The sequence below is a fragment of the Vibrio sp. Y2-5 genome (assembly GCF_014596725.1).
Classification (GTDB): Bacteria; Pseudomonadota; Gammaproteobacteria; order Enterobacterales; family Vibrionaceae; genus Vibrio.
The window spans coordinates 173,015-230,685 of record NZ_JACVEG010000004.1 but is presented as its reverse complement, the minus strand read 5'-3'; the positions used below and the strand labels follow the sequence as shown (position 1 = coordinate 230,685).

The 57,671-nt window shown below is 42.5% G+C and carries 47 protein-coding genes and 1 tRNA gene (2 of these 48 running past the window's edge); 35 read left to right on the top strand and 13 right to left on the bottom strand.

Translation table 11 applies throughout. From position 1 onward, the window contains the following. The 6 genes from HUO09_RS13420 to HUO09_RS13395 all read left to right on the top strand — a co-directional run. Nucleotides 1–76 carry the final stretch of an exopolyphosphatase gene (locus HUO09_RS13420; protein WP_188234294.1) on the top strand. Its footprint begins 857 nt before the window's first position, so only the last 76 of its 933 coding nucleotides appear in the window; its start codon lies beyond the left edge, outside the window; the stop codon is at nucleotides 74–76. A gap of 88 nt (nucleotides 77–164) precedes the next feature. Further along, nucleotides 165–683, top strand: coding sequence for an NUDIX hydrolase (locus HUO09_RS13415; RefSeq protein ID WP_167412060.1), 519 nt, complete (start codon nucleotides 165–167; stop codon nucleotides 681–683). 213 nt (nucleotides 684–896) lie between these two features. Beyond that, nucleotides 897–2,714 (top strand): extracellular solute-binding protein, encoded by a 1,818-nt coding sequence (locus tag HUO09_RS13410; RefSeq protein ID WP_188234293.1) that lies wholly within the window; start codon nucleotides 897–899, stop codon nucleotides 2,712–2,714. A gap of 8 nt (nucleotides 2,715–2,722) precedes the next feature. Beyond that, entirely contained in the window at nucleotides 2,723–3,811 is a 1,089-nt protein-coding gene (locus HUO09_RS13405; RefSeq protein WP_188234292.1) for a microcin C ABC transporter permease YejB, read from the top strand. 2 nt (nucleotides 3,812–3,813) lie between these two features. Beyond that, entirely contained in the window at nucleotides 3,814–4,875 is a 1,062-nt protein-coding gene (locus tag HUO09_RS13400; RefSeq protein ID WP_167412063.1) for an ABC transporter permease, read from the top strand. Continuing rightward, complete coding sequence (locus tag HUO09_RS13395; protein ID WP_188234291.1) at nucleotides 4,876–6,486, top strand: ABC transporter ATP-binding protein; 1,611 nt, start codon at nucleotides 4,876–4,878, stop codon at nucleotides 6,484–6,486. It abuts the gene before it with no gap. Nucleotides 6,487–6,493: 7 nt separating this feature from the next. Here HUO09_RS13395 and HUO09_RS13390 read toward each other — a convergent pair whose 3' ends face one another. After that, nucleotides 6,494–7,069, bottom strand: a complete 576-nt coding sequence (locus HUO09_RS13390; RefSeq protein ID WP_188234290.1) for a TetR/AcrR family transcriptional regulator — start codon at nucleotides 7,067–7,069, stop codon at nucleotides 6,494–6,496. Between the two features lie 107 nt (nucleotides 7,070–7,176). Here HUO09_RS13390 and HUO09_RS13385 point away from each other — a divergent pair, with 107 nt between their 5' ends. From HUO09_RS13385 to HUO09_RS13360, 6 genes are all read left to right on the top strand, one after another. Further along, a complete protein-coding gene (locus HUO09_RS13385) occupies nucleotides 7,177–7,788 on the top strand; it encodes a glutathione S-transferase family protein (RefSeq protein ID WP_188234289.1) in 612 nt (203 codons plus the stop codon). 337 nt (nucleotides 7,789–8,125) lie between these two features. Beyond that, nucleotides 8,126–11,803, top strand: a complete 3,678-nt coding sequence (locus tag HUO09_RS13380) for an ATP-binding protein (protein WP_188234288.1) — start codon at nucleotides 8,126–8,128, stop codon at nucleotides 11,801–11,803. After that, a complete protein-coding gene (locus HUO09_RS13375; protein ID WP_188234287.1) occupies nucleotides 11,793–12,950 on the top strand; it encodes an EAL domain-containing protein in 1,158 nt (385 codons plus the stop codon). Before HUO09_RS13380 ends, HUO09_RS13375 begins: the two co-directional genes overlap by 11 nt. A 14-nt stretch (nucleotides 12,951–12,964) precedes the next feature. Continuing rightward, nucleotides 12,965–13,573: a response regulator transcription factor gene (locus HUO09_RS13370; protein WP_165314017.1), complete on the top strand. Its 609-nt coding sequence runs from the start codon at nucleotides 12,965–12,967 to the stop codon at nucleotides 13,571–13,573. Between the two features lie 23 nt (nucleotides 13,574–13,596). Further along, complete coding sequence (locus HUO09_RS13365) at nucleotides 13,597–14,940, top strand: diguanylate cyclase domain-containing protein (RefSeq protein ID WP_223159442.1); 1,344 nt, start codon at nucleotides 13,597–13,599, stop codon at nucleotides 14,938–14,940. Nucleotides 14,941–15,068: 128 nt separating this feature from the next. After that, a complete protein-coding gene (locus tag HUO09_RS13360; protein WP_188234286.1) occupies nucleotides 15,069–15,968 on the top strand; it encodes a LysR family transcriptional regulator in 900 nt (299 codons plus the stop codon). On the opposite strand, the gene HUO09_RS13355 is transcribed toward HUO09_RS13360, so the two are convergent. Beyond that, entirely contained in the window at nucleotides 15,965–16,558 is a 594-nt protein-coding gene (locus tag HUO09_RS13355; RefSeq protein ID WP_167412070.1) for a response regulator transcription factor, read from the bottom strand. The two genes, HUO09_RS13360 and HUO09_RS13355, sit on opposite strands and share 4 nt — an antisense overlap. 121 nt (nucleotides 16,559–16,679) lie before the next feature. Further along, complete coding sequence (locus HUO09_RS13350) at nucleotides 16,680–17,474, bottom strand: transporter substrate-binding domain-containing protein (RefSeq protein ID WP_223159441.1); 795 nt, start codon at nucleotides 17,472–17,474, stop codon at nucleotides 16,680–16,682. Nucleotides 17,475–17,587: 113 nt separating this feature from the next. Here HUO09_RS13350 and HUO09_RS13345 point away from each other — a divergent pair, with 113 nt between their 5' ends. After that, the gene (locus HUO09_RS13345) at nucleotides 17,588–18,055 is read left to right on the top strand and encodes an RNA-binding S4 domain-containing protein (RefSeq protein ID WP_188234285.1); all 468 of its coding nucleotides are present in this window, start codon (nucleotides 17,588–17,590) and stop codon (nucleotides 18,053–18,055) included. A gap of 40 nt (nucleotides 18,056–18,095) precedes the next feature. On the opposite strand, the gene HUO09_RS13340 is transcribed toward HUO09_RS13345, so the two are convergent. After that, nucleotides 18,096–18,284 (bottom strand): hypothetical protein, encoded by a 189-nt coding sequence (locus HUO09_RS13340; protein ID WP_167412072.1) that lies wholly within the window; start codon nucleotides 18,282–18,284, stop codon nucleotides 18,096–18,098. A 273-nt stretch (nucleotides 18,285–18,557) separates the two neighbouring features. Between HUO09_RS13340 and HUO09_RS13335 the strand changes: the two genes are divergently transcribed. From HUO09_RS13335 to HUO09_RS13320, 4 genes are all read left to right on the top strand, one after another. After that, nucleotides 18,558–19,097 carry a DUF3332 domain-containing protein gene (locus tag HUO09_RS13335; RefSeq protein ID WP_167412073.1) on the top strand — a complete coding sequence of 180 codons (540 nt, stop codon included), beginning with the start codon at nucleotides 18,558–18,560 and terminating at the stop codon, nucleotides 19,095–19,097. Between the two features lie 204 nt (nucleotides 19,098–19,301). Continuing rightward, nucleotides 19,302–19,376, top strand: a tRNA-Gly gene (locus HUO09_RS13330). 487 nt (nucleotides 19,377–19,863) lie between these two features. Next, nucleotides 19,864–21,363 carry a DASS family sodium-coupled anion symporter gene (locus tag HUO09_RS13325; RefSeq protein WP_167412074.1) on the top strand — a complete coding sequence of 500 codons (1,500 nt, stop codon included), beginning with the start codon at nucleotides 19,864–19,866 and terminating at the stop codon, nucleotides 21,361–21,363. A 16-nt stretch (nucleotides 21,364–21,379) separates the two neighbouring features. Further along, a complete protein-coding gene (locus HUO09_RS13320; protein ID WP_167412075.1) occupies nucleotides 21,380–22,444 on the top strand; it encodes an Ldh family oxidoreductase in 1,065 nt (354 codons plus the stop codon). Between the two features lie 504 nt (nucleotides 22,445–22,948). Here the strand turns inward: HUO09_RS13320 and HUO09_RS13315 are convergent. Further along, on the bottom strand, nucleotides 22,949–24,316 hold the full coding sequence (locus HUO09_RS13315; protein ID WP_167412076.1) for a sigma-54 dependent transcriptional regulator: 1,368 nt from the start codon (nucleotides 24,314–24,316) through the stop codon (nucleotides 22,949–22,951). Then, the gene (locus HUO09_RS13310; protein ID WP_188234284.1) at nucleotides 24,297–26,129 is read right to left on the bottom strand and encodes an ATP-binding protein; all 1,833 of its coding nucleotides are present in this window, start codon (nucleotides 26,127–26,129) and stop codon (nucleotides 24,297–24,299) included. The genes HUO09_RS13315 and HUO09_RS13310 overlap by 20 nt, the downstream gene beginning before the upstream one ends. Nucleotides 26,130–26,993: 864 nt before the next feature. Between HUO09_RS13310 and HUO09_RS13305 the strand changes: the two genes are divergently transcribed. Genes HUO09_RS13305 through sucD form a run of 5 tightly spaced genes read left to right on the top strand, consistent with a single transcriptional unit; the run spans nucleotide 26,994 to nucleotide 34,430 of the window. Next, the gene (locus HUO09_RS13305) at nucleotides 26,994–29,717 is read left to right on the top strand and encodes a 2-oxoglutarate dehydrogenase E1 component (RefSeq protein ID WP_188234283.1); all 2,724 of its coding nucleotides are present in this window, start codon (nucleotides 26,994–26,996) and stop codon (nucleotides 29,715–29,717) included. Nucleotides 29,718–29,750: 33 nt separating this feature from the next. Beyond that, nucleotides 29,751–30,941 carry a 2-oxoglutarate dehydrogenase complex dihydrolipoyllysine-residue succinyltransferase gene (gene odhB, locus HUO09_RS13300; protein ID WP_188234328.1) on the top strand — a complete coding sequence of 397 codons (1,191 nt, stop codon included), beginning with the start codon at nucleotides 29,751–29,753 and terminating at the stop codon, nucleotides 30,939–30,941. A gap of 11 nt (nucleotides 30,942–30,952) precedes the next feature. Then, the gene (gene lpdA, locus HUO09_RS13295; protein ID WP_188234282.1) at nucleotides 30,953–32,368 is read left to right on the top strand and encodes a dihydrolipoyl dehydrogenase; all 1,416 of its coding nucleotides are present in this window, start codon (nucleotides 30,953–30,955) and stop codon (nucleotides 32,366–32,368) included. Nucleotides 32,369–32,394: 26 nt separating this feature from the next. Continuing rightward, nucleotides 32,395–33,558 (top strand): ADP-forming succinate--CoA ligase subunit beta, encoded by a 1,164-nt coding sequence (sucC, locus tag HUO09_RS13290; RefSeq protein WP_188234281.1) that lies wholly within the window; start codon nucleotides 32,395–32,397, stop codon nucleotides 33,556–33,558. After that, nucleotides 33,558–34,430 (top strand): succinate--CoA ligase subunit alpha, encoded by an 873-nt coding sequence (gene sucD, locus HUO09_RS13285; RefSeq protein ID WP_188234280.1) that lies wholly within the window; start codon nucleotides 33,558–33,560, stop codon nucleotides 34,428–34,430. Before sucC ends, sucD begins: the two co-directional genes overlap by 1 nt. Nucleotides 34,431–34,786: 356 nt before the next feature. Here sucD and panF read toward each other — a convergent pair whose 3' ends face one another. From panF to HUO09_RS13270, 3 genes are all read right to left on the bottom strand, one after another. Beyond that, on the bottom strand, nucleotides 34,787–36,259 hold the full coding sequence (panF, locus tag HUO09_RS13280; RefSeq protein ID WP_188234279.1) for a sodium/pantothenate symporter: 1,473 nt from the start codon (nucleotides 36,257–36,259) through the stop codon (nucleotides 34,787–34,789). Continuing rightward, the gene (locus HUO09_RS13275; protein ID WP_188234278.1) at nucleotides 36,252–36,545 is read right to left on the bottom strand and encodes a YhdT family protein; all 294 of its coding nucleotides are present in this window, start codon (nucleotides 36,543–36,545) and stop codon (nucleotides 36,252–36,254) included. The genes panF and HUO09_RS13275 overlap by 8 nt, the downstream gene beginning before the upstream one ends. Nucleotides 36,546–36,634: 89 nt before the next feature. Further along, the gene (locus HUO09_RS13270) at nucleotides 36,635–37,129 is read right to left on the bottom strand and encodes an NUDIX domain-containing protein (RefSeq protein WP_188234277.1); all 495 of its coding nucleotides are present in this window, start codon (nucleotides 37,127–37,129) and stop codon (nucleotides 36,635–36,637) included. Nucleotides 37,130–37,655: 526 nt separating this feature from the next. On the opposite strand from HUO09_RS13270, the gene HUO09_RS13265 reads away from it, so the two are divergent. From HUO09_RS13265 to HUO09_RS13225, 9 genes are all read left to right on the top strand, one after another. Further along, a complete protein-coding gene (locus HUO09_RS13265) occupies nucleotides 37,656–38,732 on the top strand; it encodes an ABC transporter ATP-binding protein (protein WP_188234276.1) in 1,077 nt (358 codons plus the stop codon). A gap of 61 nt (nucleotides 38,733–38,793) precedes the next feature. Further along, on the top strand, nucleotides 38,794–39,879 hold the full coding sequence (locus HUO09_RS13260) for a helix-turn-helix domain-containing protein (protein ID WP_188234275.1): 1,086 nt from the start codon (nucleotides 38,794–38,796) through the stop codon (nucleotides 39,877–39,879). 243 nt (nucleotides 39,880–40,122) lie between these two features. Continuing rightward, entirely contained in the window at nucleotides 40,123–41,181 is a 1,059-nt protein-coding gene (locus HUO09_RS13255; RefSeq protein ID WP_188234274.1) for an ABC transporter ATP-binding protein, read from the top strand. Nucleotides 41,182–41,190: 9 nt separating this feature from the next. Continuing rightward, nucleotides 41,191–42,432 carry an ABC transporter substrate-binding protein gene (locus HUO09_RS13250; RefSeq protein WP_188234273.1) on the top strand — a complete coding sequence of 414 codons (1,242 nt, stop codon included), beginning with the start codon at nucleotides 41,191–41,193 and terminating at the stop codon, nucleotides 42,430–42,432. Nucleotides 42,433–42,506: 74 nt separating this feature from the next. Continuing rightward, on the top strand, nucleotides 42,507–43,472 hold the full coding sequence (locus HUO09_RS13245; protein ID WP_373563701.1) for a carbohydrate ABC transporter permease: 966 nt from the start codon (nucleotides 42,507–42,509) through the stop codon (nucleotides 43,470–43,472). Further along, nucleotides 43,472–44,302, top strand: coding sequence for a carbohydrate ABC transporter permease (locus tag HUO09_RS13240; protein WP_167413051.1), 831 nt, complete (start codon nucleotides 43,472–43,474; stop codon nucleotides 44,300–44,302). The genes HUO09_RS13245 and HUO09_RS13240 overlap by 1 nt, the downstream gene beginning before the upstream one ends. Nucleotides 44,303–44,388: 86 nt before the next feature. Then, nucleotides 44,389–45,465, top strand: coding sequence for an endo-1,4-beta-xylanase (locus tag HUO09_RS13235; protein WP_188234271.1), 1,077 nt, complete (start codon nucleotides 44,389–44,391; stop codon nucleotides 45,463–45,465). A 79-nt stretch (nucleotides 45,466–45,544) separates the two neighbouring features. Beyond that, complete coding sequence (locus HUO09_RS13230) at nucleotides 45,545–47,761, top strand: glycoside hydrolase family 3 N-terminal domain-containing protein (protein WP_188234270.1); 2,217 nt, start codon at nucleotides 45,545–45,547, stop codon at nucleotides 47,759–47,761. Between the two features lie 367 nt (nucleotides 47,762–48,128). Continuing rightward, nucleotides 48,129–50,486 (top strand): glycoside hydrolase family 3 N-terminal domain-containing protein, encoded by a 2,358-nt coding sequence (locus HUO09_RS13225; RefSeq protein ID WP_188234269.1) that lies wholly within the window; start codon nucleotides 48,129–48,131, stop codon nucleotides 50,484–50,486. A 35-nt stretch (nucleotides 50,487–50,521) separates the two neighbouring features. Here the strand turns inward: HUO09_RS13225 and HUO09_RS13220 are convergent, their stop codons facing one another. After that, nucleotides 50,522–50,677: a hypothetical protein gene (locus HUO09_RS13220; RefSeq protein WP_188234268.1), complete on the bottom strand. Its 156-nt coding sequence runs from the start codon at nucleotides 50,675–50,677 to the stop codon at nucleotides 50,522–50,524. A 201-nt stretch (nucleotides 50,678–50,878) separates the two neighbouring features. Here HUO09_RS13220 and HUO09_RS13215 point away from each other — a divergent pair, with 201 nt between their 5' ends. Continuing rightward, nucleotides 50,879–51,922 carry a LacI family DNA-binding transcriptional regulator gene (locus HUO09_RS13215; RefSeq protein ID WP_188234327.1) on the top strand — a complete coding sequence of 348 codons (1,044 nt, stop codon included), beginning with the start codon at nucleotides 50,879–50,881 and terminating at the stop codon, nucleotides 51,920–51,922. 48 nt (nucleotides 51,923–51,970) lie between these two features. Next, entirely contained in the window at nucleotides 51,971–52,474 is a 504-nt protein-coding gene (locus tag HUO09_RS13210) for a GNAT family N-acetyltransferase (protein ID WP_188234267.1), read from the top strand. A gap of 21 nt (nucleotides 52,475–52,495) precedes the next feature. Here HUO09_RS13210 and HUO09_RS13205 read toward each other — a convergent pair whose 3' ends face one another. Continuing rightward, nucleotides 52,496–53,407, bottom strand: coding sequence for a LysR family transcriptional regulator (locus HUO09_RS13205; RefSeq protein ID WP_188234266.1), 912 nt, complete (start codon nucleotides 53,405–53,407; stop codon nucleotides 52,496–52,498). Nucleotides 53,408–53,511: 104 nt separating this feature from the next. Between HUO09_RS13205 and HUO09_RS13200 the strand changes: the two genes are divergently transcribed. Beyond that, complete coding sequence (locus HUO09_RS13200; RefSeq protein WP_188234265.1) at nucleotides 53,512–54,306, top strand: TSUP family transporter; 795 nt, start codon at nucleotides 53,512–53,514, stop codon at nucleotides 54,304–54,306. Nucleotides 54,307–54,360: 54 nt separating this feature from the next. Here HUO09_RS13200 and HUO09_RS13195 read toward each other — a convergent pair whose 3' ends face one another. Beyond that, nucleotides 54,361–55,554 carry a DNA-binding transcriptional regulator gene (locus HUO09_RS13195; protein ID WP_188234264.1) on the bottom strand — a complete coding sequence of 398 codons (1,194 nt, stop codon included), beginning with the start codon at nucleotides 55,552–55,554 and terminating at the stop codon, nucleotides 54,361–54,363. Between the two features lie 189 nt (nucleotides 55,555–55,743). Between HUO09_RS13195 and xylB the strand changes: the two genes are divergently transcribed. Then, a complete protein-coding gene (xylB, locus tag HUO09_RS13190; RefSeq protein WP_188234263.1) occupies nucleotides 55,744–57,195 on the top strand; it encodes a xylulokinase in 1,452 nt (483 codons plus the stop codon). A gap of 184 nt (nucleotides 57,196–57,379) precedes the next feature. Here the strand turns inward: xylB and xylA are convergent, their stop codons facing one another. Beyond that, nucleotides 57,380–57,671, bottom strand: the end of a protein-coding gene (gene xylA / locus HUO09_RS13185) for a xylose isomerase (RefSeq protein ID WP_167413060.1). 1,028 nt of this gene lie beyond the right edge of the window; the window shows 292 of its 1,320 coding nt (coding positions 1,029–1,320); the start codon falls outside the window, past its right edge — the gene reads right to left on this strand; its stop codon occupies nucleotides 57,380–57,382.

Sequence of the window (57,671 nt, the reverse complement as noted above, 5' to 3'; positions counted from 1 at the left end):
GACTTGTCAAATTGATGTTGAACTCGCTTCGAAAGTTGAGCAAGAGTTGATTAAACGAATCACCGCAGAAGGTTGAATTCATGGATTGTTCCAAATGACTCAAGCCCCGTTTAACGGGGCTTTTTTATGTTAGAATTCGCGCCGAGAAAATTAAGGGAACAACCATGAGACATTTACAAACTGCCGTTCATCCAGATGTTGAACGATTAAGCCAATACACAGTTCTGCAACGCAAAGCGACAAGAGCGATTGTGGTTGATGGTGAGGATATTTTGATGCTCTATACCGAGCGATATCATGATTACACTCTACCCGGTGGTGGCTTAGATGACGGGGAAGATGTGCTTGCGGGTTTGGTACGTGAACTGGAAGAGGAAACCGGGGCGAAGAATATCCATTCCATTAAGCCTTATGGTATCTACGAGGAGTTTCGTCCTTGGTACAAAAACGATTTTGACGTGATGCATATGATCTCGTATTGCTACACCTGCAAGATTGATCGTGAACTTGGCGATACCAAATTTGAAGACTACGAAATACGCAATGGCATGGAGCCACGTTGGATTAATATTCACCAAGCGATAGCTCACAACGAAAAAACCATTCTAGAAAGCTCGAAAAAGGGAATGAGTATCGAGCGTGAAACCTATTTGCTGCGTTTGATTGCTCAAGAAATGCTCTGAAATCTCTAAAGCGTGAGACATGAACATAAGAAACCGCTGAAATGTAGATTTGTTGCAATTTGCTGACGGTTTGGCGGTTTCGTTCTGTGGAAACTTCTCTATACTTATCCAAGTGACTGAATTATTAATAATATCCTGCATTATCTCGATATGAGCTATGTATATGCCGATGGTTAACTCAGTGTCATTTTGATAAATAGAAGGATTCGCGGAATGGGAAATGCCAAACCACTTGTTTTAGGGATTGTGCTTACTGCAATTAGCCACTTTTCTTTGGCGGAAGTTATTGAAACCACCAGTTTGGTTGGCTTTGGTGAAGCAAAGTATCCGCAAGACTTTACTCATTTTGATTACGTCAATCCTGATGCTCCCAAGTACGGCAAAATCACTTACGGACAGGTCGGTACTTACGATAATTTTAACCGTTATGCTTCGCGTGGTGTTCCTGCAATCTATACCGGTGAGCTTTATGACTCTTTAATGTATTCACCAACCGATGAAATTGACTCCTATTACCCCCTTATCACTGAAAAAGTGCGCTATTCCGATGATTACACCTGGCTTGAATTAGACATTAATCCTAAAGCTCGTTTTCAGGATGGTGAGCCAATCACCGCAGCCGATGTGGAATTTACCTTTAACAAGTTCATGACTGAGGGCGTACCTCAGTACCGCGTCTATTACAAAGAGATCAAATCCGTTAAGGCGATAGCACCACTGACCGTGCGTATTGACATGTCGGAACCCAATAGAGAAAAGTTGTTTAGCTTTGCTCAGGGAACCCGAGTGTTGCCCGAACATTTCTGGAAAGACAAAAACTTCGCAGAGCCTTTAAATGAGCCACCAGTAGGTAGCGGCCCTTACAAAATATCAGACTACAAAATGGGTCAGAGTGTGACCTATCAGCTGGATGAAAACTACTGGGCTAAAGATCTTCCCGTCAATGTTGGACGCAATAATTTCAAACAAGTCCAATACGATTATTATCGCGATGATACTGTCATGCTGGAGGCGTTTAAGGCGGGAGAGTTCGACTTACGCCAAGAGAGCCAAGCTAAGTTCTGGGCGACATCTTACACTGGCGTTAACTTTGATAATGGCTTTATCAAGAAAGAAGAAATTGAACACAATGCACCAGCCAGTACGCAAGGTTTTGTGTTTAACACCCAACGTCCCATTTTCCAAGATGTACGAGTGCGAGAAGCATTAAACTACGCGATGGATTTTGAGTGGATGAATAAGAACATGTTCTATAGCCAATATTCACGCACTCGCAGCTATTTTCAAAACACAGACTATGAAGCGAAAGGTTTGCCTAGCGCGGAAGAGTTAGCCATTCTTAATCCGATAAAACAAGCAATTCCGCCACGAGTATTTACGGAAGAGTACCAACCGCCAGTAACAGACGGCAGTGGTCGTATTCGCTCGCAAATGAGAGCGGCTTTTGCGTTATTAAAAAGCGCAGGTTGGAAACTGAAAGATAAAGTGATGGTTAACGCTAAAACCGGTGAGCCAATGACGTTTGAACTGCTTATCTACAACCCGACCACTGAGCGCATAGCGATACCGTTGCAAAAAAATCTCAAACTGATGGGGATTGAGATGAAAATTCGCACCGTTGATAACACGCAATATATTAAGCGACTACGTGACCGCGATTTCGATATGGTCTCCTCATCTTACTTTGCTAACCCATACCCAAGCTCTAACTTGATGATTGTATGGAACTCAAACTACATAGATTCAACTTACAATACTGCTGGAGTGATGGATCCTGTCATTGATGATCTGACGTTTCAGATTTCAAAAAATCAGGAGCAACCGAAAAAGCTGTTAAGTTTGGGGCGTGCACTTGACCGAATTTTACAGTGGAACTTCTACATCATTCCTCAGTGGCATTCGAGCCTTTATCGTGTAGCGATGTGGGATAAGTTTGAGCGACCAAGTGTGATGCCGAAATACGATTTGGGCTTAGACACTTGGTGGATCTCGAAAGAGAAAGCCGAAAAACTGCCTGAAAAACGTCGATAAGAGGTTATATGGCTGCCTATATTTTTCGTCGTCTGTTATTGGTTATTCCCACCTTGTGGGCAATCATCACTATCAACTTTTTTATCATCCAAATTGCACCGGGAGGGCCTGTAGAGCAAGCTATCGCTCAGTTAGAAGGACAAACATCCGGTGTAATGGAGCGTTTTTCCGGTGGTGGTCAGGAAGTTGATTTGTCGAGTACAGACAACAGCAATGGCGGTGGATACAAAGGCTCTCGCGGTTTGGACCCTGAGGTAGTGGAAGCGATAAAGCGTCAGTTTGGGTTTGATAAACCTTTACACGTACGTTATTTCGATATGCTGAAGAACTACGTCACGTTTAACTTTGGAGAAAGCCTGTTCCGTGGCGGTAACGTGATTGATTTGATTGTCGATCGTCTGCCTGTCTCCATATCTCTGGGATTATGGAGCACCTTGATCATCTACCTGATTTCCATCCCGCTGGGAATTATGAAGGCGATACATCATGGGTCCCGCTTTGATATCTGGTCGAGCGCGTTGGTGATTGTCGGCTATGCCATTCCCGGTTTTTTGTTCGCTATCATTTTGATCATCTTATTCGCCAGTGGTAACTACTTTAGTTGGTTCCCTTTGCGCGGACTGATTTCGGATAATTTCGACAGTCTCAATTGGTACCAGCAGATCATCGATTATTTCTGGCATCTCGCGTTACCTACGTGCGCTATGGTGATTGGTGGATTCGCAACATTGAGCATGTTAACCAAGAACTCGTTTCTGGATGAAATCAACAAACAGTATGTCGTAACCGCTCGTGCAAAAGGGCTGGATGAGGGCAGTATTCTGTATAAGCATGTATTCCGTAACGCCATGCTGATCATCATTGCGGGATTTCCCAGCGCTTTTATCAGCATTTTCTTTACGGGTTCGATGTTGATTGAAGTGATGTTTTCTCTGGAAGGGATTGGCTTATTGGGGTTTGAATCTACCATTCAAAGGGATTATCCGGTGGTATTTAGTTCACTGTATATCATGACTCTGCTTGGGCTATTGCTCGGTATTATTTCGGATTTAACTTATACATGGGTTGATCCGCGTATTGATTTTGAGGCGCGCTGATTGTGGTAGTAAAAAATGGGGCGCTACGAAAAAACGCAACAGCAAATCCGCTTACCGTCGCGCGTTGGCAAAGATTTAAAGCCAATCGCCGTGGTTTCTGGTCATTGTGGCTGTTTTCACTTTTGTTTATTGTCAGCTTATTCGCAGAAGTGATTGCCAACGACAAGCCGCTGTTTATTTCCTACGATAATCAGTGGTTCTTCCCTGTAACGAACGCCTATTCTGAGACGCGTTTCGGCGGCGAGTTTGAAACCGAAGCGGACTATACCGACCCGTACGTCATCGAATTGATTGAAGAGAAAGGCTACATCATTTGGCCTGTGATCCGCTTTAGTTACGACACGATTAACTTCAACATTCAAGGTTCGGTGCCGTCTGCACCTGATGCTGTGAACTGGTTAGGCACAGATGACAAAGGACGAGACGTACTGGCACGGATCATTTATGGCTTTCGTATTTCCGTTTTGTTTGGATTTGTATTAACAGTAGTCTCTTCGTTTGTTGGGGTGATTGTTGGTGCAACTCAAGGGTATTACGGTGGCTGGCTAGACCTGCTGGGGCAGCGTTTTATTGAAGTGTGGTCTGGTCTGCCAACCCTGTTTTTGTTGATCATTCTATCGAGCTTTGTGGAACCGAATTTTTGGTGGTTACTGGGAATCATGGTGCTGTTTAGCTGGATGAGTTTGGTCGGTGTTGTTCGGGCAGAGTTTTTGCGTTGCCGAAATTTCGATTATGTCCGTGCGGCGCAAGCGATGGGAGTGAGTGATTCGCGCATTATGCTGCGCCATATGTTGCCAAACGCTATGGTGGCCTCACTGACTATGATGCCGTTTATTCTTTCTGGCTCAGTGACGACATTAACTTCTTTAGATTTCTTAGGCTTTGGTCTTCCTGCGGGTTCGCCTTCATTGGGTGAATTGCTTGCGCAGGGGAAAGCGAATCTACAAGCTCCTTGGCTCGGTATTTCTGCGTTTGTCGTGCTTTCTATGATGCTGACGTTACTCGTTTTCGTTGGCGAAGCAGTGCGTGATGCCTTTGACCCAAATATGCAAAGGAGAGGATAGATGAGCGAACATTCGTTAAAAATCGAAAGCCTGCTTAAAATCGAAAACCTTTCTGTGGGGTTTGGCCGTGGAGACGCTATTGATAAAGTAACAGAGCAAGTTTCTTTCTCCATCAACAAAGGGGAAACACTCGCGCTGGTGGGAGAGAGTGGCTCTGGGAAATCGGTCACCGCCAATGCAATTTTAAAGTTGTTACCGAAGGGCTCTGCTCACTATCTTGAGGGTAATATCCAGTTTTCAGGGTTAGATACGCTTAGCTGTTCAGAGCGCCAACTGAGAGGCATTCGAGGTGGACGCATTGGTATGATATTCCAAGAGCCTATGGTCTCGTTGAATCCTCTGCATAAAATTGGCAAACAGTTGGTGGAAACACTGGCCATTCATCGTGGAGTCAGGCAGAAAAAAGCCGAAGAGCAGGCAGTAGGCTGGTTAGCTAAAGTTGGTATTCGTCATCCCGAACAAAAAATCAATGCTTATCCTCATGAGCTTTCTGGTGGTGAACGCCAAAGAGTAATGATAGCGATGGCGTTGATTAACGAGCCTGAGTTATTAATTGCCGATGAGCCGACAACTGCACTTGATGTTTCTGTGCAGGCGCAGATACTCGATTTGCTGAAGGAGTTACAACAAGAGTTGGGAATGGCGATGCTGTTCATTACTCATGACTTAAGTATTGTCAGACGGATTGCAGATCGCGTTGCGGTTATGCAGCACGGTAAGCTGGTGGAAATAGAAGCGTGCAAGACACTTTTCTCCTCACCAAAGCATCCATATACCAAGCTATTAATCGAATCTGATCCTCGTGGTGTGCCCGTTAACGTCGACTTAAACAGCCCAAGTTTACTGTCGACTGAACAATTAAGAGTGTGGTTCCCAATTCGAGGTGGGCTGCTAAGAAAAACCATTGCGCATATCAAAGCGGTTACTGATATGAAATTTGACCTGAAAAAAGGACATTCTATTGGCTTAGTGGGCGAAAGTGGATCGGGTAAATCAACCACTGGTATGGCGATACTAAAACTGGTGGATTCCGAAGGTTCTATTCGCTACCAAGGAAACGAGCTGCAAGGGCTAGACAGAAAAAGCATGTTGCCTTATCGAAGCCGAATGCAGGTGGTTTTCCAAGATCCCTTTTCGGCGTTAAACCCTCGTATGTCAGTCGCTCAAGTGATTGGCGAAGGGCTTAGAGTGCATTTTGAACATGACGAGCAAACCATCGATCAGCTCATTTGTGAAGTAATGAAAGAGGTCGATCTCGACCCTGAAACTCGCCATCGTTACCCAAATGAGTTTTCCGGCGGACAACGTCAGCGTATTGCGATTGCAAGGGCGTTGGTTTTAAAGCCTGAGTTCATATTGCTTGATGAGCCAACGTCCTCGTTAGATCGCACGGTTCAGGCGCAGGTGCTTGATTTGCTTAAATCGCTTCAGGAAAAATATGGTTTAACCTATCTGTTTATTAGTCACGATTTAAACGTAGTGAAGTCTCTGTGTCATTACACCATCGTGATGAAGCAAGGTGAAATCGTTGAGCAAGGGGAAACCCAAGCTTTGTTTAATAAGCCTACGCATCCGTATACTCAGGAGTTGGTGAACCTGTCTACGTTTTAATTTTTCGTCATGCTTTGATCAACATAAGTAAAGTGTTCAAAGCCGTCTCTAAATCTTCATTGCGTTTCGCTTTACCGAGCACTCGCATGCCTTGCATCTGCGTTAAGATAAGCTGAGCTAACGCTTGCGGGTTGTGAGATGCACGCAGCTTACTCTGGCGTTGAGCATTGCTAACTGCTCTCGAAATAATCTCTATCAAATGGTCGAACAAAAAATGGCCTTTCTGTAATACGGTATCATCAGTTCCTGCATGTTCCACAAGGGCGTTTTGCATAAAACAACCGCGGTTGTTCAGCCTTTGCAATTCTGCAAATTGCTTAAGAAATTGTTCCAGTTCCTCGAGTGAAGCATCCTGATTTTCCAATGACGACAGCGTGGGAATAGAAATGCTTGATAGGTATTTCTCCAATGCTTGGTAATACAGGTTTTGCTTATCGCCGAAAGTGTTATAAAGGCTAAAACGGTTGATTTGTAATGTATCAATCAGTTCAGAGATCGGAGTATTGGCGTAGCCTTTCTGCCAGAAGAGTTCCATCGCTTGAACAAGCTTTTCATCTCTATCAAAGTTACTTTTTCTCGCCATATCGCTGCTCTCACCTGCAATAATTAATTCTTGACTGATCGTTTAGAAAACGAATAAAGTCTAACCTAAACGATCGGTTAGTTAAAGCCAAAATACAAGGAACAACAATGAAACTATACGAATTTGCCCCAACTCCAAGTTGTCGCCGAGTTTCCATTTTCCTCAAAGAGCTAGGTGTTGATGTTGAACGCGTTCAAGTCAATGTGCGTGAAGGCGAGAACCTAGTGGATGATTTCAAGCAAAAAAGCGTCAACGGCAAAGTGCCTATGTTGGAATTAGATGGTGGTGTCACTATTTGTGAGAGCGTTGCTATTTGTCGTTACTTCCATGAGGCTACACCCAACAGGAAAAACCTTTTCGGTGAAACACATTTAGAAACAGCGCAAGTTGAAATGTGGAACCGTGTGCTGGAATTCCAAGGTCTGTACACGGGGTTTCAAGCATTCAGAAACATCTCAGGTATTTATAAAGATCGCGAAACGTGTGTGGAAGAGTGGGGTATTGAAAGTAAACGTCGTGTAGAAAACTTCCTACCTCAACTAGAGCAGCAGCTAACAGATAAATCATTCATTGTTACTGAAGCATTAACAATTGCAGATATTACTGGTTTTATATTTGTAGGATTTGCGGAAAAAGCCCTACAAATTGATGTTTTAAACCAGTATCCAAATATCGCTCGTTGGTTTAATGAGTTATCTCAACGCCCAGCATTCCAGTAAGTTACAGCAATAATTAATTATAGCCTCCTTATTATTTTTCTTTGAGCGAATGAAATTGAGTATTGTTTGTTCGGATTAATAAAAAGGAGGCTTAGTCTTAAGTAACACTTTATTCCTACATTATTGTAATTGTTTATAAGAATATTCATTCCTACTTCCTATATATTGCGCCTCAGCGATTAGGTTACATCTGATAATGTAGTCAGATAGCGCTTACAAAAACCAATAAAATCGTTATATAACAATATCTTACTGTGTTGTTTAAATTGTAGGTCATTTGACTTTACTCGCAGTTTTTTTATTCTTACATTCTATTTTTGATATGTATGAGTAAATTGTGAACCGTTTATTCCTATTATTTATTGCTGTTATTTCAGTAGTGTTTAATACCTACGCTCTGTCAGCTCAGAGTGGTACAAACGCAATGCCAAAACAGATTAGAGTGGCATTGCTTTCTCGTACATTAGACAATCTCGCATATCATGATCCTACGTATGATATTGAGACTGACGCGGTAAATAGCCTAGCTAACAGTCTCAATTTGGATGTGGAATATATCGTTTATCCGACAATTTCAGCATTGCATAACGCTATCGATAAAACAGAAGTTGATTTAGCTATAGGCGTATCTGATACAAGCTCATCCAACTATATTTATAGTCAAACCTTGTATCAAAGTTCGATTGCTATTTGGTATCGAAATAAAAATCTGATGCATGTTTCACCTAGTTCAATGAAATGGGCGTGTGTGAAAGGTTCCATTTATTGCAAAAAATTGGTTTCACGTAATTTGCCAAATATTTATGAAGCGTGGAACTTTGCTGATGCTATCAAGCAGGTTAATTCCGGTCAGGCGGATGCAGTTCTTGACAGTTATGTCTCGTTATTGGCGTATGTGAACTCTTCTACTCAAACCATTGGTCGTATAGAAATACCGGATTGGTTTGAGACAGAGAATATTCGTATTGCCGCGCTTAAGAATAGCGAATTTTTGTTGAAAAATATCAACTTGGCATTGAATCAAGAAGCAAAACGGTCTGGTTTCCATACAGATAATGTTTACCACAAAATAGATACTGCACGTACTGCCGTATCGACAGACGGCAACCCAACGATTCGATATTCGTTTTGGGATGACTCATATCCCCTGTTTTATCGCGATACCAGCGGTGAAATTGCGGGCTTTCTTCCTGACTTACTCAAGTTAATTGAAATTCGTACATCAATGCGGTTCCAGTATGTTCCTCTGCCAGATGATGAAACACCTCTAGGATTACTTGAGCAAAAAAAGATAGATTTTGTTCCAGCCGTTGTCATGGATTCTCATGATCTTGACTGGACTGCGGTATCGAACCCACTGGCATCGATCAAATACTATCCAATTAGTTATAAGGGTTTGACCTATAAAGAGAAAGCGAAAGAAGGCGTTTTGTTTGACGACACTCCTGCTTATCAAAGCGTTAAGAATAGAGTTTTTGGCGAAAGTACAATTACTTACGTCAGCATTAAGCAGTTAATGGAAGATCTGAGAGATGGCAAGTTACGTCAAGCTTACGTGCGTGAAGATATACTCGATTATCTGGTTGCAAATGATGATGACGATAGGCTCGTTATTAAGCGTAACTCGTATAAAGAGATCGATATTGCGATCATGGTAAGAGAAGATGGACGACAAATCAGTGATCTGATTGACGGAGTAGCTTCAACTATCAACCCTAAAGAGTTGCATCGTCTACAAAATGGGTATACGCAGTTCAATATCGTCTATGGTTATGACAAAAACTACGTCATTGTTGGCTTGTCGATTCTTGCCAGCATTATTCTATTACTCGTCTTTATCTTTTATCTGTGGAAGAAAAATTTTCAGTTGAAGGTATCACTGAAAGAAAAAGAAGCGCAAAGAACACAGAATGATTTACGTTTCCTACAGAACATTATTAACGGGTTACCGAACCAAATCTTCATTCACGATGCGAGCCACAAGTTGTTGCTGAGCAACTGTTGTGGTGTCGAAAGCGGTAAGTGTAAGAACTGCAGCCTTTCTCAGAAGGAACGCCCTGATTATAAGGTGATTGAAAATGGTGAAGAACTATCACGCGTGCTAAAAGTGGGTGAAACCATTCAGCGTGACGTGGATGTTCAGATGTGTAGTGCCGGTTTGCAGACGATTGATTATTTCAGAACTCGTATCAGCGGCTCTGGTAGTAACGAAGAATTTGTCTTAACTGTTGTACATGATGTATCGGCACAGAAAGAGCAAGAGCGTGCATTGCGTGCAGCGAATGAAACAGCGCAGCATGCAGTACAAGCACGTGAACGTTTCTTGGCCAGTATGAGCCATGAACTTCGTACGCCAATTGCCGGTATGGCCGGTTTGTTAGAAATGTTGAAAATTCGCACTGATGATGAAGACACTCTAATGATGATCAATAACATCATTACTTCTACTCGCCATCTGCATTTGTTAGTGAACGATATCTTGGATTTCTCAAAGCTAGAAGCTCAGCAACTTGAACTGGATTTGGGTGAATGCCATTTGCTGCGTGAAGCAGGAGAATTGCTGCGAGTTCATTGTGCTTCAGCTCAGAAGAAAGGACTCAAGTTTGAGGTGAATTGGCAACCAACGACGGTAAAAGTGGTTAAAATCGATGCACTACGTTTCAGTCAGATTATTAATAACTTACTGTCGAATGCGATCAAGTTTACCGATGCTGGAAAAATTAGAGTTGATGTTTCACTGGATGAAAATCAGGTATCTCTTGCAGTAACAGATACTGGCGTTGGGATGAGTAAAGATGTCATCAAGGGCGTATTTAATCCGTTCTTCCAGGCTGACTCTACAATTGCTCGTCGATTCGGCGGTACAGGTTTAGGTTTGGCAATTGTCCACAACTTGGTCACTGTTATGGGCGGTAAGATTAACATTGATAGTGAACCAAATATTGGGACAACAGTGTCGTTTACCATTCCTCACGAACTGGTTCGCACATATGAAGAGTCGCTGAAAGTGGTATGTGCAACTTATCACGGCACAGACCCGTTGATCGCCAATTGGATAAATATATGGACGAGCAACAGCGGTAGTGCTTGTTCACTCGAAAATATTGATATTTATGACGAAGAAAATTTCGATGAGCGCAGCTGTGAGTTTCAACACAACATTATTATCAAGAAAAACCTTGATGTGTTCCGCAGCAGCAATGGTCATTGTGTCTACCTGAACTCAACCCCTTTCTTTCCAGATCTATTGTTCGATGCAGTTGTCGGCAATGAAAAAATGCCAGTTTCTGATGAAGAAAATATGCGTTCTCTACTGAAAGGCAAAGTGCTGGTTGCTGAAGACAATCCAATTAATCAGTTGGTGTTCAAACAACAATTAGTCGAATTGGGAGTGGACGTTGATATTGTCGATAACGGTTTAATTGCACTTGAGCTTTTACAAGCAAAACCGAAGGAATACGACATTCTAATCACCGATTGCCATATGCCAGTAATGGATGGCTATGAACTCGTGAATCGCGTTCGCTTGCAACCAGAGTTAAACCATATAACGCTAATTGGTTGTACTGCTGAAGATTCTCGAGTCGCGAATGAGAAGGCTGCGAACTCTGGTTTCGATACCATGTTGTACAAACCTTATGGCATTAATCGAATGTATAAACTGCTTGCGCAATATCTTTCTTCTGACATATCAGATGCTGATATTTGGTTGGCGAAATACGATGCAGGAGACGCTCAAGTTTTGTCACAAGTGTATGTAGATACTATGGAAAGTGACTTGGCTTTGCTATTAGAAAACAAAGGCGACCGCAAGTTAACCAAGGAAATTGTTCACCGTATTAAAGGTGGTTCTGGAACGATTGGTGAAATCACGGTTCAACAAAGTGCAATGGATTTAGAAAATGGATTGTTGAACTCTGATGGCAACATCGACCAATTATTTGAGCATTTGGTAGGCAATATCACTACCAGTATTGAACAAACAAAAGCGTGGATAAACAATCATGTCTTATAGAATTCAACGAGTACTTATCGTTGACGATGATCCTATTCAGTGTATTACGCTGAAAATACAGTTGAAGACCTTTGGTATTGACGATGTACGTGTTGCACAAAGTAGCAAACACGGTTTGGCAATTTGTGAGATTCAAGAGTTTGATCTTGTATTTTGTGATTTGTCTATGCCGGAAGAAGATGGCTTAACGTTTTTAAATGCGCTTAAAAAGCAAAATTACCAAGGTAAATTGTGTCTATTGAGCGGCCATGACAAAAGCATTATTGCGTTGGCTGAAATGATGTGTCGCCAACTTGGTCTTGGCATCATTGCATCACAGAAGAAGCCAATCTCGAATACAGATTTGGCATCAGTACTGAAATCAGTTGCTCAGGCGAATCCTACTCCTAAGGTGAGTGACAACGTGATCGAGTTCTTACGTTCAGATCTGGATTCAGCTTTCGACTCAAACCGGTTGGTCAACTTTTATCAACCACAATGCCATTTTGACAATGATACGCAAAGCGGTAATGAGGTTCTCATTCGTTGGAATCATCCAGAGTATGGTTATCTAAGCCCAAATGCTTTTTTGCCGATTATCGATAAAGAACAATGGCATGTGCGTCTGTTTTTCTACGTATTGGAACAAGCATTGGAAGACCATCGTAGTGGAAAGCTATCGGGGTCTATTTCAGTGAACGCGGCCTTAGCCAATTTCGGTGATTCAAACTTTGCTTTTCAGGTGCTTGAGTATTGTGAGCGTTATGATTTTTCTCCCCGAAATTTGATTATCGAAATGACGGAAATGGAAGTGTACAAACACAATCCAACCATGTTTGAAAACTTCGCTCGCTTACGTCTTAACGACGTTGAGCTGGCTATTGACGATTTCGGCGCGGGATATTCTTCGCTAATAAAACTTGCGGACTTACCGTTCACCGAAATGAAAATCGATAGGGCGCTGATTACGTCCTGTCATCGCGATAAAAGGAAAAACGCGATTCTTTCTTTGGTTGTTTCAATGGCGAAACAACTGGGTATGCGTCTTGTTGCTGAGGGAGTCGAAGACAATGAAACTTGGGCGCATTTACAGAGCATGGGGATAGATCTTTGCCAAGGTTATTTTACAGGCAGACCCCAACCAATTGAATATAAATTAATGGCTTAACGAGGCTACCCAAAATGATTCAAACAAATACTTCTTTAACTTGTCTTGTTGTCGACGATCACCCACTAGTATGTGCTGCAATCAAACAACTTTTAGACAAAGGCGGACGATTCGAAACTATCATCGTTGAACAAGATCCAATTAAAGCGCAAAAACTGATTCAAAAAGAACAAATCGACTTTTTAATCTTAGATGTAAATCTAGTAAAGTCAGATGGCTTTGAGTTGTTACGTCGTATAAAGTCTCATGGCTTTACGGGCAAATCATTGTTTATATCTGCCAACGATAGCCGACTCTACTCTGAAACGGCTTACAAACTGGGTGCAGACGGATATGTCTGTAAGTCAGAAGATTTAAATATTCTTAATGATGCGGTTGAATGTATTTTAAACGGCTATAGTTTCTACAAACTAATGAAAGACAGTGGGTCAAACGATGTTCAACTGTCTAAACAAGAACTTGTCGTTTTCACTTACTTGGTTGATGGCAAATGTAACAAAGAGATTGCTAGCATTCTGTCTCTAAGTCCGAAAACAATTAGTACGTATAAATCTCGTATATTGGAGAAGTACAACGTCAAATCGATTGTTGAGTTAATGAGCATCAACAAAAACATTATCTAATAGTTAGTTCACATAATATGGCGATGACAACAAAAAAAAACATTAACGAAATTGTGCTGACCAGTTTTATGGTCAGCTTGATCCTTTACGTGATCTCGATGGGATTTTATGTGGATTCGCATATTAATGAACGTGAACTGGAGTTTGAAAAATTTTCGAAAACAATGGCGCAGTACAACCAAGTGCTCTTTTTCACTGGCAAAATACTTGAAAGTGAAGTGAGTAAGTACGACGCCATTGAAACGGAAAACCAAACGCTACCAGATGGTCAAAATCGCCGCCTTTCCCACTTTAATGTGAGTGATGAACTGACCAATATTGATATTGCAATTGAAAACGAGTTTCATCAGTTGGTTGAGGAAATGCCGACTATTCTGCCGGAAGAAGATGTGATGTATTACCGCTCTTACATCAGCTCCTTGACGTCAGTCGATAAGAAAGACGCCAATATCGAAATTGAGCAGTGTTCTGGTCAACGAAATTGTGCTTTAGAAGCTTCTGAGAGACGATTGGTCGATCGGATACTGATATCAGACCCATATCAAAATGAAGAAGGAAAGGTGTTTATCACCGTATCGAGTCCAATCTATTTCCAAGGCGGCATCATTGGTGATGTGAATATTGATATATTCATGTTGCGTTTTGAAGGGGCATCGGAAGTTCGTGTAGAAAAGAAAGTCATCAATGGTGTAACTTTCTATGACTTTATTTACGGTAACGAAACGACTGACAGTAAGTTTGCCTACACCATTGACTTTGTAGCGGATAACTCAACCGTCTATGTGTATAGAGTTCCGGTGTTATCTATTGTCTATAACACTTTTGTGTTTTTCTTTATCCTTTGGTTAGCGAGCGGATTTGTTTTATACCGATTTAAAGAATTGCATCTTAATAAGATCAAACTTAGCGAAGCAGAAAGCAGTATTGTCCACGATCAGATGACGAGTCTTATGAACCGAAACGTGCTTGAAAGCGACGATTTCAAAAATGCCATCAAGGAGAAAGGGGCCAGTATCCTTGCTATTGATGGTAATAAGCTGAAAACGATCAATGACACCTATGGACACCATGTTGGCGACGAAGCGATAAAGCAAATAGCTAATGCCATGAAAGAAGTATTCCGTGATACGGACTACTTAATTCGCTCCGGCGGTGATGAGTTTCTTGCGGTATTGCCTGGCTGTAAAAAAGCGAACGCTGCCAAGTTAGCTCTTCGTTTAAAGGAGTGTGTTTGTGAAACCACATTTTCTCCATACGCTCTAAGTGTTGGAGTGTCGGTGGGCGTTGTTGAAATGATGGAAAACGAGCCTGTCGAATCAGCTATCCGCCGAGCTGATGAAAATTTGTATAAAGATAAACAGGAATAATTCAGTCCCTTGATGGATTCGCCAATACTCAATAAGAGTGATAAATTGTTTGCAGAGATAAGAGTTCTTTCGCAAAACAGACTTTAAGTTGCTGTTTTGCAAACGTGTGGTAGAGAATCGGATTTGTTATGCCAAATAATTTAGACTACAACTTACTGCAAACATTTGTTTTATTGTACAAACACAAAAACTTAAAGTTAGCTGGCCGTGCACTTGGGGTGACTGAAAGTGCGGTGAGTAAGCAATTGTCCAAATTGCGTGAGCAGCTCGATGATCCTCTTTTTGTCCGAGACAACCAAGGTCTTGAACCCACGGCTTTTACTGAAGAAGTGGTTCCAAATATCATCGATGGAATCAACACCATTCAGTCAGCACTTGCTAAAAATACCATCGATAGCGAGAACTATGATGGTGACATCTCTATCGCTATTATGCCCGTAATGCACATGCAGTTTGGTTCAGATCTGTTGATGGGTCTTAAAGCAACATTCCCCAATGCCTCTATTTCGTTGCTAACTTATGACAACAACACTACGCAAGATATCATCAACGGAAATATTGATTTAGGTGTGAATTACTTTAATCCTACATTAAGCAAATCGATGTATCAGGGGCGCATCAAGTTATTACGTCACGGTGTTATTCTTCCCTCCCGATTGGCAAATTTGAGTGATGAAGAAATACTCAATTTACCATTCGTTGGAATGGCGGCGCGCGGTAGGCACGACATAAAAGCGATACTGCAAGAAATTACAGCGGCGGTAGGGCATGACCTGAACGAGTATGCCTACGTTGATAACTTAATTTGTATGTTGAACACAATTGATAAAATTGGAGGGTTTTCGATTAGTCAATTGTTTGATGTCACGGATGATAGATTCTGCTTCCGTGTTCTTCCGGAGATATACCAAAAAATTGATAATTATTCGTTGGTGACGGTGATGAAGGCGAGTAACAAAAGCAATCCCTTGCACATTTTGCTTTCAGATATTATCAAAAAGAAAGTCGATAGATTTTCAGCGCCTTAAGCGGACTCTTTCAGTTGTACGAGTTCAATAATTGAATCCACATTACATTTGTTCAAAATACGACTCTTGTATGTACTTACTGTTTTTGTACTGATTGATAGCAGTTCAGAAATACGCTTGTTGGTAAAACCTTTTACAAGGTAGTTGTACACAATGGTTTCGCGTTTTGATAATGCCGAAAATTCGTTGTCGCTGTTGTGTTTGAATACATTGTAGCCGCGTAGGACACTAGAAATAGCATCTTGAATGATCTCTGTACTTTCTGTTTTTAGTACATAGCCATTTGCGCCCATTTTTTTAGCAGCATTCGAATACATACTGTGTTCATTGCTTGATACAAACAATATCTTACCTGCGAACTGTTTTGCTCTCATACGTCGTAGGAAATCCAAACCATCAAAACCTACCAGCTGAATATCTAATATGATTAAGTCAATATCATGTTGTCTTAATGCTGATGCCGCTGCAAAAGCGTCGCCGGCTAACAATACTTTGTCAAAGCCATTGTTCGCTTTAAGCATCTGTTGCATCGCTTGTTGTACCATTGGGAAACTGTCGATAATCAGTGCAGTTTTTGTGTTGGTTGTCATGTTGTATACCCTCGGTTAATTCGTTAAGTGTTAACTCTTGGAACTACTATAGGGTTTTTCTTACAGAAGATGTGGAAAAGCGAACTTTCCAAGTGGGAAAGTGGGTAATGTTATGTTGGAATTATTCTCCGGTGTAATATTGAACAATTTTCTCTATTTCCCCTGAGTTTTGCAGCTCGATAAGCGCGTCATCGAATTCTCTGACAAATTTTTCTTTATATGGATACTTCTCTTCGTTGACGTTGGTGTAAGCCATATATCCCGATTCAGTATTAATATGTGTAGCAAGACTAAAAGTAAGAGGCTTCACTAGTACTTCTTCTTCAAGTAAACGCTTTGTTTCCCAAAGGATTGAGATGCGGTCATTCACATAGCAGTCAATTCTCCGACTACGCAATTTAATAAGATTGAGTTGGTTTCCCTTAGCTTCAGAGACAGTCAATTTCCCTTCGTCTGATGCTTGCCAGAAATCAGGCCCACCTATATTGAACCCTGAGTTAATGCCAATGATTAGCCCATAGAAATCTTCAGGCCATATTTTCCTAGGGCTTTTACTGATCACTTTGTTGTCACAAAAAACAACGACTTCTTCATTAAGCATTGGACGAGAGTAAGGGGAAATATAATCACGACTCTCCGGATGAAAATAGGGCGGCATTAACGCAAAACTGCGTCCAGATTCAATCAATTTCAGCCCTCTCTTCCAAGGAACAGGGCGAATAGTTATATCGAAATCGTTGAGCTTTTCATCTATTGCATGAACGATATCTGGATAAATACCAATGGCTTCGCCATCCTCCGCATAAGTATAAGGCGGGTAGGACTCATCAGTGAGAATTTCAACAGTGACTGTTTCTCCATAGCCCATTGGCATGTATGTTAATCCACTTAACATGGCTACCCAAATTCTGCGCATTATTAGTCATCCTTTTCTATACGCTTTCCTTTAGTTTAGTTTTATAAATGAGTTTCGGTTTATAAACAAAGTGTAAAACGCTAAACTGCAGAAAAATTTTATGGGTATGTGAAATGAACGAATTTGAATCCGATTTTGAAAATGATGAAGAAATCGAGATAGAGGCTATTGGCGTAGAAGTTGATAACCAACCCATTGAGCTTTATAAAGTTCTGAAAATTGCTGATGCAGTCAGTGGTGGTGGTGAAGCGAAGTATGCGATTACAGAAGGTTATGTTGCCGTTAACGGTGAGGTGGAAATCCGCAAGCGCCGGAAACTGTATGATGGTGATTTAATCGAATTTAACCAAGAGTTTTACTTGGTTATTTGTGACGCCCCTGTGACGGAAGAGGCGGTTGAAGACGTAGAAGTCGTGCCAGCAAAGCCTCAAGCAGAAAAGAAAAACAGAAAGCAGGAAAAGAAAAAAACAGCGCAAGAAAAAACAAATAAGAAGCCGAATTCAAAACCAAAACCACAGCCAGCAGAAGTAGAACCTAAAGAAGAAAAGATTGGTGGTAGGGGAGCGATCAAGTTTTTCTAAATTTAAGTTTTAAAATGGGGAGCATCAGCTCCCCATTTGTTTAACTCCAGTCGTCATCGAAAGAAGGTCGACCTTCTAGGGCGTAGGGATCTTCATCGAAAGGGTGTTCGGCTTTGCCACGTAACCTTTCCAATTGCGCTTCAAGCATATTAACCGTTTCATAATCTCCCTCTGAGCACGCTATGTATATTTGCTGCTCTAGTGCATCAATGCTTTCACGAATGTTCATTTAGCACCTCCTATATGACGGTGAATGACACGAGACCGTTTCTCATCACAATTGTAGACCACATACGATGATTTCCTAGTGTGTTGGACTCATTCAAGTATTCAGGTGTTGAATTCTTCAGGTTAGAACAATAATTATCACAGTCTCAAATATGAAAATATAAAATAAATTCATTAAGTTATGTAAGGTTTCTGTCAATATTCTTATCAGATATTTCCTAATGTGCAAATGATTGACTACACTTAGTTTTTATCCAACTCAGTGGTGATCTTAATGAAAAACAAAGCAATTAAAGTAGCTGTCGTAGCAGCATTGGGCGTGAGTTCTTTAACTGGTTGTATGGGCCAAATGGCAACCACAGGTTTGGTTGGCAAATTCAACTTAGAAGTTGTGGATAACCGTTACGGTCGTGAAGGTATGTTCCTGCTTCTATCACCAGTCTACGCTATCGCTTCTTTTGCTGACTTGTTTATTTTTAACGCAGTAGAATTCTGGACAGGAACTAACCCACTTTCTGGTAAGTCTCCTGCGGTTGTTGATACTCCAGCAGATACGATGTTGAAAGTGAATGACAGCCTAGACTCTTCAATGACGGAAGTTCCACTTTCAAATAATGGCGATGTTAAGTCAGCAACAATGCAACAGATCGATGAGAACACCATGCAAATGGATATTTCTTATCTAGATGGCTCTCACAAGGTTTTACGTGGTGAGAAAGGGGAAGACAGCGTAGCGTTTTACTTGAATGATGAATACATCACAACCGTTTCTAATGAAGAATTGGTTAACTACGTTCAGACTTCTAAAATCTAAGCTTTGTAGGCTTACTGGTTTTTAGTTTAAGCCTCCCTTTGGGAGGCTTTTTTGCGCCTTTAGACATTTGAGGAAATGATTGTAGATGCAAATCTAACCGCTTTAACATCAATTGCTTACTTACTATGCAAATAAACAGGTTTTTATGAAAAAACAGTTTCATTTTTTCTACTCTGTGGCATAGTAGCAACGTCCTTTCGATGCGCGGGCATCGTATAATGGCTATTACCTCAGCCTTCCAAGCTGATGATGCGGGTTCGATTCCCGCTGCCCGCTCCAAGTATTTCTACTTTCCAAAAATCCCTAAACCTATAATAAAACGCTTTAATGCGTGTTTTTGCATATCTAGCATTTGTGAATTTATTGTGTATTCGTTCACGTTAATTTGTAGGTGCCTAAAGTAGTAACGTATGGCAAATAGCATTTAAAGAATTGTATTGCTATAAAGCCCAATTTCCATACAAACCATTATCTATTCGTGGTTGCTATTCATATCTTCAAATAACCCTTCAACTTGAACCTTATTTTCAACTAAAACCTGTTGTATTTTAAGCAATTCTATCCATCGTTCGTACTAACGAAGTGCTATTGGTGTATCCCGAATTACACACATCTAAAATGAGCTGTGTGGAAATTCGCACAGTATTTGTGTGGAAATATTTAAAAAAACCAATAAAAAACAATTAGATACGATTAAATTAAAGAGTGGCACGACCCCTGCAATGTAAAGAACGAACACATTTTCGTTTAAAGAACAGAGGTCACTATGTCTAGTATTTCTACTACACAAGATAAGCAATGGTCGATGCCCAATCCCGGGTTATTTGTCGCCATTATCGTCGCCGCAATCATTTTGTTAGTACCGTTCGGAGGTGAAGAGCTTCCTGTAGCAGGTAAACATATGATCGCAATTTTAGCTTTCGCCGTTATTGTCTGGGTTAGTGAAGCGATGGATTATACAGTCAGTGCTGTTGTCATTTCGGTATTGATTGTAATCCTCATAGGTTTTGCTCCAAATATGGCTAATCCGGAAGTCATGTTAGGTACCAGAAAAGCATTGGGTATGGCTATATCTGGATTTTCAAGCTCTGTAGTCGCGTTGGTGACATCTGCGATGTTTATCGCGGCAGCTATGACAATTACAGGTTTGGATAGACGTATTGCGCTATTCACCATGTCCAAAGTAGGTACAAGCAGTAAAAGTATTTTGGTTGGTGCGATCGCCGTAACTATCGTACTTAGCTTAGTGGTACCTAGTGCAACAGCACGTACTGCCTGTGTTGTTCCAATTATGTTAGGTGTTATTGCTGCTTTTAATGTGGACAAGCGTTCACGTCTAGCGGCTTCAATGATGATTGTGATTGCGCAGTCAACAAGTATCTGGAACGTAGGTATTCAGACCGCAGCTGCACAGAACTTACTTTCTATGGGCTTTATTAGCAAAGCGATGGGTCCAGAGCATGTACTTGGTTGGACGGATTGGTTAATTGCAGGTGCTCCATGGAGTATCAGTATGTCAGTAGTTCTGTACTTTGTAACTCGCAAAGTAATGCCGCCTGAAGTAGAAAATATTGAAGGTGGTGCAGAAGCCATTAAAAAATCTCTTTCTGAACTGGGTCCTATGACAGGTAAAGAAAAACGTTTGATCGGTATTTCTCTGATGCTATTGAGCGTATGGGCAACTGGCGGGAAATTACACAGCGTAGATACTACTTCTGCAACCCTGATCGGTTTAGCTCTTATGTTGGCGCCGGGAATTGGGATTATGGAGTGGAAAGAAGTCGAAAAGCGCGTTCAGTGGGGCACTTTGTTGATGTTTGGTGTAGGTATTAGTCTTGGTACCACATTGCTAGATACGCAAGCTGCACCTTGGCTTGCAAATTTCGTAGTCGATTGGTTTGGTTTAGAATCTCTTAATTCTTTTGCTATCTTCGCTGTCTTAGCTGCATTTTTGATTCTTATTCACCTTGGCTTTGCTAGTGCGACAGCATTGTGTGCAGCTTTATTGCCGATTCTGATTAGCCTACTAGTGAGCTTACCTGAAAGTTCAGGCGTAAACGCTGCAGGTATGACTGTTCTGCTCGCCTTCACTGTTAGTTTTGGTTTCATACTACCGATTAATGCTCCGCAAAACATGGTGTGTATGGGTACAGATACCTTCACTCCTCGTCAGTTTACCCGCATTGGTTTGATATTGACGGTTATTGGTTACTTGATGCTGCTCTTATTTGCAGCAACTTGGTGGAGCTATCTAGGTCTTATCTAACAGGGGAAAAAAGCAGATGAAAGTTTCAATAGAAAAAATTAGATGGTTGGCTGCAGGTCTGTTAGAGATGAATGGTTGTCCTTCAGATATTGCTCAGAATGTAGCGGAACATATGGTGGAAGCCGATAGAAACGGCTATAGCAGTCACGGTGTTTCGTTGTTACCTAAATATATTGGCAATATGCATGAGGGAGAGGTTACCGCTGTTGCTCGACCAGAATTGCTTGCTGAAAGCAGTGGTATGATGCGTTTTCATGCTCGTAATGCTTTTGGTCAACATGCTGCTAAGGTAGCTATGCGTGCGGCAATCGAAAAGACCAAATCAGAAGGCTATTGTTTGATGACGTTGTGCCATGCGCATCACTTAGGTCGGTTAGGGCATTATGGTCAGATGGCTACAGATGAAGGACTAAGCCTATTTGCTGTCAGCAACGTTACAGGTCGTCCTGCTGTCGTGGCTCCATGTGGTGGTGCTGAGGCTCGACTAACCACTAACCCGTTTTGTTTTGCTTGGCCGATGAATTCTGGGCATCCGCCGTTGTTGGTCGATTTCGCTACAAGTAGTATCGCAATCAACAAAGCGCGTGTTATGGCACAACAAGGGCAGAGCGTACCACTAGGTACTGTAATTGATGCGCAAGGCAATCCAAGCGAAGACCCAGGGGTACTTTTTTCTGAGGCTGCTGGTGCTTTATTGCCTTTCGGTGGGCATAAAGGGTTTGGTATGGCGCTAATGATTGAGCTAATGGCAGGTATACTGTCTGGCGGCGATACTATCGCTCAAGATCACAGTGCTAACGGATCAGCTCACAATCATTTGTTTACTTTATTGATTGACCCGAGCAAGTTTGGTGATGTGCACCAGACTCAAGGGAAAGTAAATGAATTTGTTGAATATTTACTAGGAACTAAACCACAAGCTGGTGTTGATCATGTGATTTACCCAGGTATGCCGGAAGCGAAGCAGCGCGCAGCACATAGCGAAAGCATTACTGTAAGCTCAGAGTTTTGGCAATGGATTACTGAAAACTATTCTAGAAAAGGAGTAGATCTTCAGGAGCCAGAGATGGCTGAAGCTTAAGGTTTGTAAGACCTTTAAAGAGCCAGTAACTAGGTTACTGGCTCTTTTTTTATGCTTTTATTTAATGCTTAACATATTGATTTGTTTTGTTTATTCAACGTTGACTGTACGAATGATTGTTTCCTTTGTTGTACGGGAGATGTCAGGGCAATCAAGTAATCATAGAAAATTCTACAGAGTAAGTGATGTTTGAAGTGATGGAAGATGAACTATGGGAAGAGGGGATTACCACTTAAGTCATAGTTATAAGAGTTAGAACAATGAGTGCAATTGATGGATACGAGTCTATTTTCGAATAAAAGTAACGTGTTCGCGATGGGGTTTGAGAATGATTTTATGTATTGCCTTAAATAAACGAAACCATAGGCTCGATAGTTAATACTGGAATACAGTAAGCGGTATTGAATACTGACAGCAGGCTCTGCTGCCAGTCATTCAATAGCATTAAGTTGGGTTATCACATTGTTAGCAATGGAAGGAGTTATTTTGGTTTATCGACACCGTTTAACAAGCGGATTCTGAATCCCTAAAAGCCTGTGGATTTATTTGGTGCTTATTGATTTTATCGTATAGCGTTTTACGAGGCAGTATGAGCTGCCTTGCTGTCAGGCTTACTTGTCCGCCTGTCTGACGTAGCATATCTTCAATTAATTTTTTCTCGAAAGCATCAATACAAGCAGCCAAACCACACTCTTCCTGAATAGGGAACGATACAGACTCTGACTGAGAGGATCGTAGTAGTCCCAGAACAAAGCGTTCGGCAGTATGTTTGAGTTCGCGAACATTCCCGGGCCAACTCATGGACTGTAACCACGCAATGAAGGATGGTGATATTTCCGGCATCGGCTGTTGAAATTTCTGTGCAGCTTGGCTTGCGAACCAGTAAAACAGCTCAGGTATATCTTCGAGTCGTTCACGTAACGGTGGTATGCGAACGGTTGCCACGTTTAAGCGATAGTAGAGATCGAGTCGAAAATCTCCTTGTTTACTAAGCTCCAGCAGATCGACTTTTGTTGCGGCGACTACACGGCAATTAATCGGAACAAGTTTATTTGTACCAAGTCGCTCGATTTGTCGTTCTTGCAGTACCCGCAGCAATTTGGCTTGCATGCCCATTTCCATACCTTCAATTTCGTCTAGAAACAGCGTGCCACCATTGGCATACTCTACCTTGCCAACACGTCGTTTTGTTGCACCAGTAAACGCGCCTTGTTCGTGCCCAAATAGTTCACTTTCAAATAAAGTCTCCGGTAGACCTGCGCAGTTCAGTGCTACAAAATTGCCTTGATTGTTGTTGCTCCAGTGGTGAAGAGCTCTAGCCACTACTTCTTTACCGCTGCCGGTTTCTCCGTGGATTAATACATCCACACCTGTGCTAGCAATATGTGTCAGTGTATTTCGAAGTTCATTCATCGCTGGGCTGCGACCAATTAGCAAAGGCCCCTCATCCTTTATTGCTGCTCTTCTAAGTTGGCGGTTTTCTATCACAAGGCGTCTTTTTTCAACTGCGCGATTCACCATTTCGAGCAATTTTTCGGAACTACATGGTTTTTCTATAAAGTCATAGGCACCTTTACGCATTGCTTTAACGGCCATCTCTACATCACCATGACCTGTTATCAATATAACTGGCAGATCGCTATCCCACTCTTGGGCTCTCGCTAGGAGTTCTAGACCGGACATTCCGGGAAGACGGACGTCGGTGATAACAATGGCATGTTCTTCTTTTTCTATTGCCTCTAACCCTTGTTCTGCATTTGGTAATGCAATAACTTGATATCCTGCTAGCATCATTGCCTGTTTACAGGCAAAGCGCACAATATCGCTGTCTTCAATATAAATGACTTTTATATCAGGAAGATGTTGATTCATCTTGGCCCCTCAATTTATCCCAGGTAAGTGTAAACATAGTACCGCCGTCAGGGTGATTATCGGCGGAGATTGTTCCGTTTGAGTTGTTCACTATTTCACAGACAATCGCCAACCCGAGCCCCATTCCTCGGCGTTTGGTGGTAAAAAACGAATCAAACATGCGACTTTGAACTTCTGACGATATACCAGCCCCAGTATCTTTAATGGTGACAGTTATTATTTTGTCATCTTCGCGGACAGTAATATCCAGACGTTTTATGGGTTGATCTTCCATTGCATCGACCGCGTTAATGATTAGGTTGCTGAAAATTTGCTCCAGACCTACGGAGTCACAGTTCACTATCAACGAGGAAGATGAAACGTTAATACGGCGTTCAACGCAGTTTCTTTCAAGGTTATGGTTTAGTAGCGCCAGCGAATTGTAGATCGCTTTAATTATATTAGCTGCGTTACCTTTAGGTACTTTATTACGACTGACGAATGACTTCATTTCTGAAATATTGTGACTCATTCGCTCAATCACGGAAGTAATATAGTTAAGGTTTTGGTCTACTTCACTATACATATTGAGATCAAGCATTTTGCGTGCGTTATCAGTTAGAGCATGAATGGCTGCTAAGGGTTGGTTTTGTTCGTGAGCAATTTCCGTGACCATTTGCCCAAGTGCAGCTAACTTATTAGATTCTGCTAGTTCGCTGCGAATATGTTGTAAGGAACGTTCTGCGGCCATTCTATCTTTCATTTCATTAAGCCGATATTGATCGACTTTCCTCAGTGCTCGCGTTCTGCTGGTAACTTCTCGCTCAAGATAGTCGTTATTTTTCTTCAAAACATTCTGAGCATGTACTCGCATTCGAAGATATTTAAATAGCATTAATAAAAACAGGTAGATAAAGAGTATAACTGAAGCGACAACACCAATTGAAATATAAACTTCTTGCATTGAAGATACGGAGGCTACCTTCCAATTATATTCTGGAATTGTAATGTATTGCCGATAATTTCTAGGGAATAAACAGCTTTGGGTTTTGCTAGTGTTAAATAATTTAATGCCCAAGAATTCATAGCATGTATAATTTTCCACTAGTTCCATAGCGTTGCTATTATATTGTTTGGTTTTTTCAATTGTTTCTAAAACAGGGGAGGTCAGCTTATTCATTGACTTGAGGCGCCAGTTGGGATTAACACTCAAAAAGATAATCCCATGTTCATCGGCAACAAATATCTTATCCGGACCTTCAGACCATGCTTTTTCAATATCATTGAGGCTGATCTTAATCACCATGACACCAATGATTTTCCCTTCATTTTCAATTCGAGATGAAAGAAAAAAACCGGGTTGTAATGTCGTGCTACCGATACCGTAAAACTTTCCTAACTGTCCTTTCATCGCTTGAGTATAGTAAGGGCGAAAGCTATAGTCCTCCGAGATATAACTTTGCTCTTCGTTCCAATTACTAGAAGCTATCGCTTTTCCTTGTGGATCTAAAATAAAAAGTGCAGTTGTGCGTAGTTCTTTATTGAACTCTTCAAGGTGTAAGTTTAAGGCTTTCAACGAATCTGGGTCTGAGGCAACAAGATTAGTATGAATTAAACGGTCCTGAGAAAGCAAAAATGGTAAATGGTTATATTGCTCAATAGTAGAATGTAAGGTTGCGTTATACATTTCTAAGCGCATTTTTTCTGCACTTGTAAATGTAAAGACAAAAAATCGTAAGAACAAAACGCCAGCGAAAACAATGAACAAAAATAACAATATTTCAAAAATGATAAAATTTCTTTTATCTCTAAACAGGATTAAATTTAATATCATTATTCTTCGCCTCGAAACTTGTGGTTATAACAATTTTGAAGCTTCTATAAGAATTACCCTACGATAAATGTAGCAAAGTATTACAGTGGTAAATCTATGGACTAAAATGCAATTACTCCAAAATTTTAATTCTCTACTAGTAGCAAATTCCATAGAAATATTGTTCTAACTTAAATTTATTTTCAATTTATTTACATAAATGTAAAAATTAATAAATATATTTCATGCAGTAATTTTTCTAAGCAGAGGTGGACAATATAACCATAGTACGCACCAAACGAATAGAGTAATGATTTTGGTGATATCACAATCATTGAACTTTAAGTAAATTCTGACTAATTTCATACAATATAGAGAGAACGGGAATCAAATTTTTAACAGATTAATAAAGACAAACACATTAAGATTCTCTTTCTCTCTTTCTCTCTTTCTTTCTCTCTTTCTTTCTCTCTCTTTCTTTCTTTCTTTCTTCTTGTTTTGACACCTTCTATTTTCTTTATCTTGAAATGATGGCGGTTTCCCCTTTTCCGAAGACTTTTTAGGACAAGTTTGCATAGGCGATGTGAATGTGTGAGCAGCCAATTGCTGACGTAATAAACAAATTCAGAGCGATTACTAATCTGTCGATGCCTTAAATGTTCATCGGAATGAAAGAGAGATATTTGGAAATTAAAAATTTGAATGAAGCTGTGTGTATATCCGCTCAGGTGCGGATTTCGTGTCACTTTCGCCGCCGTGTTTATTGAATGGGATAAAAAATAAATTCATATATATCAATTAGATACGACAATATTTTTTTTGGCACAAATGCTGCTATATAAAATGCGTTACTAACTCTCCCCCTACAAAAATAAAGGAGACACAATGGAACCATCATCTCTATTTAACGCAGAAAACTTAAGTTTTCTTGATGAGCAATACCGTCAGTGGCTTGAATCTCCAGAACAGCTTTCAGAAGACTGGCAGCAACTATTTACACAAACAGAAGGTGTTATTTTTGAACAAGGCGCAGCAGAAGGTAATGTATCTTCCTCTGTTGTGAAAAAGCAAATTGCGGTTACTTTACTCACAAAAATGATTCGTGACAAAGGTCACCATAATGCACAAATAGATCCGCTTGGCTTACAAGTTGTCAAACCGTTACAACAACTGAATTTGCAAGAGTGGGGGCTGGAAACAGCTGACTTGCAGCAGAATTTTTACGTTCCTTTTGCTGGTCAACAAGTCAATATGCCTCTGAATCAGATTCTTTCTCTGTATCAGCAAGCTTGGTGTGGTAGTACTGGCTATGAAGTGACGCACTTAGAAGACGATCAAGAGGTTGATTGGTTGCTAAAGCGAATAGAGCAAGCTTCTCCCGCTGATTTTAAGCAAGACCAAAAACTTACCCATTTAGAACATTTAACTCGAGCTGAAACTTTAGAGCGTTACTTACATACTCGCTTTGTAGGACAGAAACGATTTTCTTTGGAAGGTGGTGAGAGCACTATCCCAGGGATTCATGCATTGATTGATCAATTAAGCAAGCATGGAGCCGAAGAGTTGGTGATCGGTATGGCGCACCGTGGTCGTTTGAATGTTCTAGTCAATGTGTTGGGCAAATCTCCAGCTCTACTATGTGAAGAATTTGAGGGCAAACAACCGAAGGCTCTAGGTTCAGGTGATGTTAAATATCACCTTGGATATTCGAGAAACATTGATACCGCACACGGTAGCATGCATCTTTCACTGACATGCAACCCGTCACACCTAGAGATTGTAAACCCGGTGGTTCAGGGACAAGTTCGCGCTCGTCAAGATAATCGTGGTGACATTGCCCGCGAGCAAGTAGCTTCGCTATTGATTCATGGTGACTCTGCACTAGGTGGTTTAGGTGTAAACCAAACAACCTTCGCTCTTGCAGAAACTCGCGGCTACAGTACAGGTGGTACGATTCACCTCGTCATCAATAACCAAGTCGGTTTCACAACTTCTCATCCGCAAGATATGCGCTCAACGCGTTATTGTACAGATGTTGCGAAAGGGGCTGGTATGCCGGTACTGCATGTTAACGGTAATGACGTTGAAGCAGTTTGTAATGCAATGGCGTTAGCGGCGGATTGGAGACAGACTTTCCATAAAGACATCATCATTGACTTAGTATGTTTCCGCAAACATGGTCATAACGAGAGTGACGAACCACGTCTGACTCAGCCACAGATGTATAAAGCTGTCGATAACCATCCGGGTGTACGCAGTCTTTACGCGGACAAACTGGTTCAACAACAAGTTCTGACATCAGAGCAGTCGTCTGAAATGGTTGAGTCAACCCGACAATGGCTGGATAGCCCTGCTTCAGAAAGCGCGCCGAAATCCGCTACCCATCGTTGGAGCAACGACTGGAGCGTCTTCGACCAGACTAATTGGTGCCCAATTTCTTGTACTCAAATTACTCGTGAACGTATTGCAAAACTAGGCGATGTGTTATCTACCGCACCTGATGGATTTACGGTTCACCCAACTGTGAAACGCCAGTTAGCTCAACGCAAAGCGATGTCTCTTGGTGATCAGCCTGTTGATTGGGGTATGGCAGAAGCACTGGCATGGGGATCTTTGGTGGAAGACGGGCACCCAGTTCGCCTTTCTGGTGAAGATGCTGGCCGTGGTACGTTTAGTCACCGACATGCAGTATTGCACGACCAACAAAAACAAGAACGCTACATACCGCTGCAAAATATCAGTCCTAGTCAGGAAACGTTTGAGGTCATCGACTCTGTGCTGAACGAAGAGGCGATATTAGCGTTGGAATATGGTTATTCGATTAGTTCTCCAAAAGCGTTAACTATCTGGGAAGCTCAGTTTGGCGATTTCGCGAATGGTGCCCAAATTGCTATCGACCAATTCATCTGTTCAGGTGAAACCAAATGGCAACGTTTTAGCGGGTTAACTGTGATGCTACCTCATGGTTATGACGGTCAGGGCCCTGAGCACTCATCTGCACGTCCAGAACGTTGGCTACAGTTGTGTGCGGAAAACAATATGCAAGTGGTTATGCCTAGTGAATCTAGCCAGATGTTCCATTTGTTACGTGGTCAAGTCACACGTTCAACACGTAAGCCATTGATTATTATGATGAGCAAGCGTCTGTTGCGAGCTAAAGCAGCAATGAGCGACCTGACTCGTTTCACTGACAACACATTCCTACCAGTGATTGCTGATCCGTTAAACCAGCCTGCGAACCAAATCGAGCAAGCCATTGTTTGTTCGGGGCAAGTTTACTATGACGCAGTGGCAGAACGTCAGAAACGTGGATTGGAAGACAGAGTAGCAATTATCCGTCTTGAACAACTTTATCCGTTCCCAGCAGAAGAGCTTTCATCTCAGTTGGAACAGTTAACCAATTGTAAACACTTAGTATGGCTACAGGAAGAGCCGGAAAACCAAGGCGCGTGGCGTCAGATTCATCATAATCTTGTTTCTATCACGGAAGGGAGAAACTGGAGTTATGCAGGCCGTCCAGCTGCTGCTGCACCAGCAACTGGTTATGGCTCTGTACATCGTCAAGAACTAGAAAATCTACTTGACGAAGCGTTTGCTTCGATTTCATAGGCTCAGTAGATAACAAATTACCTCAGGAAAATAATTATGATTGAAATTAAAGCCCCACAACTCCCAGAATCCGTTTCGGAAGGTATCTTGGCTCGCTGGTGTAAGCAGCCAGGAGAAGCGGTAAAGCGCGATGAAGTCATAGCTGAACTTGAAACTGACAAAGTTATCCTTGAAATTCCAGCGCCACAAGACGGTGTGTTGAATGAACTCATCTGTCAGGAAGAAGATACAGTAGTATCTGAACAGCTGTTAGCTTACATAGTGCCTCAGAGTGCTGCTGCAGTTGAAGCTCCGGCAGCAGCTCCTGCAGAAGCTGCGGCGCCAGCTTCTGCTCCGGTGATGCCTGCAGCAAGTCAGGAAGGGTTACGTCAGGGCATCTCTATGGATCAAGTTACTGGTAGTGGTAATGGCGGTCGAGTTCTAAAAGAAGATGTAGTACGTGCAGCTGAAGCGCAAAAAGCGCCTGTACAAACCCCTGAACCTGTTGTAACCAAAGCACCAGCAGCTCCAATCATTTCTGGCTCTCGTGAAGAGCGTCGTGAGCCGATGTCGAGACTACGTGCTCGTGTTGCTGAGCGTTTGCTTGAGTCGCAGCGTGAAAACGCCATTTTGACTACGTTCAACGAAGTGAACATGCAGCCAGTAATGGATTTACGTAAACGTTGGAAAGACGACTTTGCTGCAAAACACGATGTGAAACTTGGCTTTATGTCGTTCTTTGTAAAAGCAGCAACGAGTGCTTTGCGTGAATTCCCAATTCTTAACGCTAGTGTTGATGGTAAAGATATCATTTGGCACGACTACTGCGATATCGGTATTGCGGTAAGTAGCCCTCGCGGCCTTGTTGTACCAGCACTACGTAATGCTGAACAAATGTCAATTAAGGAAATTGAAAGCCAAATCGCTGAGTATGCAATTCAGGCGCGTAATGGCAAATTGCCTCTTGAAGCCCTACAAGGCGGAACTTTCTCTATCACTAACGGCGGTACGTTCGGCTCAATGATGTCTACTCCGATCATCAACCCACCACAATCAGCCATTTTGGGTATGCACGCTATCACTCCACGTGCTGTTGTAGAGGACGGAAATATTGTTATTCGTCCAATGATGTACCTGGCACTGAGCTATGACCACCGAATCATCGACGGTCAGGAAGCAGTACAAGCACTGGTGCACATTCGCCGCTTGTTGGAATCGCCTGAGCGCTTTTTACTAGATATTTAAAAGGAACCATTATGAGTACACTTTTTGATGTTGCCGTTATTGGCGCGGGACCAGGTGGATATGTTGCAGCTATTCGAGCTGCACAGCTTGGACTAAAGGTCGCTTGTATCGATGATTTCTCAAATTCTGAAGGGGAACCATCTCCTGGCGGCACTTGCTTAAATGTAGGCTGTATACCGTCTAAAGCTCTACTTCAGTCATCTGAGTTGTATCACGCGTTACAACACGAAGGCACTGAGCACGGAATCAGTGTTACTGGTGCGAAGCTGGATGTACCAGCAATGATTTCACGAAAAAATGCCATTGTGAATCGACTAACTCAGGGCATTCGCATGCTATTTGATCGCAATAGCATCACGTTCGTTCATGGTCGAGCTACGCCAGTACTCTGCCAAGATGGAGTTTGGCAACTTTCGGTTGCTCAATCAAAAGATACGCAAACCTTACAAGCGCGTAACGTTGTAATGGCGATGGGTTCTAGACCACGTGCGTTGCCAGGCGTCGAAGTCGACAACGTCGATATTCTCGATAATGCAGGCGCATTAGCGCTTGAAAGCTGTCCTAAGCGTCTTGGCGTAATTGGCGCTGGTGTGATTGGTTTGGAACTGGGATCTGTTTGGCAGCGCTTAGGTTCAGAAGTCACATTGCTAGAAGCTGCGGACTCTTTCCTGCCAGGGCTTGAGAAACGTGCATCCACTGAGGTTCGTAAAGCACTGACAGATAGCGGCCTGACCATGGAGTTTGGCGTCAAGATTCAGCGTGTTGAAAAACGCAGTAAGGACATCGTTCTTCATTGGGAACAAGCTGGTGTAGAGCATAAAACTACCGTTGACAAACTGATCGTTGCTATCGGGCGAGTGCCTAACAGTGATGATCTTGACGTCGAAGCTCTAGGTATCACTAAAGATGATCGCGGTGTGATCGTTGTCGATGAGTTATGCCGCACAGGACAACCTGGTTTGTGGGCAATTGGTGACTTGGTTCGCGGTCCAATGTTGGCGCACAAAGCAATGCATGAAGGTATTCAAGTCGCAGAATCGATTGCTGGACAACCAGTTCATCCTGTTGATTTGAACGCAATACCTTCGGTTATCTACACCGACCCAGAAGTTGCTTGGGTAGGGGTCACTCAACCCGGTGCGGGCGTTAAAAAAGGCAGCGCACCTTTTGGTGGCAATGGTCGTGCATTAGCGCTAGGCAGAGATGGTGGGCGTTGTACTTTGTTCGTCCGTGAAGACAACGACAGACTGGTTGGTGCGACAATTATCGGTCCACAAGCATCAGAACTAATTAACGAAGTTACGATGTCAATGGCATTCCAAGCTTCGGCAGAAGATATTTCACTCACTATGCACGCGCATCCTTCTTTAAGCGAAGTATTGCACGAAGCCGCTTTAGCGGCAGATAAACGCGCCATCCACGGCTAAAATCTTATTCACAGGAGAAATAAGTAATGAATATTCATGAGTATCAGGCTAAACAGCTGTTTGCCGAATTTGGACTGCCTGTATCTGAAGGTTATGCATGCGATACTGCACAAGAAGCTTTTGAAGCTGCTAAGCGTATCACGGGTAAAAAAGTTGCTAAGTGTCAGGTTCACGCTGGTGGCCGTGGTAAAGCGGGCGGTGTAGAGCTTCACGACACGAGTGAAGGCGTAAAAGAATTCGCTCAAAAATGGTTAGGTAAAAACCTAGTAACTTACCAAACAGACGCAAATGGTCAGCCAGTTTCAAAGATTTTGGTTGAAACCGCAACTGACATCGCTAATGAACTATACCTTGGCGCAGTCGTAGACCGAGCAACTCGTAAGATTGTTTTCATGGCATCAACTGAAGGTGGTGTGGAAATTGAAAAAGTTGCTGAAGAAACGCCAGAGCTAATCCACAAAGCTGCAATTGATCCACTCGTAGGTCCACAAGCTTACCAAGGTCGTGAACTTGCATTCAAACTGGGTCTTGAAGGTAACCAAATCAAGCAATTCGTGAAGATCTTTATGGGTCTTGGCGAAATGTTCTCTCAATATGATTTGGCATTGCTTGAGATTAACCCGCTTGTTATTACTACTGAAGGCAACCTATTGTGCCTAGACGGTAAAATTAACATCGACTCAAACGCAATGTACCGTCAGCCTAAGCTACGTGAAATGCACGATCCTTCGCAAGAAGACGAGCGTGAAGCGCACGCAGCTCAGTGGGAACTGAACTACGTAGCACTGGATGGTGACGTTGGTTGTATGGTTAACGGTGCTGGTCTAGCAATGGGTACAATGGACATTGTTAACCTACACGGTGGCAAACCTGCAAACTTCCTAGATGTTGGCGGTGGCGCAACAAAAGAGCGTGTAGCTGAAGCATTTAAGATCATTCTATCTGATGCGAATGTGAAAGCCGTTCTGGTAAACATCTTCGGTGGTATCGTACGCTGTGACATGATCGCAGAAGGTATTATCGGTGCGGTTAAAGAAGTTGGCGTAAACGTTCCTGTTGTTGTTCGTCTTGAAGGTACGAACGCTGACCTAGGTCGCGAAGTCCTTGCTGGTTCTGACCTTGATATCATTGCTGCTGAGTCACTAACTGACGCAGCTCAGAAAGTTGTTGCTGCTGTGGAGGGCAAATAATGTCTGTACTTATTAACAAAAACACTAAAGTAATTTGCCAAGGTTTCACTGGCGGTCAAGGTACTTTCCACTCTGAACAAGCGATCGCTTACGGAACGCAAATGGTCGGTGGTGTTTCTCCGGGTAAAGGTGGTCAAACTCACCTAGGTTTACCGGTATTTAACACTGTACGCGAAGCAGTAGAAGCAACTGGCGCTACAGCGACAGTAATCTACGTACCAGCAGCATTCTGTAAAGATGCTATTTTCGAAGCAATTGACGCAGGTATCGAGTTAATCGTAACTATCACAGAAGGTATTCCAACCATCGATATGATCGATGTAAAAGTGAAGCTGGAAGAGACAGGCGTACGTATGATTGGTCCTAACTGTCCGGGTGTTATCACTCCAGATGAGTGTAAGATTGGTATCATGCCAGGTCACATTCATAAGAAAGGTAAAGTAGGTATCGTATCTCGTTCAGGTACTCTAACTTACGAAGCAGTTAAGCAAACAACGGACGAAGGTTTCGGTCAGTCTACCTGTGTTGGTATCGGTGGTGACCCTATCCCAGGTTCAAACTTCATTGACATCCTGAAACTATTCCAGGAAGACCCTGAAACTGAAGCAATCGTAATGATTGGTGAAATCGGCGGTACTGCGGAAGAAGAAGCGGCAGCGTTCATCAAAGAAAACGTGACTAAGCCTGTTGTTTCTTACATTGCGGGTGTAACGGCTCCTGCGGGTAAACGTATGGGCCACGCTGGTGCGATTATCTCTGGCGGTAAAGGTACGGCTGACGAGAAGTTTGCTGCACTAGAGTCTGCTGGCGTTAAGACAGTGAAAAGTCTTGCTGAAATCGGTAAAGCGCTACGTGAAGTAACGGGTTGGTAATTAAGCAATTTTAAATTAGCTTAGTTCGGTATAAGCCATCGCTATCATACTTATTTTCAATAGGTACGAGATTAAGCGATGGCTTTTTTGATCTGCAACGATCCAGCGTCGTTTCAACATGAGCAGTGCTCGCTTTATCGACATCTGTATTGTGGCTGAGCGATATTCTGTAACTGACCGTTAATTATTAATGAATCATGAAAGGTATAGAGAGCATCCCCAAGCGCTGGTGAAGCTTTGTATCTATAACGTATCCATGATGCCTAGTTACACTGCAAAGCTTTGTATTTACAATGAGCTAGAACTTGTGGGCATTAAATCAGGTATTTACATAGCGTCTTACTCTTTCAAACTGTTTAGCTATCTTGATTTATTGGCATTAAGCGCTGTTTAAGTTCTTTGTGAGGTTTCAACATACTGCCAATGATGAACACGGACAGTCCTGTGATCATGGTAGGAACGATGGGGTGTATACCTCCCATATCTGGCTTTAGCAAAACTAAGCTAATGTAAACGCTTAGCCCAAAGACCATAGAAGATAAAGCCCCAGTAGAAGAAGCTCTCGACCAGTATAATCCTAATACCAAAGGCCATAAAAAGACGGCTTGCAAACCGCCTAAAGCCACAAGATTCAGCCAAATAATCATGTCTGGTGGATTGGTCGCTGCAACAAAAACTAAACTAGCAAAGATACCCGTTGTCCATAGAGAAATCCGGCTTAATTTTTTGTCCGCATTTTGGTCTTCAACGATCTGAGGATTGATGTAGTTAATATAAAGATCTTTAAGCAGAGTTGATGAAGCCTGAATTAACTGCGAGTCAATAGTCGACATAATGGCTGCCATAGGCCCAGCAATGAAAACACCTGCAAGTATCGGTGGAAGAACGGTCATCATGAGTGTTGGCATGATCTGATCAGGGCTTGCGACTTCAGGAACCAAGGCTCTTCCCAAAGCTCCGGTTAGGTGAGTTCCGAACATCAGCAGTGCAATCATGATAGTACTGATCACCATGCCTCTATGTAATGAAGCACTATTTTTGTATGACATACATCGTACAGCTGCTTGAGGCAGCCCGATAATGCCGAAACAGACGAGAATCCAAAAGCTCAAAATAAACGGCTGGCTCAGGAAATGATTTGGCCCATATGGCGATACCAGTGCTGGATCGATATCGTGAAGCTTAGTGACGAGACTTTCTAAGCTTCCTCCCGCATGAATCACACCAGCCAGTAGAATGAAAGTACCGATAACCATCATTATCCCTTGAATGGTGTCTGTCATGACTACGGCACGAAAACCACCGATGGTGGTGTAAATTCCAACCGTACAGGCAAACAATAGCAATCCATTCTGATAACTAATTCCAAGGACAGTTTGAAGTAGCCTTGCACCACCGACGAATTGCACCACCATAGTACCGAAGAAAGCCAGAAGTAGCGCAAGTGAAGAGAAAATAACAACTTTTCGGCTCTTATAACGGGCATAAAGCATGTCATTTATTGTCAGTGCTTTGTGGCGTCTTGCTTCTATTGCAAATTTTTTCCCAAGTACACCTAAAGTAAGCCAAGTCGCAGGTAATTGGATCATAGCCAGCAATACCCAACCAAGCCCCATTTTGTATGCTGCTCCCGGCCCGCCGATAAAACTACTGGCACTGGCGTAGGTTGCTGCAAGGGTCATGGCGAGAACAAATCCCCCCATGCTTCGGCTACCAACAAAATATTCGGTGAGAAAATTGCCGGCCTTTTTGTAACGCTGAGTCAGAAAGGCCAATGTGAAAACGGCGATAAGATAAATGAACAAAGGGATAATAAGCTGACTATTCATACTGGTCTTCATCATAGCTATCGAGGTCAATATCGTTATAAAGATATTTCACCATGAGTGCGCAAAGCAGAGTAAAAACGACAGGTCCAACGACGCAGGACAACAGGAACCATAAAGGCATGCCCCAAAATAATGGAGGTAATTGTTGTTCATCTACTGGCGCGGCAACAATGTAGGCGCTAAAGAACCACCAGAAAAAATACCCTAAAGCGAGAAGGATTGCCCATAGGGCTTCTCGTTTAGCTTGGCGATCTAAAACGAAATGTGTTTGCTTATCTGATTTCATAACTCACAGTTTAGCCAATCTATTGTTGTAGGCTGTCTACTCTAAAACGATTCAGCAGAAGAGTATTGGCAAGGAAAGGTTATGTAAACCTATTTAAGGGACTCTATGGCTCTCAGCAAAAACGTTTCTGCCAGGCTACCTTGTTTAATTTCACTCACAGCGTTATCAAAAGAAAACCATGCAGCATGATCAATTTCGTGATTTGTGCCCGATAAGTCTTCAGAGCTAGCAACACAGAGGTAGTTGCACATTAGGGTATTTGAGCCCGAATGAAACTCACTACTCATGTAACGGGAGCTGTGGACAGATAGTCCAACTTCTTCTTGAATTTCTCTGTTCAAGGTTGATTCTAGGTTGTCACCTAGAGCGACATACCCTGCAACCAGAATATTGTCCTTGCTGCCATATTGCTGTATCAGCAAAATTTTAGTTTGATCAGGGCTTAAAATGATGGCGCTGATAGCGGTGTTAAATGCCGGAAAACGGTATTGATTACAGTGACAACAGAAAGGTACAACCCCTTCGTTGACGCAGGTTTTTTCGACGAGCAATGCGCCGCAATCTTTACAGTGTTTTTCTTTCATAGTTTCAACAGTGAGAAATGAACAAAGAGTCACGATGACTTCAGGATAAGCGTATCTTACTCAAGCCGATTAGTGTGAAAAGATACAGACGCTAACGTTTAAAATATAACAGAATAAAAAGTAAACTGTTATGAACTCGTGCTGATAGCTAGCCTAAGACGGCTAAAAATATCTAACTTTAAGACATTTTATTATGATGTTTGAAGAATAACTTCTCATTTCAAAACGTAAATATTTAAAAAATAACATTTAATGTTTGATTAATTAAGCAGATTAAATGACTGGCTTGAACAGCAAATTTATTATTTGTTCAGGGTTAAGTCGTTATTTTAATATTTAAATGGGATGGAAAAGTGTGAGGTCTATACCTGCTGAAAAATTGAGATTTCCGCGGGTTGGCTTTTTATGCGTGATCCAAGGCTCAATCGTGAAATATAAAAACTCGATTAAGAAAAAAGGTAATTGGCGAAAAAATTTAACATGGCAAGAATGACTGTTAATGTTAGAAATCATATTGGGAATAAAGATGGCTTCGGTAACTTTTAAAAATGTGAACAAGGTTTATTCTGGCAATACGCATATTGTTAAGGATATCAACTTGGAGATTGAGAGCGGCGAGTTCGTTGTGTTTTTAGGCCCTTCAGGCTGCGGGAAATCAACCACTCTTCGTATGCTATCTGGTCTGGAAGATATCAGCTCCGGAGAGATTCTCATTGATGGTGTCGTAGTCAATGACCTCAATCCGAAAGAACGTAATATTGCGATGGTATTCCAGAGCTACGCCCTTTACCCACACATGACCGTTGCTGAAAACATCGGCTTCTCACTAAAAATGGAAGGCAAGAAAAAAGCTGAGATTGAGAAAGAGGTCAATCGAATCGCGGAAATGCTCCAACTGACTCCGTTGCTAAAACGTAAACCGAGGGCGCTTTCCGGTGGTCAACGCCAAAGGGTAGCCATGGGAAGAGCTATGGTTCGTACGCCAAACGTGTTTTTGTTCGATGAGCCGCTGTCCAATTTGGATGCTAAACTGCGAAACTCAATGCGTAGGGAAATTAAGAGTTTACATAATAAATATTCAAAAACAACGGTTTATGTAACCCATGACCAGGTTGAAGCGATGACCCTTGCAGACCGAGTCGTTATTTTACGCGATGGTGAAATTGAGCAAGTTGGTACGCCTTATGAGGTGTACCATAAACCAGCAAGTCAATTTGTTGCGAGTTTTATTGGTACTCCGACAATGAATATGATGGAAGGCAAATTACAACGTGACTCTAATAGCTGGCATGTTGTATTGGGTGATCAAAAAGTCGATTTAGGTAAGTCTTTCGACGACGCTATGGATGGAGAAAGCGTTACTTTGGGTATTCGTCCGACGGATATTCACGCCAGTCAAGGTGAAGGCAGCATAGGCCTGCATGTTTCTGTAATGAACAGCGAATTACTCGGTAGCACACAACAAATTAATGCGGCAATGGCACAGCAAAAATTAGTGGCTGAAGTTGAAGCCGATTTAGACCTGAATGGAAAAACGTCAATGAACTTATTCTTTGACCCAAACTGCTGCCATGTATTTAATCAATCTGGTCATATTATCTAAGTGAGAAGGTTGCTATAGATGTTTAATCTTTGGCAACCTTGTTTATATTATGGAGGTTCGTGTGGAGTTACTGCTACTTATCGATACCATGATTCACTATGATCGCGAGTTACTAAAAGGAGTAAAGTCTAAGCTCGACGAATTAAATATGAATATTAATATTCATATAGATGCGATAGAAAATGCGACCTATTTATTGTCTAGAAAGTGGAACTATGTGATAGCTGACTTTGATAAAGGTGGCTGTGACAATCTTATTTCACAATTGTCAGGTAAAAAGCTGGTTTTCTCCAACGCACGGGTTGAACATGCTCCAGATGGAGTGCTGTGTATTTATAATGACAACCAGTATGTCGCAGATATTGCGTTAGGACATTTTATAAATGATGGTATTCGTCATGTATCGGTGTATTCCGACTTGGGTGATTATTATCAGTCTTGGGCTACGGAAAGAAAAAATAGCTTCTCTTCACTCGCTTTAAAACTAGGATGCAGTTATTACTCTAATGCCATTGAAGCTATTACAACTTCAGAAAATAGAATCGGTGTGTTTTGTACAACAGATCGATCAGCCAGAAAGTTTATACGTTACTGTATAGAGAATAATATTCCAGTACCGGATAAAGTATCGATAATTGGAACGGATTATGACGAGTTGGAGCGAGATATATCGCCAATACCCATTAGCTCTATTGATTTAAATCCTAAACAATTGGGAAGAGAGTGCATCGAACTTCTTCTCAATCCTCGACCTTCAAGCAAACAGCAAAGCTATAAAGCTAAACAGCTCTATGTTGATAGTTCGGCAAAATCAGCCATTGAGTCAGATAGTGTGGTCAATAGCGCTCTTCTCTACATTCACAAGCACTATAGTCGCAACATTCGTGTTATGCAAATAGCTGATTATTGTAAGGTTTCAAGAAAAACACTTGATAAAAAATTTATAGATTTGAAAGGGGAAACTGTGCATCAATACCTTTCAAATTTGCGTCTAGACAAGTCTAAGCAACTACTCCGAGAGACATCTCTTCCAGTGGACAGCATAGCAAGACGTTGTGGTTACTTGGGGCAAAATTATCTCAACCAGCTATACCGAAAGTGCTTTGGCTATACCCCGTTTGAGTATCGGAAAAGCGCAGCAGAGTAGTGGGAAATAAACTAAAAAAAACCAAGTATTATTACTTGGTTTTTTTATGTGATATACGCCATAAATAAATGATGATTCTTACTTAAAATTCATGAAACAGTTTCGTGGAATACCCTTTCTGAAGACTCTTATCACAATTAGGAAATATCGTAATTACAATTTCAAATATTGGTAATTGTTACTATCAGCGACCTGAATAATATGTTGTTAAGAAAGCTATTAATTACATATTTTGGTGGGAACATGGCATCAGTTCAATTTCGAAACTTGATTAAGAACTATGGTGATACAGAGGTTGTTAAAGGTATCAATCTTAATATTCAACATGGTGAATTTATTGTCTTATTGGGACCATCAGGCTGCGGTAAGTCAACAACCCTGCGCATGTTGGCTGGTCTGGAAGACATAACCGATGGTGAAATTTGTATTGAAAATGAAGTGATCAACGAACTTCACCCTATTGAACGTAACATCGCAATGGTGTTTCAGAGCTACGCGCTTTATCCACATATGACGGTGGAAGAGAACATGGCATTCGCTCTCGAAAACTTGGGCTTCGATAAAGTAAAACGTAAGCGTATGGTTTCTGAAATCGCAGAGGTTTTAGAACTGACTCCACTGTTATCACGTAAACCTAAAGAACTTTCAGGCGGGCAACGCCAGCGCGTTGCTATGGGGCGCGCAATGGTTCGCAGCCCAGATGTGTTTCTATTTGATGAACCTCTTTCTAACCTAGACGCTAAGCTTCGTGGTCAGATGCGTTCAGAAATCAAACTGTTGCACAAACGCACGAAAACAACCGTGGTATACGTGACACATGACCAAATTGAAGCGATGACCCTAGCGGATCGTATCGCCATTCTCAATAACGGTGTGATTGAACAGATCGGCTCTCCAAAAGAAATCTATAACCATCCAAATAGTAAATTTGTTGCCAAGTTTATTGGCTCCCCTGAGATGAACATCTTGGAAAACCTCGGTGACGCGGTAAGACCCTTTATTTTCCAATCGACAATCGAACGGGTTGGTGACGTAAAACCTTTATCGGTAGGTATCCGAGCCCAAGATTTCCATCTGTCTCCAACAAATATAGAAACTGAAAATCTTGCCTCTATAACGGTTCAACTCAAACAGGTTGAGTTAATGGGCGCGGTAAAGCATATCGAATGTTTATTTGGCAATAAGAGAATCATTGCTGAAGTGCCTTATACCGATGAAAAGATTCACGACAAATTTGAACTCTATTTCGATAAAAACAAGGTTCATGTGTTTGATAAAAACGACAAGGTCATAATCCAATAAGGAAAAATTATGAAAAAGAACATCATTGCTTCTGCTATAGCAGCGTCTGTTTTTTCAGTGTCAGCGTTTGCTGCACCCACTGAGATTACGGTTGCTTCTTTCCCCAATTTCAACCAAGTGGCAGAAATTGCGGTACCAATGTTTGAAAAAAAATACCCTGATATCAAGGTTAAAGTTGTCACTCTCGCTTATGCGGACCATCACAATGCGATGACAACTGCACTTGCAACTGGCGCGAACCTTCCAGATGTGATGGGTATCGAATACAGCTATGTGGGTCAGTTTATTGAGAGCGGCGGTCTGGATGACATGTCGCCTTATGGAGCCGGTGCATTTACCGATAAATTGGTGCCTTACTCTGTTGCACAAGCAACCAACTCTGACGGTGTTCTTTCAGCAATTCCTGCGGACATCGGTCCGGGTGCAACCTTTTATCGTAAAGACATTTTAGACGCGTCTGGTGTTACAGAAGAAGAGCTACTAAAAGATTGGGACTCTTTTATCAAAGCGGGTATTAAGATCAAAGAGAAAACGGGTAACTACCTGATCGCTAATGCGGTAGACATTAAAGACATTGTTATTCGTTCAAACCTTAAAGAAGGCGAGGGGCTCTATTTCGACAAAGACCACAATATCCTTGTTAACTCCGAACGTTTTAAAGAAGCGTTCCGTTTAGCGAAGAAGGCCCGTGATGCAGGTATTGACGCGAAAGTGGCTGCTTGGTCAAACGAATGGACGGAAAGTCTACGTCGTGGAGCGGTATCTGTTCAAATGATGGGGGCTTGGCTCGGCGGTCACCTACAAGGTTGGATTGCTCCGGATGCGACTGGCCTATGGCGTACTTCTCAACTGCCAGATGGCGCTATGGCGAGCTGGGGTGGTTCATTCTACGCGATTCCTAAAAAAGCGCAGCACAAAGCAGAAGCTTGGAAATTCATCGAGTTCATGGCGACTGACAAAGAAATTCAGCTAGCTGGCTTTAAAGAAATTAACGCGTTCCCTGTGCTGGTTTCTACACACAACGATGATTTCTTCAACCAAGAAATCCCATACTTAGGTGGTCAAAAGGCTCGTCTAATTTGGCGTGAAACAACCAAACACATTCCAGCACTGACCGTTGACCGTTACGATGAAGTTGCGCGTCAGGTGGTGAATGATGCTCTGGAAAAAGTTCTAGAGAAAGATGCCAACATTGACCAAGTATTGGCAGATGCAGAGAAACAAATCAAACGTCGTGCTCGTCGTCGTTAATTCATCGTTAGAACCGGGGCTGCATCGGTAGCCCCGCGTCATATAGCAATTTTGGAAATAATCCTATGACAACAATGACACGTCCACTTAATGCCTCCAGACGCAGAAATTTCTGGCTAAGAAAAGGAAACAAAATAGCGCCATATCTTTATGTCAGCCCTTTCTTTATTATTTTCGGCGCGTTTGGCTTATTCCCGCTTCTTTTCTCTTTATACCTGTCTTTTCACTATTGGGAGCCTGCAGCCGGATTGGCTTCAATGGAATGGGTTGGGGTAGAAAACTATGTTTTCGCACTTGAGGATGAATGGTTCCAATCTTCCATTTACAACACCTTTATTATCGCGTTGAAATCGGGGATTCCTCAGCATGCAGTGGCTTTGCCGCTGGCATACTTTATTCATACTAGTTTTACACGCATGAGAAACACGGTCATTGGCATCTACTTTGTACCGTACATTACTTCTACAGTGGCGATTTCACTTGTGTTTACCACGCTATTCTCACGTGATTACGGCATGATTAACCAAGTGCTTACTTCATTGGGGAATTTTACAATTGCAGATATAAAAGTTCTGGCATGGTTGTTCCCAACAGAGAATATTGACTGGTCTCGTCCTGCTTATACCAAAGATATGATTTCGTTTGTCGTATTTTGGCGCTTCGTAGGTTGGAATACCGTGCTTTATCTTTCTGCGTTACAAACGATCCCGAAAGATCTTTATGAAGCAGCGACTATCGACGGTGCAAACCGCTATCAGCAATTCTGGCACATCACACTTCCAATGCTAAAACCAATGGCGTTCTTTGCGGTAACTTTAACCATCATTGGTAACCTACAGCTGTTTGAAGAACCGTTCATTATTACCGGTGGTACAGGTGGTATTGAGCAAGCGGGTAAAACTGCGGCTATGCACATGTACATTACTGCTTTCGTAGAGAGTGACTTTGGTACGGCGTCTGCTATTTCCTGGATTCTATTTATGATCATTGCGGGTTTAACGTGGCTCAATAGCAAACTATTAGGTGGGAGAAACGACTAATGAAATCAATGGGCAAAGATAAGCTGATAGCTTACATCACCGTGTTTATCGGTGCGATTATCATGCTGGCACCATTTTACTTTATGTTTATTTTCTCGTCGCATTCCAATACGGGCATTCTATCTGTGCCGCCACCAATTACCTTTGGTGACTACTTGGTGACGAATTTCAACACGCTCATAGATTATCTGCCTTACTTTTGGCACAACCTTGCATTGAGCTTGTTTATTGCCATTGTGGTGACAGCATTGAATTTGTTGTTTTGTTCACTGGCTGGCTACGCATTCTCTATGTTTGAGTTTCGCTTTAAAAACGCGTTGTTTGTGATGATCATGGGAACTATGTTGATACCACCATTTCTTGGCATGATTCCTACGGCAATGGTGATGTCGCAACTGGGTTGGATGAATGATCCCAAAGCACTGATTGTTCCTGCAGCTTGTGGGGCAATGGGTATCTTTATGATGCGTCAGTTCATCTCGAGCTCAATTCCGAAAGAGCTTGTTGAAGCGGCGCGTATGGATGGCTGTCGTGAGTTCAAAATCTACTACCGCATTATTGTGCCTCTGATTCTTCCAGCATTTGGTACCTTGGGTTTGATTACTTTCATTGGTACCTGGAACAACTTTATGGGACCACTGGTTGTAATGAACGATATGAAAATGTTCACCGTACCTCTAGCACTTCGTGCGCTGCAAGGTACCGGCCAAGTGCCATGGGGTGCCGTGTCTATAGGAGCGAGTATCGCCGTTCTGCCGCTATTGTTCCTGTTTGTCATTGCCTCGCGTCGTTTAATCGATGGATTAACTTCAGGCGCGGTTAAGGGCTAATTTTCCAGAGCTGCTTTCATCACTATCGACCCCCGATTTGAGCAGCTCTCTTTTTATTCCACTTGATACTTTTCAAGGAAAATAGAATGAAACACCCAATTACCACTTTGCTCGTTGTCAGCTGTTCGCTCATTTCTCCAATTGCTGTTCATGCTTCTGAACTTCCAGTTCCCAGCCTTAAATCACTCGCAGAGCAGTCCAATATCCATATCGGTGCAGCGTTAGAAACTCGTCATCTTAAAGAACCTAACTTTGCCAAAACATTCTCAAGTCAATTTAACCAACTCACTCCAGAAAATGAGATGAAATGGGTGAACATTCATCCACAGCGAGATCGATTCGATTTTAGTAAAGGTGATGAGCTGGTGAATTTTGCGCAGCAGCACAGCATGCAGGTCAAAGGGCATACGTTGGTTTGGCACAACCAAAATCCCGACTGGTTAACTCAAAAGCAGTGGACCGCACCTGAGCTGGAAAAAGTACTTGAGGAACACATCAAAACAGTTGTTGGTCACTATAAAGGAAAAGTGAAGTACTGGGATGTGGTGAACGAAAGTTTCAATGAAAATGGCTCTTATCGTGAAACCCTTTGGTACCAAGTGCTTGGTGAGCGTTATCTGGAACTCGCCTTCAAGTTTGCCCATGAAGCGGATCCTGATGCGATGCTGTTCTATAACGATTACAACAATGAAGGGATGGGCGCTAAGTCGAACGCCATATATCGAAAAGTGAAAAGCATGGTGGAAGAGGGCGTTCCTATTCACGGTGTTGGTTTCCAACTGCATTTGATGGGAGAACATTCTCTTAATGAGCAGGACATTACACGCAACATTGATCGCTTAAAACATCTCGGTCTTAAGATTCACTTCACTGAAATAGATGTGCGTATCCGCGACAATGCTAGTCACTTCGCACTTGATACGCAGGCACGTATATTTAGCCGTTTGATGGATATGGCTATTTATTATCCAGAGGTGGATATGTACACCACTTGGGGCGTGACGGATAAGTACAGTTGGGTGCCCGGTTGGTTTACTGGTTATGGTCGTGCTCTGATGTTTGATGAGAACTATCAACCGAAACAAGCATTTAAAGCAGTCTATAGTTCGTTGCTTGCTGCATCCAAAGGTGAGTCCTCTTATCAACCACCAATCAACCAGTAAGCTGAATCTAAATACTTTTTGCTGAAGCCAAAGAGTCACTATGCCAATAGAGGCTCTTTCTAAACAGAGAACAATAATAATGACAGAAACCTACATGAACAAAAACGCGACGGTGTCCGAACGTGTATCTGATCTGTTGAGCCGTATGACCATTGAGGAGAAAATCGGTCAGTTGACTCAACTTCCTGCCAACGTCGAAGGCAACACGGATAAACTGGAAGGGTGGCATATAGGCAGTTACCTTCATTGCACCGGTGATGCAGCAATGCGTTTGCAAGAGCGTGCTGCAAAAACACGTCTTGGTATCCCGCTTATTTTTGGTATTGATGCTATTCACGGTCACTGTTTCGATAACGATGCGACCGTGTTCCCCACTCAGCTTTCCGCTTCCTCAAGCTGGGATCGTGAACTGATGAGAGAAATGGCAAAAGTGGCGGCTAAAGAGGTACGCGCCACGGGCATTCACTGGACGTTTTCACCAGTGCTTTGTATAGGACGAGACGCACGTTGGGGGCGTGTGAATGAAACCTATGGTGAAGATGCGTGGTTAATCGGTGAGATGGCAGCAGAGACGGTTAAAGGGTATCAAGGTGAGAATTTCGCAAGCCCAGATTCTATTCTCGCGTGTGCTAAACACTATGTCGCTTATGGCGAAACAACGGGTGGCCGAGACTCTTACGAAGCCGATGTGTCTCGCCGTAAGCTCAAATCGATCTTCCTTCCGCCATTTCGCAAAGCAGTGCAAAAGTCAAAAGTGGCTTCTCTTATGACGGGGTATCACTCCAACGATGGTTTGCCTTGTACCGCTGACAAATGGTTGCTGACGGATGTAGCGAAAACGGATTGGGGTTTAGACGGCTTTATTGTTACTGACTGGGATAACGTCAAATCGCTGCACACTAAGCAGAAAGTAAGCCCAACAATTGAGGATGCGTGTTATCGCGCTTTGGTCGCGGGTAACGACATGATGATGTCGACCGCGGAGTTCTATGAAGCGGCGGTTAAGCTGGTTAAAGACGGGCAAGTGGACATTGAAGTTGTTAACAACGCCGTTGCTCGTATTCTGGCGAAAAAGTTTGAGTTAGGCCTGTTCGATGAGATGCGATTCTATTCGCCAGATCGCCAAGAAATCTTCGGTCTTCCACAGAACTTAGATCTGTCGATGGAAGCGAGCCTCAAGAGTATCGTAATGCTTAAAAATGATGGTATTTTGCCGTTGAAACCAACCAAAGATTTCACAGTACTGGTTGCCGGTCCCAATGCCGATGATGTTATTGCGCAATTGGGTGACTGGTCGTTTGGTTCGATGCAGGCTGGTGCTACAAACGATACTTTTCATCGTGAACAAGCCGTTACGACGCTTCAGGCTTTCCAAGCCGCTTCAAAGCAATATGGCTTCAAGGTTGAGTACGTGAAAGGTGCGGACTGCATTGACGGCGAGTTTGAGCAACCTGAAGAGTTAGCTCGCGCCTTGACTCAAGCTGATGTTGTCATTGCTTGTGTCGGAGATACATTAGCGCAAAATGGTGAGTTCCATGACAGAGCGAATCTGGACCTAACTGGTAAACAGCAAGCCATGTTAGAGCAGATTAAAGCTTCGGGCGTACCATTGATTGTTAACTTGGTTGCCTCTAAGCCGATGACAATCCCTTGGGTTGCAGAGAATGCGAATGCCCTGTTGTGTGGATTTAACTCAGGTACTAAGGGTGGGGAAGCGGTAAAACGAGTCATAGTCGGTGAGCATAATCCATCGGGTAAATTGACCATTTCTTTCCCATATCATGTTGGACAGTTGCCTGTTTTCTATAACAAGTATGAAGGTTGGCATGCACAGAACTCTCACACTACAGGTCATAAAGAGCGCTACATCGATATGCCAGAACAACCATTGTTTAGCTTTGGTGAAGGTAAATCTTATAGCCAGTTTGAATACAGTAATGTTTATTTGAAACAAGTTGTGATTGAACCAAATACCGATATTGAACTTTCACTCACAGTGACAAATAAATCGGATATTGACGGTACTGAAATTGTACAGGTTTACTTTAATGATCATTTCTCTACTGTTACTACACCAATTAAACAGCTATGCGGTTTTGAACGTGTTTATATTGCGGCTGGTGAAAGTGTCGATGTAACAATGACGGTTAATTTCTCTGATTTAGCGTTGGTCAATGCAGAACTTGAAGAGATCGTCGAGGCTGGAACATTTAGTTTAATGGTTGGCTCTTCGTCAAAAGATGAAGATTTGATCTCATTAGATTTTGAAGTGACAGAAAACACGAAAGTTCACTAATCGTATACTAAGCACTAACAAGCGGCTGATTGAACGGCCGCTTTTTCTATCTAAAGCCTCCGCTTGCTATCTAGCAATCTCAGTCGTTTCCACTTTTCTTAATTTTTTGCATTTTCATATCATTTAATTTGATTCAATCACTATTACGAATATTTATATTCGGCTTATTAAAAGTGGTTAATTTGACCATTTTCAAAAAATATAAAACAACTATTTAATGAAGGCTCTAAAAAGAAATTTATAGCGGATAATATATTTGGTATTAGGTGTTCAATATTTGGTAATTGAGTTCCACATGGAAGAAATAGGCAATATTTTAGTAGATATTAAGTCTATCAAAGTCATCAGCATCGCTTAGGTAAAAAATATGAACTACAAGAACTCATCTCTTTCGATAGCAGAACGTGTGAGCGACCTGCTTTCCCATATGACGGTTGAAGAAAAACTGGCACAAATGGGGGCTCAATGGTTGATACTTGACCCGGATGGCGAGCACAAAGAACGTGAGCTTGAAATGACAAGTGAAAACGTTGAGCGAACCGTCAAAGAGAAGCTCAAGTATGGCCTTGGTCAGATTTCCCGCCCGCTTGGAACTCATACTGTTGATGCTATAAATGGTGTGAAAGCGCTAAATCAGCTGCAAAAATTCTTAGTCGAAGAGACTCGACTTGGCATTCCTGCAATGGCACATGAGGAGTGTTTGGTTGGTCTCATGGCGAAAGGCGGTACGCTTTATCCATCATCGTTAAATTATGGTCACACTTGGAATCCTGAGCTGATTGAAGAAGCGGCAATGGACATTGGCCGACAAGCGCGAATGATTGGCACCAAACAGGGGCTTGCGCCAGTATTGGATGTTTCTCGTGATGTCCGTTGGGGACGAACAGAGGAAACATTGGGTGAAGATCCTTATCTTGTTGGCATCATGGCAACTCACTATGTGAAAGGGTTACAAGGTGAGAAACGTGATTTGCTGGCAACGCTTAAACACTTTGTTGGGCATTCAGCAAGTGAAGGTGCACGTAACCACGCTCCGGTAAATCTGGGTTTTAAAGAGCTCAATGATACATTTTTACTGCCGTTTGAAATGGCTGTAAAACTGGCGAATGCAGGCTCTGTCATGCCTGCTTACCATGATATTGATGGCGAACCTTGCCACGCATCCCATTTCTTACTGACTGAGATTTTACGTGAAAAGTGGGGCTTCGATGGATTGATTGTCGCGGATTACGGCGGTATTGATTTGTTAAGCTCGCACCATTCAATTGCAGAAGATCGTGCAAGCGCAGCGGCGCTTTCTTTCAATGCTGGTTTGGATGTTGAACTGCCCGATGATGCATGCTCAACAAAATTGGCAGAAGCACTGCAACGCGGTCTTATCTCAATAGAAAAAATCGATGAAATTGTTGCTCGTATATTAAGTAAAAAGTTTGAAATGGGGTTATTTGAGAACCCTTATACAGACGTTCCACTTGCCCCTCTACACAATGACGCGAGTCAGGACATTGCTTACAGAGTCGCAAGTGAATCGATTGTTCTGCTTAAAAATCAAGATCAGACATTGCCGCTGAAATTGGATCAAAAAGTGGCACTGATAGGAGCGACGGCGGATGACCAGCTTGCACTATTAGGTGGTTATAGTTTCCCTGTGCATCTTATTTTGAGTCAGGAAGACAGCACAGACAAAGTGTCGAAAACGCTTTTGGAAGCGTTTCAAGAGCGTTTTGAATCCGTTATGTACGCCAAAGGATGTGACATTTTGACAGAGCGTCACGCCAATGCTCCAGTTTTCCCTGGGGATGTTGATATGGCGATCAGACAGGCGGCAGAGTCGCCTATCAGCCGAGATATGGGGCAGATCGAAGCGGCTGTCGCAACGGCGGCGGAAAGTGATGTCGCTGTGGTTTGTGTTGGCGATTTAGCGGGTTTGTTCCAAACAGGCACGGTTGGTGAAGGTTCAGATTGCGACAGCTTAGCGCTGCCGGGTGTGCAGCAGCAAATGCTTGATGCGGTCTTGGATACAGGTAAACCTGTAGTGGTATTGGTGACCGGTGGGCGACCATACAATCTAGGTCGCGCTGAAGATGAAGCGGCGGCAATTGTGTTGGGTTGGGCTCCGGGTCAAGCGGGTGCAGACGCTATTGCTGATACCTTCACTGGCAAAAACAACCCAAGCGGAAAACTGACGATTTCGATTCCTAAAAACGTGGGTGCAGTACCGTATTTCTATAATCACAAGCTCAAGAGTGCAGGAACACCTATAGCCTATCACTTTGGTTCCAGTTTCAATTTTGGTCACGGTTTAAGCTATAGCGAATTTGAATACACTGGGTTTAAGGTGGCTTCACAAGAGTTAGGTTTCGAAGACACCGTCGAGCTATCGCTGACGCTAACGAATACAGGCCGTGTTGATGGCGCAGAAGTCGTACAGCTTTATGCTCGTGATGTGGTATCGAGTGTTGTCCGACCGATTAAGGAATTAAAAGGCTTTAAGAAAGTATTCCTAAAAGCAGGTGAGAGCAAAACCGTCGCCTTCCAGCTTCCTGTTGATATGCTCAACCTTACCAACCGTAACAACCAGCGTGTTGTTGAAGGCGGGGAGTTTGATCTGATGATAGGCTCTTCTTCGACTGACATTCAGTTCCGTCAAAGAATTCGTGTAGTCGGCGACGTTAACGTCCTGCCAGAAGCATGGCGAATGGTATGTGACGTTAAAGCTGAATAATAATATTTATACCAATTCCAGCAATTATCTAATCATTATTGCTTGTTAAAATCACCGATAGCAGCGTTAGAATTTTTATAATTAGAATAACTAGTTACTGCAAATTCTGCTTTGCTCTCGGTAGTTTTCTCGGCGCAAAATTCTGACCATTTAATTACTGGCATTGGTATTAGCAATGCAAATCCGGCCATAGGTCGGCTCTATTATCCTAGAGTTGTATGTTGGGGTAGTCATGACTTAACCAATCTGCGTAAACCAGCTCGGTTAATGGTCTTAATCTACCTTCTTCTTACCTCTAAAAAAACGCCAGTGCATTGTTATATGGATATCAGACGTCTGTGGTTTTAGCACAGCAGCAGCGAAAGACTTATATGGATATATGAATAATGGACATGATGACGAGTAAAAAGCCTGCCTCCATCTATGATGTTGCAAAGTTAGCGGGGGTTTCTCCCAGCACAGTTTCTAGGTACTTGAATCGTTCAACCTATGTGTCTGATGAGAAAAGCTACAATATTGAGAAAGCGATACAAAAGAGTGGTTACAAGGTCACATGTAAAGTCAAAGGTCCGGTCAAAGGGCGCTCGATGACCATTGGTGTATTGCTACAAAACGCAGATAGTCCGTTTATGAATGCAATACTGAAGGATCTGGAAGGCAGTTTGAGTAGCAGAGGTTATTCATTGGTGATCGCGACAGGTCACTGGAAGCGGCGGCTAGAAAAACATGCACTTGACTACTTTTTCAAAAGCCATGTTGATGGTGTGATTATTGTGTCTGGAGACTTATCTGACGAAGAGCTGATCGAGTATTCGTTGCACACACCCATCGTCGCCGTTGGATACAATAAGATTCAAGCGAATAACATACTGACCATAGAGTTTGATAATGCTCTTGGCGGATATCTGGCAACTTTGCACTTATTACAACAGGGACATGTCAATATTGCGCACATTAAGGGGCTGTGTACTCAGCCAGATGCGCACAAGCGTTATGAAGGTTATCGGCGTGCATTAAAAGATAGGGGAATTGCCATTAATTCTCGATTGGTAAAGCAAGGGGATTTTAGTTCAGAGCAAGGTTATCAAAAAACTCTTGAGTTACTTGACTCGAAAGTCCATTTTTCAGCCATCTTCGCCGCTAATGATCAAACAGCTTATGGAGCCATTAAAGCGCTGCACGATAGAGGATTAAAGGTTCCACAAGATGTTTCGGTGATCGGTTTTGATGACCTTCAAACGTCAAGTTACTTCACGCCAGCACTCACGACACTGCGTCAACCAATTGAAGAGTTAGGCAGTGTGTGCGCTGACGCGATATTTAAAATGCTCAGTGGTGAAGACCATACCGTACGCGTTCCACCAATCGATCTGATTGTGCGCGAATCGACATCATCTATTTTTGATGTTTACAAAAATATAAATCACAATCGCTGATCCAGTTCGAACCAATACTTTTGTCAGTGCAGTCAATAAGGCGAATAAATGAAGATCGTATGTGGAACAGCTAGGCTGGTGATTAGACATTTTGAACTAAGAGATGCGGAATTCATTGTTCGCCTGCTTAATGAGGAGGCGTTTATTCGCTGTATCGGTGATAAGAATGTCAGAAGCATTGAAGATGCGATGAACTACTTATCCAACGGACCACTGTTGAGCTATAAGACCAATGGTTTTGGTTTGAATATGGTTGAATTAAAAGAGACACATACTCCTATTGGTATGTGCGGCATCTTGAAAAGGCCTGAGCTCGATTCACCAGATCTCGGCTATGCGTTTTTGTCACAATATCACTCAAATGGTTACGCCAGAGAGGCGGCGACTGCAGTGATGAAAGCTGAGATACCAGTAAACAAGATCGAAAAAGTTTATGCAGTGACCTTCCCAGATAACGATACCTCAAACCGACTACTAAAAGACGTTGGGTTTCAATTAACGGGCACCATGATGCTCTATGGTTTAGAAAATAATTTGTATGAACACCGCTAACGGTATGCTTCTTATCAATTACTAACTTATAGATAAACGCTCAGGTAGCCGTTGTTTTACGTACTCTAAAAATGCGGTTACTTTTTGCGAACGATGAAACTGTTCAGAAGACAGAAGAGCTACAATGTCTGCTTCTTGCAGTTGATAGTCAGGAAGTACGCGAACCAATTTCCCGCTTTTAAGTTCTTCTTTTACATCCCATTCAGAACGTTGAATGATACCCTGACCATCAATACACCAATCTTTGGTCACGCGGCTGACATTGCTTGAAAGAACAGGAACCACTCTAACTCTGGTTTCACTCTTGGTTGTGGTATGGGTAAGCCGCCACATGGTGGCATCTTCATCATTTTCTCGCAAAGCAATGCAGCGATGCTGTTCTAGGTCTTTTGGTTGCTCAAGTGCTGGTGCAGATTCAAGGTAGGCCGGTGAGGCTAACAGTAATCGACGGTTTTTAGACAACACAATTCTTTTTAACGCAGAGTCCTGAAGGTGTCCTATGTAGAACATGATGTCTGGGCTGTTGTGTGCAGACCACTTTGGAATATCCGATAGATTCAGTTCAATACGAAGAGAAGGGTATAGCTGTTGAAATTCTGCTGCTAAAGGGCCGATGTGCTTTTCACCGAACCCAAGGGATGAAACGAGTTTTAAATCACCTGAAATGGCGAGTTTCTTCTCTGAAAGATCTTGGGTTAAGTGTTCAAGATCTTGTAACAGCGCCTGTCCTTTACTGGCCAGCACTTCGCCTTCGGTCGTCAATGAGGTGATTCGAGCATTCCTGTCGATCAACTTAACGCCAAGCTTGCGTTCAATATTTTGCAGCCGCTGCGAAACACTGGGAGGCGTAACATTCAGCTTTCGCGCGGCAGCAGCCAATGAACGACTGCCCGCTACAGTAATAAAAAATTCAATATCTTGTGACGATAGCATTAAGTTTAACCTTAATGATTAAGTAAATTATCGTTAATTTAACTACATATTGCCGAGTGGTACAAATAGTCACGCACACAAATTTACGACTAGGTGATGGAGATATGGACAACTTGTTTCAATTCAGTACGGTGGACTGGGTTTATGTATTTTTATTTTTAATCTCAATTATTGCGGGTGTTGTTGATGCTATTGCTGGTGGTGGAGGGCTGATTACTGTACCAAGCCTGCTACTGGTTGGCTTACCACCTATGACGGTATTGGGCACGAATCGACTGCAAGCGGTAATCGGCGAACTGACCACCTCTGTGATGTTTATGAGAAACAGACAGTTTCCCGCTCAAGGTATTGTTTTAGGTTTGGTATTTACGTCAATTGGCGCAGTGCTTGGAACCCTTGCGGTTGGAGTCATCGACAAACAAGTGTTGGAAAAATTACTGCCTATCCTGATGGTTGCGATCACCTTGTATTCAATCTTTGCCAAGAAACTGAAAGCAACGGAAGCAACAGAACCTGTGCTATCAAACACGCATTTTATGGTGGTATGTAGTTTGTTGATTGGCTTTTATAACGGCTTCTTTGGACCGGGTACGGGATCGTTCTGGATGTTGGCGTTCATCAGTCTGCTTGGGTACACCATTAAACAAGCGACGATGGCGACAAAGCCTTTGAACCTAATTGGCAACGTTATTTCTTTGATTCTGTTTATCTGGTTAGGCAGTGTTGATTATCAACTTGGCTTAATTATGGCTGGTGGACAAATCATAGGGTCAGTTATTGGCAGCAAATGCGTCATTTCGTATGGTAATCGTCTTGTGAGACCTGTGTTTATCTCAGTCACCTTGATCATGACCAGCAAACTTCTCTATGAAAACTTCGCTTCAGTTTGGTTTGTTTAAGCTTGGAAAAGGCGATGCGAAGACGGTTTGCACCATCTTCGCCGTTTTTAATCGTTAATCTTCGTTCGAAGCGTTGTTGCGGTAGTCTTTTGGTGTTTGGTCGAGGTTCTTCTTAAACACGGTATACATGTACTGCAACGATGGGTAGCCACACAACTCCGCGATTTCACTGATCGGCAAAGACGTGGTTTTGAGTAGATTACAGGCACGCTTCAATTTGGAGTTATGTATCTCTTCATGGATAGAGTGTCCACACTCTTCTTTAAATCGCGATTCCAAGTTGGATCTTGATATACCGACAGCCGCGAGGACCTGATCGACTTTAATGCCTTTACAAGCGTTGTGCCTGATGTAGTGCATAGCTTGAATGACATAAGAATCTTTTAAAGCGTGAAAATCGGTACTTTGTCTCTCGAACACTTTTGTTGGCGGAACAAGTATGCGAGGGATTTTAGCTGGCGAAGGAGTCGGTTCAGCGGAATGTTCGGTGAGTTTTTTGTGAAGAATTTTAGCAGCTCGGAACCCCATCTCTTTACATCCTTGACCTACCGAGCTTAGTGAAACCCGTGTCAGATAACTAGCCAGTTCCTCGTTATCGATGCCGATAACGGAGATCTTGTCCGGTACCATAATATTTAGGTGTTCACATACCTGAAGGATATGGCGCGCTCTTGAGTCTGTCACCGCAATAATTCCGGTTGGTGTTGGTAGCATTTGAATCCAGTCGGCAAGGCGGTTCATGTCGTATTGCCATGTATCGGAAGACGTCTGGTTTCCTCTGAATATTGAGCCTTTGTAGCCTTCTTTCGCCAAGATGTCTTGAAACGCGGTTTCTCTCTCGTGTCCCCATCTTTTCCAAGAATGGGAAGGAATACCGTAGAAGGCGAAATTTTCTAAACCTTTTTGTTTGAGGTGTTGAAAGGCTAGTTCAACCAGAGCGTAGTTGTCAGTCGCCACATAAGGGACGTTGGGATAGTCTTCTTCTTTGGTATACGACCCACCTACAGCAACTATCGGCACATTGATATTTTTTAGGCTTTCGACAACTTTAGGATTGTCGAAGTCGGCGATAATACCGTCACCTTTCCAATGTTTTAAATTATCTAAATGTGTAGTGAAATCTTCTTCCAAAAATATATCCCAAGCACACTGAGATGCTTGTAAATATTCACCAATACCTTCTATCACTTGGCGATCATATACTTTATTGGCATTAAATAGCAGGGTGATGCGAAAATGTTTGTTCATATTTTATTTATTTCGTTTTTACCCGCGATACTAACACTTGAAATCAGTTATCTCACGTGATCTATAACACAATAAGCAAATTGAAGAATGGTGGTACAAAAAAACATAATTGTTCGCTCTAGCAAACCGGAAGAATATTAAAATCAGGTCAACTTATTTTTAAATCCAAAATTTGGAAGGAGCATAACCATGTATATGGGGATCGATTTAGGTACATCTGGAGTAAAAATAATACTGCTGGACGAACATGACAAAATCGTAGCATCAAAAACAAAGCCCTTATCGGTTTCTCGACCGCATGAGCTCTGGTCGGAACAAAATCCGGTTGACTGGTGGACGGCGACAGAAAGCATTGTTAGCGAGTTAAAAGATGAGTTCGAACTTTCACAAGTACGCGCCATTGGGTTATCCGGTCAAATGCACGGCGCGACACTGCTTGACCAGAATGGCAAGGTGTTAAGACCCGCAATATTGTGGAACGATGGCAGATGTTTTGAGGAATGTGTTGAGTTAGAGCAACTGGTAACAAACAGTCGAGATATCACTGGCAACTTGATGATGCCTGGATTTACTGCGCCTAAACTGAAATGGGTACAAAGACATGAACCAGAAGTGTTTAGCCAAATTGATAAAGTACTGTTACCTAAGGATTACCTAAGGCTCATGCTGTCTGGTGATTACGCCTCAGACATGTCTGACTCTGCGGGAACCATGTGGTTGGATGTGGATAAGCGAGACTGGAGCGACGCGCTACTCAAAGCGACAGGGTTAGGCAGAGAGCATATGCCTAAACTTTATGAAGGTACAGAAGTGACCGGACACCTGAAGAAAGAACTCGCTGAGTTATGGGGAATGTCGTGTGTACCTATTGTTGCGGGTGCTGGAGACAACGCTGCAGGAGCGGTAGGTGTTGGCATCACAGAACCGGGGCAGGCAATGTTATCTCTTGGTACTTCGGGTGTTTACTTTGCGGTCAGTGACGGTTTCATCGCGAATCCTGAATCGGCGCTGCATAGTTTCTGTCATGCGTTACCGAAGACTTGGCATACTATGTCTGTGATCCTTAGTGCCGCATCTTGTCTGGATTGGGTCGCTAAGCTTACCGGACAAGAAGACGTAGGAACCATGCTCAAAGACGTTGAAGAGCATGCCGATCCAAAATCAAAAGTGATTTTCTTACCTTATCTCTCAGGTGAACGCACGCCTCATAACGATCCAAACGCCAAAGGTGTGTTTTTTGGTATGACTCATTCCACTACTAAAGCTGAGTTAGCATTAGCTGTGCTAGAAGGGGTAAGTTTTGCTTTGGCTGATGGTCTAGATGCCCAACACTCAGTGAGCTCTGCTCCGAACGAAATTTCCCTGATTGGTGGCGGGGCGAAAAGCAGTTACTGGCGACAAATGCTGGCTGATATCTCAGGCATGAAGCTGGTTTATCGTTCTGGCGGTGAGGTTGGTCCGGCGCTGGGGGCGGCGAGGTTAGCAAGGTTAGGCACAGAAGTAGGAGTGACGGTCAAAGATGTTTGTCCTGTGCCTGAATTAGTACAAACTCACTTGCCTGATGAAAGCAAAAAAGAGTTGTATCAGACGAAGAGGAAGGTATTCCAAGCACTTTATACGCAAGTGAAAGATTTATTTTAGTCGTTATATATTCATATTCAGGTTAAACAATCAAGTGTTGCTTATTTATAAGCAACACTTTTTATATGGGCTAAAGAATTTATAAAGACGGATACTTATAAGCATTGAATTACATATATTGAACACAAATAAAAAAGCCAACCTCAAGATTATTAAGGTTGGCTTTTATATAACTTAGAATCAACTATTTGTAGATGAAACCATTCACAATATTTTCAAGCAACTCTTGTTTGCCAGATTCTTTAACTGGTGAAATGTTATTGTCGACAGCATATTGAGCCACTGACTCTAAAGACATATCGCCTGCAAGAATCTTTTTACCTAGCTCTTCGTTCCAACCCGCGTAGCGTTGAGAAATTGACTTAGATAGAACGTCGTTCTCAATCATGTCCGCAGCACGTTTGAGTGAAAGTGCCATAGTATCCATACCGCCGATATGACCGTGGAATAGGTCTTCTGCATCGATAGATGGACGG

Excerpts from the sequence above, each read along its gene's own strand:
- HUO09_RS13415 (WP_167412060.1), top strand. The coding sequence starts at position 165 with ATGAGACATTTACAAACTGCCGTTCATCCAGATGTTGAACGATTAAGC.
- HUO09_RS13410 (WP_188234293.1), top strand. The coding sequence starts at position 897 with ATGGGAAATGCCAAACCACTTGTTTTAGGGATTGTGCTTACTGCAATT.
- HUO09_RS13405 (WP_188234292.1), top strand. The coding sequence starts at position 2,723 with ATGGCTGCCTATATTTTTCGTCGTCTGTTATTGGTTATTCCCACCTTG.
- HUO09_RS13395 (WP_188234291.1), top strand. The coding sequence starts at position 4,876 with ATGAGCGAACATTCGTTAAAAATCGAAAGCCTGCTTAAAATCGAAAAC.
- HUO09_RS13390 (WP_188234290.1), bottom strand. The coding sequence starts at position 7,069 with ATGGCGAGAAAAAGTAACTTTGATAGAGATGAAAAGCTTGTTCAAGCG.
- HUO09_RS13385 (WP_188234289.1), top strand. The coding sequence starts at position 7,177 with ATGAAACTATACGAATTTGCCCCAACTCCAAGTTGTCGCCGAGTTTCC.
- HUO09_RS13375 (WP_188234287.1), top strand. The coding sequence starts at position 11,793 with ATGTCTTATAGAATTCAACGAGTACTTATCGTTGACGATGATCCTATT.
- HUO09_RS13370 (WP_165314017.1), top strand. The coding sequence starts at position 12,965 with ATGATTCAAACAAATACTTCTTTAACTTGTCTTGTTGTCGACGATCAC.
- HUO09_RS13365 (WP_223159442.1), top strand. The coding sequence starts at position 13,597 with ATGACAACAAAAAAAAACATTAACGAAATTGTGCTGACCAGTTTTATG.
- HUO09_RS13360 (WP_188234286.1), top strand. The coding sequence starts at position 15,069 with ATGCCAAATAATTTAGACTACAACTTACTGCAAACATTTGTTTTATTG.
- HUO09_RS13355 (WP_167412070.1), bottom strand. The coding sequence starts at position 16,558 with ATGACAACCAACACAAAAACTGCACTGATTATCGACAGTTTCCCAATG.
- HUO09_RS13350 (WP_223159441.1), bottom strand. The coding sequence starts at position 17,474 with ATGCGCAGAATTTGGGTAGCCATGTTAAGTGGATTAACATACATGCCA.
- HUO09_RS13345 (WP_188234285.1), top strand. The coding sequence starts at position 17,588 with ATGAACGAATTTGAATCCGATTTTGAAAATGATGAAGAAATCGAGATA.
- HUO09_RS13340 (WP_167412072.1), bottom strand. The coding sequence starts at position 18,284 with ATGAACATTCGTGAAAGCATTGATGCACTAGAGCAGCAAATATACATA.
- HUO09_RS13335 (WP_167412073.1), top strand. The coding sequence starts at position 18,558 with ATGAAAAACAAAGCAATTAAAGTAGCTGTCGTAGCAGCATTGGGCGTG.
- HUO09_RS13325 (WP_167412074.1), top strand. The coding sequence starts at position 19,864 with ATGTCTAGTATTTCTACTACACAAGATAAGCAATGGTCGATGCCCAAT.
- HUO09_RS13320 (WP_167412075.1), top strand. The coding sequence starts at position 21,380 with ATGAAAGTTTCAATAGAAAAAATTAGATGGTTGGCTGCAGGTCTGTTA.
- HUO09_RS13315 (WP_167412076.1), bottom strand. The coding sequence starts at position 24,316 with ATGAATCAACATCTTCCTGATATAAAAGTCATTTATATTGAAGACAGC.
- HUO09_RS13310 (WP_188234284.1), bottom strand. The coding sequence starts at position 26,129 with ATGATATTAAATTTAATCCTGTTTAGAGATAAAAGAAATTTTATCATT.
- HUO09_RS13305 (WP_188234283.1), top strand. The coding sequence starts at position 26,994 with ATGGAACCATCATCTCTATTTAACGCAGAAAACTTAAGTTTTCTTGAT.
- lpdA (WP_188234282.1), top strand. The coding sequence starts at position 30,953 with ATGAGTACACTTTTTGATGTTGCCGTTATTGGCGCGGGACCAGGTGGA.
- sucC (WP_188234281.1), top strand. The coding sequence starts at position 32,395 with ATGAATATTCATGAGTATCAGGCTAAACAGCTGTTTGCCGAATTTGGA.
- sucD (WP_188234280.1), top strand. The coding sequence starts at position 33,558 with ATGTCTGTACTTATTAACAAAAACACTAAAGTAATTTGCCAAGGTTTC.
- panF (WP_188234279.1), bottom strand. The coding sequence starts at position 36,259 with ATGAATAGTCAGCTTATTATCCCTTTGTTCATTTATCTTATCGCCGTT.
- HUO09_RS13275 (WP_188234278.1), bottom strand. The coding sequence starts at position 36,545 with ATGAAATCAGATAAGCAAACACATTTCGTTTTAGATCGCCAAGCTAAA.
- HUO09_RS13270 (WP_188234277.1), bottom strand. The coding sequence starts at position 37,129 with ATGAAAGAAAAACACTGTAAAGATTGCGGCGCATTGCTCGTCGAAAAA.
- HUO09_RS13265 (WP_188234276.1), top strand. The coding sequence starts at position 37,656 with ATGGCTTCGGTAACTTTTAAAAATGTGAACAAGGTTTATTCTGGCAAT.
- HUO09_RS13255 (WP_188234274.1), top strand. The coding sequence starts at position 40,123 with ATGGCATCAGTTCAATTTCGAAACTTGATTAAGAACTATGGTGATACA.
- HUO09_RS13250 (WP_188234273.1), top strand. The coding sequence starts at position 41,191 with ATGAAAAAGAACATCATTGCTTCTGCTATAGCAGCGTCTGTTTTTTCA.
- HUO09_RS13245 (WP_373563701.1), top strand. The coding sequence starts at position 42,507 with ATGACACGTCCACTTAATGCCTCCAGACGCAGAAATTTCTGGCTAAGA.
- HUO09_RS13240 (WP_167413051.1), top strand. The coding sequence starts at position 43,472 with ATGAAATCAATGGGCAAAGATAAGCTGATAGCTTACATCACCGTGTTT.
- HUO09_RS13235 (WP_188234271.1), top strand. The coding sequence starts at position 44,389 with ATGAAACACCCAATTACCACTTTGCTCGTTGTCAGCTGTTCGCTCATT.
- HUO09_RS13230 (WP_188234270.1), top strand. The coding sequence starts at position 45,545 with ATGACAGAAACCTACATGAACAAAAACGCGACGGTGTCCGAACGTGTA.
- HUO09_RS13225 (WP_188234269.1), top strand. The coding sequence starts at position 48,129 with ATGAACTACAAGAACTCATCTCTTTCGATAGCAGAACGTGTGAGCGAC.
- HUO09_RS13220 (WP_188234268.1), bottom strand. The coding sequence starts at position 50,677 with ATGGCCGGATTTGCATTGCTAATACCAATGCCAGTAATTAAATGGTCA.
- HUO09_RS13215 (WP_188234327.1), top strand. The coding sequence starts at position 50,879 with ATGATGACGAGTAAAAAGCCTGCCTCCATCTATGATGTTGCAAAGTTA.
- HUO09_RS13210 (WP_188234267.1), top strand. The coding sequence starts at position 51,971 with ATGAAGATCGTATGTGGAACAGCTAGGCTGGTGATTAGACATTTTGAA.
- HUO09_RS13205 (WP_188234266.1), bottom strand. The coding sequence starts at position 53,407 with ATGCTATCGTCACAAGATATTGAATTTTTTATTACTGTAGCGGGCAGT.
- HUO09_RS13200 (WP_188234265.1), top strand. The coding sequence starts at position 53,512 with ATGGACAACTTGTTTCAATTCAGTACGGTGGACTGGGTTTATGTATTT.
- HUO09_RS13195 (WP_188234264.1), bottom strand. The coding sequence starts at position 55,554 with ATGAACAAACATTTTCGCATCACCCTGCTATTTAATGCCAATAAAGTA.
- xylB (WP_188234263.1), top strand. The coding sequence starts at position 55,744 with ATGTATATGGGGATCGATTTAGGTACATCTGGAGTAAAAATAATACTG.